Below are 57,671 nucleotides of genomic sequence, written 5' to 3'. Positions count from 1 at the left end.
GTGTCGTTCTTCTTCCGGCATCATGCTGTTGAGTGCGGCTGCCGGGATACCGTTGGCAACCAATCCGCCTACCTGGTCTTTCATCAGGGCGATCAACGGAGAGATCACGACGGCTGTTCCCGGCATATAAATGGCCGGTAACTGGAAACAAATTGATTTTCCTCCACCGGTAGGCATCAGCACCAGTGAATCCTCTTTCCTCAAAATACGTTGTATGATCTCCGCCTGTAACGGGCGGAAAGAAGTATATCCGAAAAACTTCTTTAGCAGCAACTGTAACTCTTTCATCATCTAAAAATCAATTTACAAAGATAATATATTATTTGATACAATATTCAAAGGTTATTTTTGCTCTTATATTATCGTTTTAGAGAAAGAGGTACGTCTGATTTTATTTAGAGGTAGGTGTAAATTGATTTAGACGTACCTCTAAATTGATTTACACCTACCTCTTTTTATAAAGTATACAGAATGTCTTTCGGAAGTATTCTTGTACATTTTAGTAGTTGATTAGGATGATTCCCGTTTTATTTATTACCTTTGCATTCAATTATTTATTTAACGAGCCGCGATGGCTCAACATTATTATTAGATGACATTTGAACAATTAGAACTGATAGAGCCGATACAAAAGGCTCTTACAAAAGAAGGTTATACAATTCCAACCCCTATACAAGCAGAAGCAATTCCCTACGTTTTAGACGGATATGACTTATTAGGTTGTGCACAGACCGGAACAGGTAAAACGGCTGCATTTTCCATTCCTATTATTCAGAATTTGTATAACGAACGCCAGCATGGTAAAGTGCGTGGTATCAAAGCATTGATACTGACACCAACCCGCGAACTGGCCATCCAGATCGGAGAAAGTTTTACGGCATACGGTAAATATACCGGTGTGAGGCATACCGTTATATTCGGTGGTGTAGGGCAGAAGCCTCAGACCGATGCGCTCGAACGTGGCGTAGATGTATTGATCGCAACCCCCGGACGTCTGCTTGATTTGATCAACCAGGGATTTATCAGCCTGAAATATCTCGATTATTTTGTATTGGATGAGGCCGACCGTATGCTGGATATGGGATTTATTCATGATATCAAACGTATTTTGCCCTTGTTGCCCAAAAAGCGCCAGTCGCTATTTTTCTCGGCAACGATGCCGCCGGAGATAGAACGCCTGGCAGGAACGATCCTGCATGAACCGCAGAAGGTGGAGGTTACTCCGGCTTCATCGACGGTGGATAAGATCGACCAGTCCGTTTATTTCGTGGAAAAGGCGGAGAAGGTAAGCCTGCTGACGCATTTGCTAAAAGATTCTTCTTTGGAATCGGTACTGGTATTCACCCGTACGAAACATGGGGCGGACAAAGTGGCCCGTGTCCTGGCAAAAGCGAATATCGGAGCGGAAGCTATCCATGGAAACAAGAGCCAGACAGCCCGCCAGCGTGCACTGACTAATTTCAAGGACCATACCACCCGTGTACTGATCGCTACGGATATTGCCGCCCGCGGTATCGACGTGGACCATCTTTCGCATGTGATAAATTATGAACTGCCGAATGTGCCGGAAACATACGTACACCGTATCGGACGTACAGGTCGTGCCGGACGCAGCGGTGTCGCTTATTCATTCTGCGATGCAGAGGAAGTGCCGTACCTGAAAGATATCCAGAAGCTGATAGGCAAACAGATACCTGTTGCCGGCGGAAACGAATTTGAAACGGCAGATGTAAAAGCAGCCGTGGCAGAGAAGAAAGAAGCCATCAAGCAGGAATCGAAAAGACGTAATATGTTCGGCAGCAAGCGCGACGGCAGTTTCTGGCGGAATAAGAAGCGGGCTGAGGCGGGAAACCAGAAGACTGCCAAAAAGAAATCATAGATAGTAACTCGGAATACGAACGTAAAATCCGTAAGCAGCATGCTTTGAAATCCGAGCGATTGATTATATTTGCAGGCGTTGATTATTACAATCAATGCCTGTATTTTTATATATGAAAAACATGAATATGAAAAATCTACTATGCGTAGCAGCCGGGATAGGGGCTTTATCCGGAGTTAATGTCTACGCTCAGGACCAGCAACAGCCCAACGTCGTAATCATTGTAGCCGACGATTTGGGGTATGGCGATTTGAGTTGTTACGGAGCCACCCGTATCCAAACTCCGGGTATGGACCGGATTGCAAACGAAGGGCTGCGTTTTACGCAGGGATATTGTACGGCAGCGACTTCCACGCCCAGTCGTTATTCACTTTTGACCGGATTATATCCCTGGACGAATAAAGATGCAAAAATCCTTCCCGGTAATGCCGCTCTGATTATCAATACGCAGCAAGTCACTTTGCCGAAGGTTATGAAACAGGCCGGCTATGTGACCGGCTCGGTCGGTAAATGGCATCTGGGACTGGGTGACGGAGCGGTAGATTGGAATGAGACGGTTTATCCCGGAGCCAAGGAAGTGGGATATGATTATTCGTTCATCCAGGCGGCAACCAACGACCGCGTGCCTTGCATCTTTATCGAAAACGGGAAAGGAGTCGGACTGGAACCGAATGACCCGCTATATGTCAGTTATAAGCATAATTTCCCCGGCGAACCTACTGGAAAAGACAACCCTGAACTACTCCGGATGCATCCGAGTGTGGGACATGCCGGTTCGATTGTAAACGGTGTGCCGCGTATCGGTTTCCAGAAAGGCGGTAAGGCTGCCCAGTGGAAAGATGAAGATATGGCTGAGTTATTCCTGGAGAAAGCCAAAGGCTTTTTGAAAGACAATAAAGATAAACCTTTCTTCCTGTATTACGGATTACACCAGCCGCATGTGCCCCGTGTGCCGAATCAGAAGTTTGTCGGCAAATCCGGTATGGGACCTCGTGGAGATGTCATCCTGGAGGCTGACTGGTGTGTGACTGAATTCCTGAAAGAACTGGATAAACTGGGATTGACGGAGAATACCCTGGTTATCCTGACCAGCGATAACGGTCCCGTATTGGACGACGGTTATCAGGACCAGGCTGTCGAAATGGTTGGCAATCATAAGATGGCAGGCCCTCACCGCGGAGGAAAGACCAGCTTGTATGACGGCGGTACCTGCATCCCGTTCCTGTTGCGTTGGCCGGCGGTTGTAAAACCGGGAGTATCCGATGCATTGGTTTGCCAAATGGATTTGCTGGCTTCATTGGCAGCATTGACCGGGCAGACGTATTCGGATAAGACGGACAGCCAGAATACTTTACCCGTCTTTCTAGGGAAAAGCGACCAGGGACGTAAGGAACTGGTGACGGAAGGTTATTTCAATTATGCCCTCCATCAGGGCGACTGGGTGATGATTCCACCTTATCCCAGCTATTATGACGACCCTGACGGTACCGGTTTTTCGGGATTGGGAAATTGTTACCAGTTATATAATGTAAAGGAAGATGTCGGACAGAATCATAACCTGGCGGATAAAGAACCTAAACGATTGCGCCAAATGATGATGACCTTCGAGAAGCTGAAAAGGGAGACTGGAAAGATGACAAATTATTAATAGATTAAAATGATTGACTCTTTTTTTCTAAACATATTTGAGAAGTTGATTAAATATTATAAATTTGCCCACTTAACATAAAATACTAAATAAAGAACATGGAAAACACTCGTCGTTCCTTTCTTAAGAAAATGACTGCCGCCGGAGTTGGTGCAGCAGGTTTGGCTATGGCAGGTACTGCTTCGGCCACTACAGTAGCAGGTTCTCCAGAACCTCAGAAGAAAAAAACAGCCGGAAAAGATGATGGCAAACTGCGTTTCGGATTTATCGGAACAGGTTCACGCTGCCATGAGCACATCAATAATGTGTTGGCTATCCCGGGAAATAAGATTGTTGCTATTTGCGATATCCAGCAAGGCCCGATCGACCGTACATTGAAACACATCGCTAAATTCAACGTGGATGCCCCGAAAGTGTATAAAGGTGGCGAACGTGAATTTGAAAAGATGTTGAACAATGAAGAGTTCGACTGCGTGATTATTGCCAGCCCATGGGAATGGCACGTACCGATGTCGGTGGCAGCTATGAAAGCCGGTGTTCCTTATGTTGGCGTGGAAGTTTCTGCTGCCAATACGCTGGAAGAATGCTGGGATCTGGTGAACGTATCGGAAGCAACAGGCAGCCATCTGAACATCATGGAGAATGTTTGTTATCGTCGTGACTGCATGGCGGCTTTGAACATGGTTCGCGAAGGGTTGTTCGGTGAATTATTGCACGGTGGTTGCGGTTACGAACATGACTTGCGTGATGTGAAATTCAATGACGGTAAGAATTATACTTATCAGAAGGGTGGTGAGTTGCGTATGGGCCCGACAGCTTTTGCAGAAGCTCAGTGGCGTACGAATCACTCCGTACATCGTAATGGAGATGTGTATCCGACTCACGGTATCGGACCGGTTGCCAATTGTATGGATATCAACCGAGGTAACCGTTTCGTTGCTATGTCTGCTATGGCAACTCAGTCTCGCGGATTGCATAAGTTCATCGTAGATAATGGTGGCGAAAACCATCCGTTGGCTAAAGTTCGCTTTAACCTGGGTGACATCGTGACATCTATGATCAAATGTGCAAACGGCCAGACAATCATCGTTACTCACGATACAAATTCTCCTCGTCCTTATTCTTTGGGATTCCGTATTCAGGGAACGGATGGTTTGTGGATGAACGATGGCGATCATGTATATGTGGAAGGTCAGTCTAAACCTCACCGTTGGGATAATTCTGACGAATGGTTCAAGAAATACGACCACAAACTATGGGCTCAGTTGGATGCTCAGGCAAAAGAAGCTGGTCACGGTGGTATGGACTTCATTATGATGTATGATCTGATCGACCGCATCAAGAACAAACGTCCGGCTCCAATGGATTGCTATGATGCTGCTGCATGGAGTGCTATCTCCGCTTTGTCTGAAATGTCTATCGCTCGTGGTGGTGCGTTGGTTGACTTCCCTGACTTTACTCGCGGACAATGGATTAACCGTAAACCGGAATTCGGTTTGTAAGAATAAGCACAAGCGTAATATAAATGAAAAGGCTATCGGGATTCCGGTAGCCTTTTTTATATACTAGCACAGTAGTCCTACGAGTAAGAATTCGGAATGTGGAGTATTGAATACAAAATAAAAGTATCTATCTTTGTAAAAACAGAGATAAAATGCGTTTAAATAAGAAAGACATACAATCGATTGTCCGTGTAGCAAAAGAAATTTACGAGAAACGTGGTGGAGATATTGATCTGTTAGTACGTACTACATCCGAAAAGAAAGGTGTCTTGGCTCGTATACGCATGATTGCTCGGCTGAAACAACTTTTAGGCGAGCAAAAAATCGATGTGATAGGCGACCATGAAGAATCGTTGGTTGCAAAGGAGGCATTATAACAGGTATACGATTAATATGACAAATCGAAAACAGGATATGTGTTGGAGTATTTAGATGAAGATGTTTCTGCTTTGCCAATGCGGGATATTCTGAATCTTTTGGAGCGTTATCATTTTATAGACAGTGCAGATGAGTGGGGATATATTCGAGAATTGCGTAATGAGATTGCCCATGATTATCCATTGATGGAAAATGATATTGTTTCTGTGTTGAATGAATTAATATCCAAGGTGTCGATATTAAAAAGTATTTATAAACGAATGAAAGCCACTGTCTGAAAGAAGATAGCTTGGATTCGCATCACTCTGTAGCGTATAGGAAGATAAATAAAATATCCTGCATTGGAAAATCTCCATTTCCAATGCAGGATATTTTATTTTGTCTATTTGTCTTTTAGTTTAATCCTTCTATCTCCTTCAACCAAAGTGTCGCCATGGCATCGCTTGGCATACGCCAGTCGCCACGGGGGGAAAGGCTGACGGAACCTACTTTTGGGCCGTCCGGCAGGCAACTACGTTTGAACTGCTGCTGGAAGAAACGGCGGAAGAAGGTGTGGAGCCATTTCCGGATGGTCTCTTTGTCGTAACTGCCACCGAAAGCCTGTTGTGCCAGGAAATAAATCTTGGCGGGGGAGGAACCGAAACGGAGGAAATGGTAGAGGAAGAAGTCGTGTAGTTCGTAAGGGCCTACGAGGTCTTCCGTTTTTTGTTTGATGTTTCCGTTTTCGTCGGCGGGTATCAGTTCGGGACTGATTGGAGTGTCGACGATATCCAGCAATGTAGCACGTGAGGCTTCGTCCACCCGGTTGTGGGCAACCCATTCTACCAGGTATCTGACAAGCGTCTTGGGGATACTGCCGTTTACACCGTACATCGACATGTGGTCACCGTTGTAGGTAGCCCAGCCAAGGGCCAGTTCGGAAAGGTCGCCGGTACCGATCACCAGACCGTTTTCCTGGTTGGCTACGTCCATCAGGATTTGAGTGCGTTCGCGGGCCTGGCTGTTTTCGTAGGTCACGTCATGAACCGATGGGTTGTGACTGATATCTTTGAAATGCTGGAGGCAGGCATCCTTGATGGAGATTTCCTTTAGTGTGACACCCAGTGAACGGATAAGGTCGCAGGCGTTGGTGTAGGTGCGGTCTGTCGTTCCGAAGCCGGGCATGGTGATGCCGAGTATCTGGTTGCGGGGGATATTCAGGGCATCGAATGTCATGACGGTTACCAGCAATGCCAGTGTGGAATCGAGTCCGCCGGAGATACCGACTACCGCTGTCCGGGAATGGGTATGGACGATGCGTTTTGCCAGTCCGGCTACCTGTATCTGGAAAATCTCTTCGCAACGTTCCTTCAGTGCGTCGCCGGAAGGAGTGAACGGATGCGGGTCGACGGAGCGGGTCAATACCGGCTGGCCGGAGTTTTCAGACAGGACGAACGGGATTGTTATTGTTTCATCTGCCAGCAGGGTGGAGGTGCCGTGCATGAAGCTAGTATTTACCTGGCGGTCGTTTTGCAGGTTCTCGATGTCGATTTCACTGATGACGAGTTGTTCCTGCATGGTGAAGCGCGGGGATTCTTCCAATAGGGTGCCGTTTTCAGCGATGATTCCGTTGCCGGCAAAGACAAGGTCGGTGCTGGATTCTCCGAAACCGGCGGAGGCATAGACATACCCTGCCATACAGCGAGCGGACTGCTGGCATATCAGCGAACGGAGGTAATGGTGTTTTCCGATCAGTTCGTTGCTGGCGGATATATTGACAAGGATATTGGCTCCTTCCATCGCCAGTAAGGAACTGGGGGGGACGGGAACCCACAGGTCTTCGCATATTTCGATGCCGACTTTTACCTGTCCGGCGGTGAAGAGCAAGTGGCTGCCCAGCGGATATGTTCTGTCTCCGATTGAGACGGTCTTGTCCCGTAATTCGGTGGCGGAAGTGAACCAGCGTTGTTCCTGGAACTCCTTGTAGTTCGGTATGTATGTTTTGGGGACTACGCCTAATATCTTTCCGGCCTGGAAAGCTATGGCTGCGTTTATCAGCCTGTTTTCCGTCACTAACGGGGCGCCTGCGATTGTGAGGATATTCAGGTCGGCGGTGTCGCTGACCAGTTTCAATAAGGCTTGTTCCGCATTTTTCAGCAAAGTCTGCTGGGCGAACAGGTCCAGGCAGGTATAAGCCGTTACCGACATTTCAGGGAAGGCAATGATTTGTACGCCTTTGTCAGAAGCCTGGCGCATCAGGCCTTCCATCTGTTGAATATTATAAAAACAGTCTGCCACTTGTACGTGTGGGACGGCTGCTGCTACTTTTACGAATCCGTAGTTCATATGAGTTTATTTTTATCGTATAGCGTGTTTGAGTTTATCGGGGTCTTGCCGGCAATCCCACAATAAAACGATATGTATTAAATATTCATTGTCTATAGTGTAAACGAGCTTGTAATCCAGATTACTTCAATTTCTTTCTCCATTCTTCAAAGAATTGATGCATTTCGGGCTCCTTGATACCTTTACCTTCGCTTAATTCTTGTTCTGCCAAGTCGATTTCTTTGTTGGCTTCCTCAATGCTAAACGCAATAGGAGACAAAACGGCTGCTTTTTTATTCAGTATTCGCTTTGTGCTTTTTTCCAGTTTATCCATCATTTCCAAACTGTCTATCTTATCCAAATAATTACGGATGAAGTTCTTTTTCCATTGCTGTAATTCCATTGCCGTCATAACGTAAACTCCTTTCTTATATAATGATGGTCCAAAGGTATATAATTCTCCGGGAATATAAAAGAAGGGAAGCCATACTTCACAGCATGCTCCCCTTGCAAACACAAAACAATCAACAAAAAACTACTGTCTGAGTGAGATGATAAGATAAGCCGGGATGCTTTGGAGGGACACCCCGGCTCAAGGAATGTGTGGTCTTATCGGATAAACAATAATTCGCGATACTTCGGCAACGTCCACATCTGGTCGTCTACTACCAGTTCCAGTTTGTCGATGTGGTAGCGGATTTCTTCCAGCATCGGGACAATGGTGTCGTGGTAGGCGATTGCCTTTTCGCGTTCGCTTTCGATTTTGTTGGCGACCTTGCGGGCTTCGACCATTTCGTCTACCTTTTCCTTGATGAAGTTGGTGCGGCAGGCGATGTCTTCGATAATCTCCAGGTTACGGGCGGAGAGGACGGAGGCTTTTTCTGCCGGGAAGAGGTCCTTCATCTTATATACATTGTCAATCAGCGAAGACTGGTAGCGGGTGGCGATAGGGATGATATGGTTCATCGTCAGGTCACCCAACACGCGGGCTTCGATTTGGATTTTCTTGGTGTACGTCTCCCATTTTACTTCGTTGCGGGCTTCTAGTTCCTTGTGAGTCATGACGCCGGTCGATTCGAACATCCGGATGCTGCTTTCCTTCAGGTAGTTGTCGAAGATGAGCGGTACGCTGGTTTCGCAATCCAGACCGCGGCGACGGGCTTCTTCTTTCCATTCGTCGCTGTAACCGTTACCGTCGAAGTGGATGGCCTTGCAGGCTTTGATGTCTTTGCGGAGGACTTCCAGGATGGCGGCGAATTTCTCTTTGCCGGTGGCAATCTTTGCGTCTACTTCGGCTTTGAAGAGTTTCAACTGTTCGGCCACGGCAGCATTGAGGGCAAGCATGGCAGACGCGCAGTTGGCTTCGGAACCGACGGCACGGAACTCGAAACGGTTGCCGGTGAAGGCGAAAGGCGAAGTACGGTTGCGGTCGGTATTGTCAATCAGCAACTCGGGGATGCGGGCGATGTCGAGCTTCATGCCCTGTTTGCCGGCCAGCATCAGGTCTTCGGGCTCGCTTTTTTCAAGGTGCTCCAATACCTGCGACAGCTGCGTGCCGAGGAAGCTGGAGATGATGGCGGGAGGTGCTTCGTTGGCTCCCAGGCGGTGGGCGTTGGTGGCACTCGAGATGCTGGCTTTCAGCAGTCCGTTATGACGGTAGACGGCCATGAGCACGTTTACTACGAAGGTGATGAAACGGAGGTTGTCTTCCGGTGTCTTGCCCGGGCCCATCAGACCGATGCCGGTGTCGGTGCCCAGCGACCAGTTGTTGTGCTTGCCCGAACCGTTGACGCCTTTGAAGGGCTTTTCGTGCAACAGGACACGGAAACCGTGCTTGCGGCTGATTTTACGCATCAGCGCCATGACCAACAGGTTGTGGTCGTTGGCGAGGTTGCATTCCTCGAAGATAGGGGCCAGTTCGAACTGGTTCGGAGCCACTTCGTTATGACGGGTTTTCAATGGGATACCCAGTTTGAGGGCCTCCATTTCCAACTCTTTCATAAATTCCATGACGCGGGTGGGGATGGCGCCGAAGTAATGGTCTTCGAGCTGCTGGTTTTTGCTGCTCTCATGGCCCATCAGCGTACGTCCGCTGAGCAGCAGGTCGGGGCGGGCGGCGTAGAGTCCTTCGTCTACCAGGAAATATTCCTGCTCCCAACCGAGGTAGGAATATACTTTCTTTACCTCCGGGTTGAAGTAATGGCATACGTCGACGGCAGCCTTGTTTACGGCTTCGAGCGCTTTCAGCAATGGGGCTTTATAGTCGAGGGATTCGCCGGTGTAGGCGATGAAGATGGTCGGGATACACAGGGTGTCACCCACGATAAAAGCAGGAGAGGAAGGGTCCCAGGCGGAGTAACCGCGGGCTTCGAACGTATTACGGATACCGCCGTTCGGGAAGCTGGAGGCATCGGGTTCCTGCTGTATGAGCAGTTTGCCGGAAAACTCTTCGACCATGCCGCCTTTGCCGTCGTGTTCGACGAAAGCGTCATGTTTTTCGGCTGTCCCTTCGGTGAGGGGGTGGAACCAGTGGGTATAATGTGTTGCACCCATTTCGATGGCCCATTTCTTCATGCCGGCGGCTACGGCGTCGGCAGTCTCGCGGTCGAGGGGGGCACCGTTGTCGATGGAGTCGACCAGTCTGGCATAGGCTTTTTCCGGAAGATACTTGAACATCTTCTCGCGGTTGAATACGTTCTTTCCGAAATATTCCGACGGACGTTCTGCCGGGGTGGCTACTTCGGCGGCTCTTTTCTTGAAGGCCGATTCTACTACTCTGAATCTTAACTTTGACATAATATAGGATTTTTACTTTTGGCTTGATCCAAAAGTAAACAAAAGATCAAGGCTGCACCGGCTTCGCTGCTCCGGTGGAAGACTACGCTGTCGCATCTGAACTCGCTGCGCTCAAACAGCAGATGCTCGGGGCGCTCCGTCTTCCCCCTCCGCGGACGCTCACCCGCTGAGGCCTTGCTAAGAACGCTTTGCGTTCTCTTAGGATGGCCGATACTGATACCTATATAGCGGGAGGTATCGGCCTTGAACTTTTGCTTACTTTTCTTTCAAGAGAAAAGTGAGTTATAATAATATAATGTTATTCTGTTTACAGACCTCGAACTGTTCTTCCGGCCATATCGAAGCCTGTACCTCGCCGATATGTGCTTTGCGGAGGAAGAACATGCAGAGGCGGCTCTGGCCGATGCCGCCGCCGATGGATTGCGGGAGGCGGCCGTCGAGCAACATCTTATGGAACTCCAGGGCAGCACGTTCGGGGCATCCGCGTTCTTGCAGCTGTCGGCGCAGGGCTTCCTTGTCGACACGGATACCCATGGATGACAGTTCGAAGGCACATTGCAAGACGTCGTTCCAAAGGATGATGTCACCGTTCAGGCCGTTGAAGCCATCGGAGTTGACCGTGCTCCAGTCGTCATAGTCAGGGGCACGTCCGTCGTGTTTCTCCCCGTTTGTCAGTTCACCGCCGATGCCGATAACGAAGATGGCACCGAATTTAGCGGCTGCTTTGTTTTCGCGTTCACGGGGAGGAATGCCCGGGTACATCTTTTGTAATTCTTCCGCATGGATGAAGGTGATGTTGTCCGGCAGGGAAGGAGTGATGTGAGGATACTGGTTGTAGACCATCTCCTCGATTTCTTTCAGTAGCGTGTAAATGCAACGTACGGTACGTTTCAGGTAATCCAGGTTGCGGTCTTCCGGACGGATGGTTTTTTCCCAGTCCCACTGGTCGACATACAGCGAGTGAAGATTGTCGAGGTCTTCGTCGCCGCGGATGGCATTCATGTCGGTATAAAGTCCGTAGCCGGCAGGGATACGATAGGCCGCCAGTTTCATCCGTTTCCATTTGGCGAGTGAGTGGACGACTTCTGCCTGCCGTTCGCCTATACAGTGAATGGGGAAGCTGACGGCACGTTCCACCCCGTTCAGGTCATCGTTGATGCCGGTTCCCGAGAGAACGAATAAAGGGGCGGTTACGCGGCGCAGGTTCAACGCTTTCGACAGTTTTTCCTGGAAGCTGGTTTTTAACATCTGAATCGCTTGCTCGGTTGTTTCCGGTGTAAGCGTCTGTTTGTAATCTTTTGGAATAATCAGTGACATGTGTATATAGTTTAAAATGTTGATTGTCATTGTCGGTATGGGAGGAGAGGGATTGCCTCCCTTCCCGTATCCTATGGTACCGCACCCGGATGCGGTTATCTGCCTCATCCCGATGATGTGAACCGCCTTATCCTGATGATGTGAACTGCATCATCCCGGTGTGGTAGATAGCCTCATCCGGATGAGGTACTATCGTACCCGAGGGGAGGGACTTGCCCTGTCCGAGTAGTGCGATTCACACCATCCCTCTTCTTCCACATCTTCGAATTTGGTTTTGCGAATAATAGCTTCAATCTTTTTCATAACCTTACTTTTTTGATAGTTGATAAAAAGGAGGTATAGAGCTGCCTGCCATAGTCAGGTGTGGTCAAGCGGTATAACATTCTATAAAATCGAAAAGCAGCGGCCGACTTCTCTATACAGTCCTTTTTATGAGATAACCTAAATCAAATACTTAAATAATCTTTGTTCTTCATTGCGTAGCTGCTTCTGCCAGGTGCCCTCATAGCACGCAGATGACACAGACGGGCGCAGATGAACGCAGATTTTTTTTGTTTACTACTAATAGAGGCCTTTGCCGGTAACGTTGCAGAATGCGCCTTTCCTGCTTCGTTCTTATTTGCCCGGAGAAACGTTTGCTCCTTAATTGTCAGTTGCTAATTGCAAATCCTTAATTTTCAATTCTTCAGAGCCACTTCTTCAGCCTGGCCATAGCTTCCAAAGTGTCGTCCCTGTCGCCAAAGGCGGTGAGTCTTAGATAACCTTCGCCACTCGGACCGAAACCTACGCCCGGTGTCCCGACGATGTTGACTTCGTACAATAGTTTATCAAAGAATTTCCAGGAGGTGAGACCTTTCGGGGCTTTCACCCAGAGGTAAGGGGCGTTTTCGCCGCCATACACCTTCAAGCCGCAACCCAGAAGGGCTTCTCTCATAATCCGTGCGTTGGTCATATAGTAATGAATCGTAGCCTTTACCTGTTCTTTGCCTTCCGGAGAGTAAACCGCTTCGGCACCCCGCTGGGTGATGTAGCTGGTTCCGTTGAATTTGGTCGTCTGCCGGCGGTTCCACAGTTTGTTCAACTGTACCCGTTCGCCTCCCAGCGTGAAGCCGTTCAGTTCTTTCGGGACAACCGTGTATCCGCAGCGTACTCCGGTGAAACCCGCTGTCTTCGAGAAACTGCGGAATTCGATGGCTACTTTCTTCGCCCCTTTGATTTCGTAGATCGAGTGGGGGATGTTCGGGTCCTGGATGTAGGCTTCGTAAGCCGAGTCGTACATAATCAGGACGTCGTTTGCCAATGCATAGTTTACCCATTTCTTCAACTCGTCTTTCGTCAGGGTTGTTCCCGTCGGATTGTTCGGGTAACAGAGGTAGAGTATGTCCACCCTGCGGGCCGGCAGTTCGGGCGTGAAGTTGTTTGCTTCCGTGCAGGGGATGTAAACAACATCGCTCCATTTGCCGTCTTCCAATACTCCGGTGCGTCCGCTCATGACGTTGGAGTCTATGTAAACGGGGTAGACCGGATCGAGTACCCCGATACTGTTGTCGTGGCGGAGAATATCGCCGATATTTCCGCAATCGCTTTTGGCACCGTCGCTGACGAAGACCTCTCCCGGCTCCAGGAATACGCCGCGGCTGGCATAATCATTCTTGATGATTGCGTCGATCAGGAAGCTGTATCCCTGTTCGGGGCCGTAACCGTGGAAATTCTCTGTAGAAGCCAAATCATCCACTGCCTTATGCATGGCTTCGATGACGGCAGGTGCCAGGGGCTGTGTTACATCACCGATTCCCATGCGGATTATTTTGTCTTTAGGGTGTGTCACTTTGAAACTGTTTACCTTTTTCGCGATGTCGGAAAACAGGTAACTGCTTTGCAGTTTCAGGAAATGTTCATTAATCAGTGCCATATTCGTTCAATTGTTTTATGTTGTTGTCTTGTCGGGGTTGTCGGCCCTTTGTTTTGCTTTTTGTGTTATTTCTCTATTATTCCTTCAAATACGGTGACTGCTCCTCCGGTCATATAGACCTTTCCTGAGTTTTCGTCCCAGTGGATGGTGAGTGGGCCGCCGTCCATGAATACTTTTGTTTTTCGTTTCGTTTTACCGCATACGACACCGGCTACAACTGTAGCACAAGCTCCTGTTCCGCAAGCCTGGGTGATGCCCGAACCCCGTTCCCATACCCGCATCCGGACTTCATCGTCTTTTAAAACCTCTACAAACTCAACATTGGTCCGGTCGGGGAAGAAGGCGTGTGTTTCCAGCTTAGGTCCGATAGCCGGTAAGTCGATATCGTTTATATCATTAACAAAAATAACCAGGTGAGGGTTGCCCATCGACACGGCGGTTCCGATGTAAACCTGTCCGCCGACTTCCAGTTCGAGGGCCGATTCGCCGATTTCGGGTGTTCCCATATCGACTGTTACTTCACTGACGGTATCATCATCCGAAACGATCAGCTGAAGTTCTTTAATGCCGGATAATGTTTCGAGGGTGACTGTCTTTTTATCGGTCAGTCCTGCATCATATACATATTTGCCGATGCAGCGGGAAGCGTTTCCGCACATCATGGCCTCGGAACCGTCTGCATTGAATATCCGCATGCTGAAATCGGCTTTTTCAGATGAACCTATCAGGACTAATCCATCCGACCCGATGCCTGTATGGAGAGCGCTCCACCTGACAGCTTGCTTTTCCGGGTTTTCCAGGGGATAAGCCATCGTGTTTACGTATATATAGTCGTTACCGGCTCCGTGCATCTTTGTGAATCTAACTGGATTTGTCATTTTATTTGTTTTACTCCTATTCTTGTTTCCTTTTGTTTTATTACGATACAAATATACGACGTTTTGATATATTATAATCATTAAATGTATCCAAATGTCCTTTAATTCTCTATTGTGTGATAATTTGATTCAATAAAGCGGTTTTACGTAATAATTCGTAACTGTATAACAAATAATCCGTGGGTATTGTAAGTTGCTGTAAGTGAAAAGTTGTTGAAATATCGTTAAAGCAACTCTTGTTGGCGGGTTTGGTTGTGTCTTTATGTTCATAGAAGGGCATAAAAAGGACGGCATTCCGTACGAATTGTCAGTAATTCGAGGGGAATGCCGTCTTTTTGTAAAATGCCACGCAGATGTGGTCTATTATTTTCTATTACAGTCCTGCCTGCGGATCGAATGTACCATTTTCCCAACCTTTTGTTTGTTCCAGGTTAGGGTTGTTGCTTAATTCGCTGCGTTTTATTGGCAGGAAGTACATATTTTGTTTTGCGATCATTGGCGTATTGTCACGGTCGAACAAATAAGTAGTATATGTCCCGTCAGTTTGTTTATTCATCACCAGTGCGTGACGTTTTTCCTGACCGACCATAAGTTTGTCGTAGATCATCCAACGGCGTAAGTCCCACATACGTTTCTGTTCGAACAATAACTCGATGAAGCGTTCTTCGCGGACAGCTTCGCGCATTTCACTTTGGTTCATGTTCGGATTCAGTCCGTACACTTTGCCTTTCAGTTCAGGATCGGAACTTGTTTCATTAATACCTGCACGTTCACGGATTTGTTTCAGTATTTCGAATGCTTCGCCCTGCTTACCTACTTCAACAGCTGCTTCAGCATAATTCAGCATGACTTCTGCCAAGCGGATGTCGATATAGTCTGTTCCGGATTTCTGGCAATCGGAAATAGAAATGCTTTCATCAATGCCTTTCTTTGAATAATATCCAGTTCTGGATCCCATGTTTTTACCATATGCATAATCGTTTTGTGCATTTTCATTCAGTTCCATAACTGTATTGAAATAGGTAACGCCTTGATATACGACTGTTGCATAGAAGCGTTTGTCGCGGTTCTGCCATAAGGTGAAGATGTCATTTTTGCCATCCTTTTTCCAGTCGGCATAAGTATATGTTTTTCCGTCGACAGTAGGGAAACGGTCGATCACTTCCTGTGTCGGATGATTTCCGCCTGTATTATTCATAGAGAATGTGATCGGACGACATTTTGCATCTCTGGTATGAGTGCGTGTCGGGTTTTCGTAACGGATGGCGAAGATCACTTCCTGATTCATTTCTTCCAGGAACAGTTTGCCATAATCACTGTAAAGAGCATGTCCCTGACCAATCAGATAGTCGAGTGTTTCTTTATTGTAATTATAAGCTGTCTGCCAATGTTCGGCATTGTTGCTTGGATTGAATTGAGGACTGGCACGGAATAACAAGACACGACCGAGGAATGCTTTGGCAGCACCTTTAGTCACACGTCCCAGATTGTCACCGGAGAAAGAGGCCGGCAGACCTTCTACACATGCTTTTAATTCGTTGATAATAAAATCGAAACAATCTTTGGTAGATGTACGTTTTACAAACAGGTCGTCTGTCAGTTCCTGCGGAACTGTAATTAGTGGAACACCGCCGTAGCGTTTTACCATTTCAAAATACAGATAAGCGCGGATGAAGCGGGCTTCGTAAGTTAAACGGTCAGCCAGATCGCGATCGATTGTACAAAGATCTGTATTCTGTGCATTTTGGATGAAAATGTTACAGTTACGAATATCCTTGTAAGGCCAGTACCAAGTAGGAGCTGAGTCTTTTGTATCGCTCATGTTATCAGGTGTAGTTGTTCCGTCTATCCAACCTCCGCCACCTGTTGCTTCATCACTTGCATCTGCCACTGTTGTATCCCAGCTCGGGATGGAAACATACAATGCGTTCAGGAAAGCGGTAGTCAGAGTTTCGTCAACCCAGACCTGTTCTTCTGAGATGGAGCTCAGATCTTCCTTATCCAATATGCTGGAACAAGAAGAGAAAAATGCCAGAATAGCTGCGCATGTAATAAATATCTTTTTCATATCGAATTACTCAAATTGTTAGAAACTTACATTAATTCCAAAGTTGAAACTCTTTGTCAGCGGATATTGGTAAGCACCACGGTCACCACTGTTTTCCGGGTCGTAGATACCAATGTGGTCAAAGACGAACAGGTTAGTTCCTGAGACATAAACGCGACAACGGTCTACGCCGATTGTACCTAACCACTGTTTTGGCAGTGTATAGCCGATTTCAATATTCTTACAACGGAAATAATTACCGTTCATCAACCAGAAGGAAGATTCCTGGCCGTTGGCTCCTTTTGATCCTGTACCTCCGACACGCGGATATTTACCATCGATATTATCGGGAGAGTAAGCATCAGACCAGATATTTAAAACAGTCTGTTCAGTCCATGTATCACCCCGGTTCGGGAACATGATTGCACGGTGGCCTACCCCCTGGAAAAAGGCTGTGAAGTCAATACCTTTCCATTCACCTCCAAGGCTCATACCATAAATGATTTCCGGATCTTTGCTGTATAAGGAAAGGACAGCTTTATCATTTCCGTCAACAACACCGTCGGGACCACCTACGCCACCTGCTCCGTGTATATCTTTTAGAATAATATCTCCTTTCGACCAGTCGAATCCACCGTTATATTGAGGTAAACCAATCAGGTCTGCATCTGTACGGGCAATGCCGTCAGCCAGATAACCGGTAATAAATTTGATAGGACGGCCTGTCTTGATTTCCCATTCGTAAGCATTTGCAGATTCATCGATCTTTGTATAATGGTTACGTGCGAAAGAGAAGTTCCCCGATACATAGTATGTGAAATTACCGATTTTATTATCGTGGCGTACTAAGAATTCACAACCCTGGTTTACCATTTCTGCATAATTTTCTTTTGGAAGATCAGCCCCGAATGTTCCCGGAATTGTACGAACGCGGTCCATCAGGATATCTGAAGTTCTTTTATGGAAATAGTCAAATTCCAAACTTAACAGACCGTTCCACAAGCCTAAATCGAAACCGACATCGGCTGTTGTCGTTGTTTCCCATGTGATGCCTAAACTAGGGTAGACACCCGGAAGAATACCGGTGGCACCTGTACCGAACACGGCATTTGTCTTGATTTTATCTGTTTGTGTGATGAATTTATTCAGATACTGATAGTAAGCAACATCATCACCGCCGTCATTACCCAATGTACCGTATGATGCACGAAGTTTCAGGTTATTGATAAAGTTCAGCTTTTCATTCGATTTGAAGAAGTTTTCTTCTGTGACACGCCATCCGGCAGATACTGAAGGGAAGAATCCCCAACGTTTTCCGGGAATCCATTTTACCGATGAATCATAACGGAAGTTTGCTTCCAGCAGGTAACGATTGTCGAAACCATAGTTTACACGACCTACATAACCGATACGTCCGATTTCGGATTCGTTACCGTCGGCATCTTTCCACTGGCTGTCTGCACTGCCTGCAAACAATTGTTCCAGCGATGAAGAGAGCAGTTCTTTGCGTTGTGCCCAGAATTTATCTCCAAATTCTTCATATTGTTCATACAGGAACATGGCTCCGATATCATGTTTGCCGAATGTACGGTTATAATTCAATTGCAGGTTCAGTGTATAAGCACTGGTTTCATTGAAATCTTTTCTGACGAAATTACCGTTTTCGGTTCGGGTACGTGTTCCGACAACCGGAGCATCGTCGCGGATGATATGATTGTGTCCGCCTGAAGTCTCATGTATATATAATGTATATTTCTTTCCTGCCTGTTTTTCGTTTTCATAATATCGGCGGTAGTTGAACATGGCATTGGCTGTCAAACCTTCTACCCATGGAATATCCCATTTGGCACTCAGTTTCGTGTTCAATGTATTATGTTTTTTTGATACATGGCCGTTTTTGATCGCTTCCAGAATGTTCCAGTTATAGATAGTCGCATTCGGTTGCCCATTTACATAAGCCGGTTCTGTCGACGGGAAATTCAATAAAGCACGATACATGTCGTTCATCAGATCTTTGTCCGAGTCGTGAGGCCAGTAAGGCGTGCGCTGGTCGCTCATATTACCGTCTACATCCAATCCGATTGTGAAGTTATCCGCCACTTTGGCGTCTACGTTTGAACGGAAACTATAGCGTTTGAAGTCCAGATTGTCGAAGGTACCGGTCTGGTTGTAGTAACCTACCGACATGTAATAGTTGATACGTTCGCTACCACCGTTAACGCTCAGGTTATGTTGTGTTGTGAACGGATTTTTCCAGGCCAGGTCGAACCAATCGGTACTGTGTGTCTTAAAATATTCCTGTTCGTCAGCTGTATAATAACGTGAGTCTGTTTCCGGAACTCCGTTATACATAAACTGATTGTTCAGATAAACAGTCCTGTCATAAGCGTTCATTACTTCAGGGGTACGGGTAGGACGATCAGTACCGAACAATCCGGAGTAGCTGAACTGTGGTTTCTGATTCTTACCGCGTCTTGTTGAAACAACAATCACACCATTTGCTGCACGCGAACCATAAACGGCAGCCGAGGCAGCATCTTTCAGTACGGAGATGTTTTCGATTGTATTCGGATCTAACGCATCGAAGTCGGCTTTTTCACGAACAACACCGTCGATTACATAAGTCGGATTTGTATTATTTGGAGTATTGACACCACGGATGGTGATCGGGGAAGATATACCGGGCATACCGGATTTATTGTAAGAGAAGATACCCGGCATACGTCCGGCCATCGCATTGGAAATATTGGAAACCGGAATAGTTGCAATGTTTTCAGCAGAGATTGTAGCTACCGATCCTGTCAGGTTCATTTTCTTTTGTGTACCGTAGCCGATAACAACCACTTCATCCAATTTTTGTGTATCTTCTTTCATGGAGATTGTAAAATCGGTTTGTCCCTCCACTTTTACATTTTGAGTCAGGTAACCGATAAAAGATACTTGTAATGTCGCATTTTCCGGAACCTCCAAAGTGAAACGACCATCCATGTCGGTGATTGTACCGATAGTAGTACCGTTTACAGAAACGTTTGCTCCGGTAATAGGACCTAACTGATCATTGACAATACCTTTGATGGTTTTTGTTTTTTGCTGAGTAGCATTTGCATCCATTCCTTTCGGGCGCAGGATGATTTGCTTGTCATTTACACTATACTCAATGTTTGCAGCTTTGCAAATTTCATTTAAGATAGTTTCAATAGACTTGTCTTTGACTTTGATGTTTACTTTGCGGTCAACATTAACGAGCTTGCTGTTGTACATGAAGTAAAATTCGGAACTTTCTTCAATTTCCTGTAAAACTTGTTCAACAGAAGCATTCCTCATGTCTAAAGAAATTCGGGCAGATTGTGAGTACAAGGTGCCTGCACTTGCCGTACTTAAAAAGCAGGTTAAACAGAATGCAGCGAGTTTCATACGCATTGGAATTTTTGGTAATAAGTCAAAATTAGACTTAAAACCTTCTAGGTTTGATAAATTTTTCATAATTTCACATTATCAAATTTAATTAGGTTTGAAAATAACTTAATTGGGGATTACCATTCGTCAGGTGAGATTTTCGGATTGGTAATTTGTTTGATTGAAGCAGGAAAATGTAACCAGCGTTTTCCTGCTTTTTCTTTAAGTGTCTGTTCTCATATAATACTTCTTTTAAGTTAACATTTATAACATTTGTTTTTATTTTTATATTAGACGTGACGTGTGGGCAAACACCCTATGTTAAAATCCACTTTTTTTCTTTTTTCTTTGATGGTGTGTGTTACTTTATCGTTTTTATGATAACAGTGCGTCGTGAATAAGTGAAATCATCTGTTTGTTTAGGTTCTATCACTGTACATTTTATAGGCGCTGTTTTTTCCAGTAGGAGTAAAACTTCACTTAGTGTCTCTGTGGTAAAAGTAGCAGAATAGTTATAGTCATACAATTCTTCACCTTCCAGTTTGATATCGACATTGAAATGGCGAGCGAGTCGTTGTACGATTTCATTCATGTTAGCTCGTCTGAATATCATTTTTCCGTCTTTCCATGAAGTTTCGACAGCCAGATTAACTTTGTCAACTTCCATTCTACTGGTATTTTTATAATATACGACCTGTTCTCCCGGACGTAAAGTCCTGGAAACCGGCTGGCCTATTTCTGTGACTTCAATATGCCCTTTTGCTAAAGTAGCCTCTATTTTATCTTCATCTTCATATGCCTTAACATTGAATTCCGTGCCGTATGCACTGACTTTCAATCCATTGGGCGTTAATACATCGAAGCGGTTCGATTTATCAGAAGTTACTTTAAAATATGCTTCCCCCGTCAGTTGTATATTTCTTTTGTTGTCAGTAAAACGTTTGGGGTAGGAGATGGAGGAACCGGAGTTTAGCCATACCTCGGATCCGTCGGGAAGGGTGATTTTGGAAATCAAACCATAGGCCGTTGTCAATTCCACTTGTTCTACCGGCAGGTTGTTCCAATCCTTCAGCGTATTGAACAGGGAATAGGTCGCGATCAGAACAGGGATCAGCAGTACTGCTGCTGAAGTCCGGATAAAACTTAGGATTTTCTTTTTGTACTTATCAATAGCGATTTGTCTTGAGACTTTTTCCCAGTTCTGCCGGGTGTTTATTTGCTTATGCAGTTTAAGTTCTACCGTAGTTTCCCAGATAAAACGAATATCATCTACTTCCTTTTTGAAGTCGGGGGAGGATTGTAGCTGTTGCTCGAAAGCGTTCTTTTCTTCTTTAGATAAACGTCCTTCAAGATATGCTATTATATGTTCTGTATGAATATCCACTTTCGCTCTTTTATAAATTAGACGTATAGCATAGAAGACACCCTATGTTAAAGAATGTTTTTATGTTACCAGAGTAACAGAATTATAAGTGGGAGGTAATCTTTCAATTCAACACGAAGATGTTTTAACGCTTTTGTCATATAAGCCTCTACTGTCTTGACTGAAATATTATGTTCGACTGCAATCTCAGCATAAGTCATACCTTCGAATCTGTTTTTTTCAAAAACAATCCGTATGTTGTCAGGAAGTTTGGCAAGTGCTGCCGAAAGCATCTGTTCCAGTTCAATCGTTGAGTAGATATCTCCGGAGGTATACCATGAAGTATTATTCTCGATCTCTTTTTGCTGCCAGTTTTGTTCTGTTTCCTGTTTACGTAGGAAATCTATGCAGGTGTTTTTTACACTTGTGATAAGAAAGTTACGGCTAGATGTATTGATTTCTATATTTTTTCTGTTTTTCCATATTTTGAAAAAAGTTTCTTGTACAATGTCTTCACAAGTCTCCCATCTGTCAATATATCTATGGGCAAAAACACATAAAGGAGAGAAAAATTGAAAAAAAAGAGTACGAAATGCTATCTCGTCGTCTTTTATAGCAATTCTCCAAAACAAACTATCAATGGAACTTATCTCCTTCTCCTTTTCCTTCATTTTATCTATCGCAATGGGGGAATATGATTTTTAGCTAGTGCGTAGTTCTTGAAGAACTATTGCATCCACATGATGCAAATATAAGGTATTTTTATTACAAGTAGTTAAAAACCTGACATTAATCAAAAGGATTCTTATATTATAAAAGTTATACATATAGTAATATCCAGGATAAACTTATTGAGTAGTTTTTGTTTTATGGGTTGAAAAACAAAATGTTATGAGATGTGGTTTTAACCCGAGTTCTTCAAGAACTCAAATAAAACGACCGCTTTTAATTCTTCTATTAAAATGGTTTTTAACGATTATAAGTAATGTAAAGATGCAATTCTGTTATCGTCATTATCCGAATAACGGAATTGCATCTCTGTAAACCTGTCAGTTTCGGTGAGATCCGAAAAGTTCTCAGATTTATTTATTAGCCTGTTTCATAACAGGAAGCCATTTGGCATATAATTCTTTTACGATTTCAATCTCGTCTCCCTGCGGAGTATCCGGATAAACGTCTTTGTTAAAAGCCCAATCATATTCCCAATTGGTTAAGCGGGTATAGAAATCGCTGGCATCCAGTGCGGGGCGGCCCGCCAGCGATTTGCGGATGTATTGTTCGTCGTAGCGCCATTCTCCTTTGGGCTGGGCTTTCAGGTAGCTGATGAATTTCTCCCAACGTGGTTTATAATACCCTTTCATTAAGCCGGCCCATTGACGGTTTGAATATTCAAACAGGTGAGCGGAAGAATGATTTGGGCCCCATACTGTAACCAATGTACGGGCATTCCATTCATATAGATATTTTTCCTTTTCAGTCGTTCCCCATTGGCGTGCTTCTTTAATCCATTTGCCAAGCAGGAAAGTAGAGCGGGTACCCAACAGGCGGTCGAAGTCATCGATCAATGCCAGGAACTGTTCTCCGGCTTGTTGTAACTTTTCGTTATCTTCGGCCAAATAGGCTTCTGTTATCTGTTTTTGTAAAGGTAAAGACAGGTCGGAAAGACACTGGCGCATCACATCCACCAGGTCATAACGGTAAGTGTCACTTTTTTTCAGATCGTTGGAAGCCTGAAGAAAATGATCGACCGCATCCCATAAACGAACGGTAGAATAAGGGCGACTCAAATCTCCATTAGCGGCGACTTTCTGGATGGTTAAAGCCGGACGGGCACACATGACACTTTCTGTGCTGGGTAATCTACCGGCTTTACTTCCATAGACTGTTTCCAGTAAGACTTTCCAACCTTGTTCTGCACCGGCCGGTAGTTTTCCGTAGCGGGCACGTGCATAATCGGTAATCCATTTTTGCAGGTCGGGTGCATCCTGCATCCAGGTTATTTCTGTAGACAGTTCGTAAACGACCGGGTTGTGTTCGATTGCTTCCGGGAAGAGGCCGATGCCTTGTATATTGCCTCCTTTGGGACTTTGCTTCAGTTCGTGTGCATTTTTAGCGTATAAGGCCAGGTTTCCACCCATATAAACACGTCCGCCATAGTTATGCAGTACGCCGGCCACATACGGATAGTTCCAGAAGCTATTGAATTTTTCTACATTCCAGCCTCCTAAATCCAGTAATAACAAACGGTCCTGAGGGAATGTGCGTGCAATAGCTTCACGTAACGACCAGGTTTGCATGGCAATAACAGCTTCGGAATCAAAACCGGATGCGACTTCCCATATCACTTTCCCTACCGCTTCGAGATATGACTTTTCGTTGCTGGGAGCTGCTCCTTCATGGAAAGGGTCGGCTGCATATATATGATTGGTTCCGTATAATTTCTGTTGTTCTTCCAGAAAGGCTTGTCCCATTTCTTTGAATAAAGGATCGAGCGGATCTAACTGAACGGTTGCAGTGAATGCGTTGCACCAACGGTTTTTGTCTTTGATGCGGGCGTCCGGATATTTTTCTTTCAGCTTAATGGGGACAAAACCAGTAAAACTTTGCAGGATCGGTGTCATTCCCAGTTCACGCTGACGTTCCAGTATCTGTTGTCCGAGTACTTGGTGAGAATCGATCCATGATTGAGGCAACGGGCCTCCGTATGTTTCGATGTTTGTCATCCATTGCCATGCCTGAAAAGCCGGACCGACTAAGAAGGTACGGATTTCATCGTCATTCATTTTAAAACGGCGTAAGGTGTTTTGCCAAACTGCTTCCTGTCCGATCACTGCCAAAGGCATATTGATACCGTGCATGGCCATCCAGTCTATTTCACGTTGCCAACGTTCCCAGTTCCACCAGGCCATTGTGTAACTGATTGTACAGTAATTCAGATAAACGCGGTGGTCGAAAGCTGTGGGGCGGGTTATTTTTTTCGGCACTTCAGGTAAGCGCGACGGAAGATTCAGGTTATCTCCGTTCCAGGATATATGCGCGTTACAGTAGTATTTCAGATAATGGTATAAAGCAGAGGCCACAGAAACTCCATTGTTACCGCGTAATATGATCTTATTGCCTTTCGATTCAATTTCAAAACAATCTTTTCCATCCTTCGGCTGAAACATTTCCACTTTGAACGAGGATGCTTTTTCAAGAATAACTCTTTTGATAAGTGCTTCTGAAGCCTTACGTGCATCGTCTTTGGCCCATATACTACCTATGGATAGTAACAGACAACATACAATCAATCTTAATTTCATTTGGTAAAAATCTTAATTTAGTATTTATAATGTTTTTCATGTGTAATTACTAAGCAAAGTATCTGAATGTCGAATAATTGACGTATAAAAGCACCGGATACCCTATGAAAATTTGAAAAAACTACATTATCATTTATCTTTACAGCCTGAACAGGAATTAATAAATAAGAATTTATGAATCACGAAAGTGCTAATTTTCAGTTTGAAAAAGAAATAGGATGGCAGGATCTCGGTGGAGGTGTGCAGCGTCAGATCATGGGATATAATGGTGATCTGATGATGGTGAAAGTGAAATTTGAAGCGGGAGCGGTCGGTGCGCCTCATACGCATCCCCATACGCAGGTTACCTATGTGGCAAGTGGCGTTTTTAAGTTTACGACGGATGGGGAAACCAAGGTTATCCGGACTGGGGATGGCGTTTATATGAAACCGGGAGTTTTGCATGGTTGCGAGTGTGTGGAAGCCGGTGTTCTGATTGACACGTTCAATCCGGTTCGAGAAGATTTTTTGTAACTGTCAGAAGGAATTTTTTGATGGCAAACTATCTGTTTATAATTTCCTAAGCAGGAAACTCTAGTTTCTTGCTTAGGAAACGCGAGTTCCCTGCCTAGGAAATTGTAGTTTCCTGCGGAGGGAACTGGAGTTTTCTGAATACGAAACTACGAGGAGACTGTAATCGATTGAGAAATAATACCGTATCTATTTTTTGCCCAATACGGTTTTCTCCATTAATAAGCAGCTTCGTGTACCCCTTTGATGGAACGTCCGCTCGGTTCGTTCATATTTCTGAAGGCAGCATCCCAGGCCAGTGCTTCGGCTGTCGAGCAGGCAACGCTCGGGACGGATGGTACGCTGCGTGCGGCACTCTCACTCGGGAAGTGCTCTTCAAAGATCGTACGGTAATAATATTCTTCCTTGTTTTGCGGCGTATTGATCGGAAAACGGTCGGCGGCTTGTTTCATCTCTTCGTCGGTGATCAGTTCGGAAGTGATCTTTTTCAATGTATCGATCCAGCTGTAGCCAACGCCGTCGGAGAACTGTTCTTTCTGACGCCAGGCGATCTCTTCGGGCAGCATATCGGCAAAGGCTTCGCGGAGGATCTTCTTCTCGACAGTCTTGCCCGGACACATTTTGGCAGCCGGGTTCAGGCGCATGGCAACGTCGAGAAATTCTTTGTCGAGGAAGGGAACACGGCCTTCCACACCCCAGGCACAGAGGCTTTTGTTGGCACGCAAACAATCATATAGATAGAGTTTGCTTATCTTACGCAATGTCTCTTCGTGGAATGCCTTGGCATCCGGTGCTTTGTGGAAATACAGATAGCCACCGAACACTTCGTCGGCTCCTTCGCCACTCAAAACCATTTTGATACCCATGCTTTTGATGACGCGGGAAAGGAGATACATCGGGGTAGAAGCACGTACGGTCGTTACATCGTAGGTCTCGATATAATAGATAACGTCGCGGAGGGCGTCCAGACCTTCCTGGATCGTGTAGTTGATCTCGTGGTGGACGGTTCCGATCGCATCGGCTACCTTGCGGGCGGCGATCAGGTCGGGGGCACCTTTCAAGCCGATGGCGAAAGAGTGAAGTTGCGGCCACCAGGCATCGGCTTTACCTCCGGTCTCGATACGCTTGGCAGCATATTTCTTGGCGATGGCGGAAGTAATGGACGAATCCAGGCCGCCGGAAAGGAGCACGCCATAAGGTACGTCGCTCATCAACTGGCGTTGCACGGCAGCTTCGAGAGCGTCATGGAGTTCTTCTATGCTGGCGGGGTTGTCTTTCACGTTTTCGTAATCCATCCAGTCGCGGATGTACCATTTCGTAAGGTCCGTATCTTTGCTGTAAAAGTAGTGGCCGGGCTTGAACTGGTCGTAGATGGTGGCGAAGCCTTCCAGACCTTTCAGTTCGGAGGAGACGAGAAGATGTCCGTGGTCGTCGTAACCCATATATAAAGGTATGACGCCGATCGGGTCGCGGGCAATGAGATAGGTGTCGTTTTCTTCGTCGTAGAGGGCGAAGGCAAAGATTCCGCTTAACCTTTCCACGCAACCGGTACCGTATTTGCGGTAGAGGGCGAGGATGACTTCGCAGTCAGAGCCGGTCATGAATTCATATTCTCCTTTCAATTCTTCACGAATCTTACGGTGGTTGTAGATTTCACCGTTGACGGTAAGGATCAGTTTACCGTCTCTGCTTTTCAGCGGTTGGCCACCGGAAGCCGGGTCGACGATGGAAAGACGTTCGTGGGCGAGGATGGCGGTTTTACCCTGATAAATCCCGCTCCAGTCCGGGCCGCGGTGACGGATACGTTTACTCATTTCAAGCGCCTGTTGTCGGAGGGCGGAGGCTCCTTCACGAATGTTGAAGATTGCTGTAATGCCACACATAATCCTGTTGTTTTATTTTGTTAGATATTTGTCAATTGCTTTTGCTGCCTTGCGTCCCGAGGCCATTGCCCGTACGACCAGACTGGCTCCGCTGACGGCATCGCCACAAGCGAAGAGGTTACTGCCGGCGATTTGATTTTGACTGTCGACGGCGATATTCTTACGTCCGTCCATAGCTAGGGAGAGTTCTTTTACAAGACCTTCCTGTTCGGGATGGACGAAACCCATGGCGAGGAAAACCAGGTCGGCTTCGATGATCTCTTTCTTTCCGGTCATTTTCATTTCGGGACGGCCTCCGTTATCCGACGGTATCCATTCTACTTCTTCCACTTCCACCCCTTTCAGTATGTTTTTATCGCCGATAAAGCGGCAGGAGGCCAGGTTCCAACGACGGATGCAGCCTTCTTCGTGACTGCTGCTGGTTTTCAGTACCTGCGGATACATGGGCCAGGGAGTTGCGGGATTGTGTCCGACAGGCGGCTGGGGCATGATCTCGATCTGGGTGACGCTGGCGGCACCATGACGGTTGGCTGTTCCGACGCAGTCGCTGCCCGTATCACCACCACCGATTATCAGGACTTTCTTGCCTTTGCAATTGATGATGTTTTTAGGGGGGATGGCGATGCCTTCGAGGAGGCGGTTCTGTTGACCCAGCAGTTCAAGGGCGAAATGAACGCCTTTCAGGTTACGGCCTTCGATCGGGAGGTCGCGCGGTATTTCCGAACCGATGGCGATGCAGACGGCATCGAAGTCTTTGACAATATCCCGGGCCGTCACTTCTTTGCCGACCATCGTGTTTACGCGGAATTTGATTCCTTCTTTCTCCATTAGGCGGATACGGCGATCGATGATGTTTTTCCCCAGTTTGAAATTGGGTATGCCGAAACGGAGCAGGCCACCCGGTAATTCATCTTTTTCAAAGACTGTCACTTCGTAACCTTTACGGTTCAGTTGGTTGGCTGCGGTAAGCCCGGCGGGGCCACTTCCGACTACGGCAACGCGTTTGCCATTGCGCCGGGGGTGTTGTGGTTGGATATAACCTTCGCGGAAGGCGGCTTCGACGATGGCGGCTTCGTTTTCGCGGATGGTGACAGGTTCGTCGCAGCTTAGTTTCAGTACACAGCTTTTTTCGCAAAGGGCGGGACAGACGCGGCCGGTGAATTCCGGAAAGTCGCAGGTCTGTTCCAGTACCTGGTAAGCCTCTTTCCATTGCCCTTTGTAGAGGAAGTCCTGCCATTCGGGTTGTTTGTTGCCGATGGGGCACGCCCAGTGGCAGAAAGGTACGCCACAATCCATGCAACGGGATGCCTGGCGGCGGCGGTCGCTGCTGTTGAGTGTTTGTTCTACTTCGCTGAAATCGTCGATACGATCTTCGACAGGCCGATAACCTGCCTCTTGTCTATGTATGGTGAGGAATGCTCTTGGATTTGCCATTGTTGTTTCGATTTTAAGAGTGAAAAGTGATATTTAATAATCCCGCTGCATCTCTGCGATCTTTTGTTGTAACTTCTTCATCTGTTCTTCCTGCAATACTTTCTTGTATTCGATCGGGACGATCTGGATGAATTCGTCTACCTGTTTGTCCCAGTTATCCAGTATTTTGCCGGCCAGGTGGCTGCCTGTATAATGATAATGTTTGCGAATCAGTTCATGCAGTTCTTTGCGGGTGGCGCTGTCTTCGATCAGGGAAAGTTCGACCATTTCCATATTGCAATAGTAATCGAAATCGCCGGCCTTGTTCCATACATAAGCCACACCGCCGCTCATGCCGGCGGCAAAGTTCCGTCCCGTCCGACCGAGCACAACGACGCGGCCTCCGGTCATATATTCGCAACAGTGGTCTCCGACACCTTCCACAACGGCGATAGCTCCGCTGTTCCGTACACAGAAGCGTTCGCCGACACGGCCATTGATGTAGACTTCCCCGCTGGTTGCCCCATATAATAATGTATTACCGGCGATGGTATTATCTTCGGCAACGAAGGTGGAACGTACCGGAGGCATCAAGCTGATGCGGCCACCGCTAAGGCCTTTTCCCAGATAGTCGTTCGCTTCTCCTTCCAGGCGGAAATGAACGCCGTGGGCAAGGAAGGCGCCGAAACTCTGTCCGGCTGAGCCTTTGAACTTGATGTTCAGGGTGTGATCCGGCAGGCCGGTATTCCCGTAACGTTTGGCAATCTCGCCGGAAAGCATGGCTCCGACGCTCCGGTCGGTATTGGCGATGGCATAATCCAACGATACTTCCTGCTGGAACTCGATGGCTCCTTTAGCATGAAGAATGATATCCGTATCCTTCACGTTCTCTATTTGATGCACCTGGTTTGTCGTATGATGGATAGGTGTATGAGCCGCCTGCTCCGGGAGGTGCAACAGATGGGAGAAGTCCAGTAAATCATATTTATGGCACGCAGATGACACAGATTGGGGGGATTTATGCAGATTGTTTAAATTTTGATCTGTGGTCATCTGTTCGATCTGCGTCATCTGTGTGCCATGGGTTCGTTTATCAACAATGAGGTCTGTCCGTCCGATAATATCATCCAGCTTGCTGTAACCCATCTCTGCTAAGTGTTCACGAACTTCTTCAGCCAGGAAGGTGAAGAAGTTCACCAGATATTCATGGCGCCCGTGGAAACGTTTGCGCAACTCTTCATCCTGTGTCGCCACACCGACCGGGCAGGTATTCATATGGCATTTGCGCATCATCACACACCCCAGTACGATCAGTGCGGAGGTGGCAAAGCCAAACTCTTCGGCTCCCAACAGGGCCATCAGTATGATGTCGCGTCCGGTTTTCAATTGTCCGTCTGTTTGCAGGCGGACCTGTCCGCGGAGGCTGTTCATGACCAATGTCTGTTGTGTTTCCGACAATCCCAGTTCAGGCGGCAGTCCGGCATAACGGATCGAGCTGACCGGCGAAGCACCTGTTCCGCCTTCGGCTCCGGAGATGACGATGCGGTCTGCTTTCGCTTTGGCTACACCTGCCGCGATGGTTCCGACGCCGCTTTCCGAAACCAGCTTGACGCTGATCTCCGCTTTCGGATTGACATTTTTAAGGTCGAAGATCAGTTGTGCCAGATCTTCGATCGAATAAATATCATGGTGAGGAGGAGGAGAGATCAACGAGATGCCCGGAATGGAATGACGTGTCTTTGCAATGATGTCGTTCACCTTGTACCCCGGCAACTGCCCGCCTTCTCCCGGCTTGGCTCCCTGGGCCACCTTGATTTGTATCTCATCTGCATTTACCAGGTATTCCGTTGTTACGCCGAAACGTCCCGATGCCACCTGTTTGATGGAAGAGCGGAGAGATAAACCATCTTCGCGCGGAGTGAACCGGGCAGGATCTTCGCCACCTTCTCCGGTATTGCTCCGGCCGTGTATCTTGTTCATGGCCATCGCCATCGTTTCATGCGCTTCCTTGCTGATCGAACCGAAGCTCATGGCACCGGTAACGAACCGTTTCATGATTTCTTCCGCCGGTTCCACCTGTTCGATCGGGATGGATTTTTGTTTTTTGAAAGTCAGGAAGTCACGGAGGAAGATGGGAGATTCCTTTTCGTCCACCATTCGCGAATATTCCTTGAATTTCTTGTAACTTCCCAAACGGGTTGCCAGTTGCAGGGTAGAGATGGTTTCCGGGTTCCAGGCATGTTTCTCACCGTCTTTCCGGAAACTGTAAATACCTTTGTGTTCCAACATGCTGTCTACCGGTTGGTCGAATGCCTGATGGTGCATAGCGATCGAATCGCGTGCAATCTCGTCCAGGCGGATGCCACCGACGTTGCTGGTCGTACCGCCGAAATAAGTGCGTGCCAGTTCTGCATCCAGGCCGACTGCTTCGAACAATTTGGCTCCCCGGTAACTGCGGATAGTACTGATCCCCATCTTGCTCATGACTTTAAACAGTCCTTTACAGATGGATTTTACATAATTCTTACGGGCCGTTTCATAGTTTAATTGTATTTCATGTTTGTCTTCCAGTTCTTTCAGGATGGCAAAGACCATATAAGGATTGATGGCGCTCGCCCCGTATCCCAACAACAATGCGGCATGCATTACTTCACGCATCTCACCCGTTTCAACAACCAGGGCTGTTTGTACCCGTTTCTGTACGGAGATCAGATGGTGATGAACTGCGCTGACGGCGAGGAGGGAAGGGATCGGTGCCAGCTTTTCATCGACATTTTTATCACTCAGGATGATGTAATTCACTCCATCGGTAACGGATTGTTCCGCTTTTTTGCATAGTTCGTCGAGGGCCGACTTCAGACCTTCACGTCCTTTGGCTGCTTCAAACAGCATCGGGAGTTTGACGGCGTTGAAACCTTTGTACCGGATATTGCACAGCAAGTCCAGTTGTGTGTTGGTCAGGATCGGATGATTTAACCGTACCATCTTGCAATGGCTTTCGCTAGGCACCAGAATATTGTTACCTACCGCGCCGATATATTCTTCCAGGCTCATCACCAGTTCTTCGCGGATCGGGTCGATCGGCGGATTAGTCACTTGTGCGAACTGCTGGCGGAAATAGTTGTATAATAACTGCGGACGGTCGGAGAGGACAGCCAACGGTGTGTCGTTACCCATGGAACCGACGGGTTCGGCGCCTCCGGTGCACATCGGGACGATGATCTTTTCTATGTCTTCACGGCTGTAACCGAAAGTACGCAGTAATTTGTCGTAGTTGTCTACCGTATGCGGAACTTTGCGTCCGGATTTCAGTTCGTCCAGTTCCACGCGGTTATTTGCCAGCCATGTCTTATACGGTTTGGCTTCAGCAAGTTGTTTTTTTAGTTCGCCGTCATAATAGATTTCCCCTTTTTCTGTATCGACCATTAATATTTTTCCCGGTTGCAGGCGTCCCTTTTCTTTGATCTCATTCGCTTCAAAATCCATAACGCCGACCTCGGAAGCTACCAGCATCATATCGTTTTTAGTGATCAGATAACGAGCCGGACGTAGACCGTTGCGGTCGAGCATTCCGCCGGCAAACCGTCCGTCGCTGAAGAGCAGGGCTGCCGGACCGTCCCAGGGCTCCATCAATATGGAATGATATTCATAGAACGCTTTCAGGTCTTCCGATATCGGATTCTTTTCATTCGAACTTTCGGGAACGAGCATCGCCATGGCATGCGGCAGGCTCAACCCTGATGCCACCAGAAACTCCAGCACATTATCCAGCGAAGCGCTATCGCTCATCCCCGGCTGAATGATCGGACGGATACTCTCAATGTTGCCGATGGTAGGAGAGGTGAGTACGCTTTCACGCGCTTCCATCCATCCCCGATTCCCGCGGATCGTATTGATCTCTCCGTTATGAGCCAGCAGGCGGAAAGGTTGTGCCAGGCTCCAGGTCGGAAATGTGTTCGTACTGAAGCGGGAGTGAACCAATGCCAACCCGCTTGTAAAGTAGTTATTTGTCAGGTCAGGGAAGTAATGACGGAGCTGCATGGATTCCAGCATTCCTTTATATACAATATTCCTGGTAGATAAAGACGCTACATAGAAGTCATTCTTTGCCGCCAGGTCAGAAGCTGCTACCTTGTTTTCTATGCGTTTACGTATCACGTACAACTTCAATTCCAGTTCCTGCTGATTATCGCAACCGGTGACAAAAATTTGTTTGATATCCGGTTCTGTTGCCAGTGCGTCTTTTCCCAGTATGTCACTGTTCACAGGAACTTTCCGCAGATGCATCAGGGTAAGACCTTCCTTTTCAATCTCCTCGATCATAATACTGAGGATGGCAGAGCGTTGTGCTTCGTCTTTGGGAAGAAAGACCAGACCTGTCCCGTATTTTCCCTTTTCAGGAACGGGAATCCCTTGCAACAAAATAAATTCGTGAGGGATCTGAAGTAAGATACCAGCACCGTCACCAGTCTTGTTGTCGGCACCTTCTGCACCCCGGTGACGCATATTTTCCAATACTTTAAGGGCTGACTCTACAATGTCGTGCGACTTTCCTCCGTGAATGTTAACTAACATTCCGACTCCACACGCGTCGTGTTCATTCGCAGGATCGTATAATCCTTGCTTTCTGTTCAAATAGATCTGTTCTTTCATTGTTTGTTGACTTTATGTTTGCTTAATACCTGTTTTGTTGTCAAATTGTTCGACAAATATAGTTTGTTTCTTGCATAATGATATGTATACTTGTGTTAAATACTGACGTTTTTTTTGTTTATTAGAGCGGTTGGTTTCTATTTGACATGATAGTAGCTGTTTTAATGTTAATATGAAATCAATGGACGGTTGTTTGGTTGTAAAATGAAAGGAGCTGTTTCTTTTAATAGTTTGAAATAACTATCATTTTGATAATGTAAACCCTGTATTTTGTTTATCTTTGTTAGAAATAAAATGAAATCTTTGTATGATTGATATTATTTACAATGGGAGAGTTCCGGCTTGCGGTGTCTTTTGTGGAGGCTGCCCAAACTATACGCGGATAAAGAAACCTTGCAAGGGTGCCGAATATTCAGATAAATGTGAACGGTGCAAAACATTTCATTTGTGTTGTAAGGAAAAAGGTATTACCCATTGTTTCCAATGCCGGATTTTTCCATGCAGTAAATTTAAGTCATTTACCAAACGATGGCTCAAATATGGACAGAACTTTATTGAAAACCAACGTCTTCTTGCATTAGGTACTGATGTTTTTCTTGATAACTATAATCGTATGATCCATTTTGAAACGGAAAGACTGGTAATAAAGGAAATTACCATAGAAGAGGAACTGAAGGCTCTTTTAGCTATCTATACTCAGGAAGAAAATATGAAATACATCCAGTCCGGCAGGTATGACTGGACTTTGCAGGAATTAAAAGCTCGTTATAAGGCAACGAATGAAACTGGATACCCGGAAGGATATGGTGTGTTTGTTGTTAAGATGAGGGGAGAAAACAATATTATAGGTGAAGCCGGACTGTTCAACTCATTTTCAGATCCTGGGAAAATGGAGGTTGGTTACATTATCGATCAAGCGTATTGGAATAAAGGATATGGAACGGAAGTATGTCAGGGTTTGATCGACTATGCTTTTAGCCGATTGGGTTGTACGGAACTTATTGCCCGTATGTACGATCAGAATATGGCATCCGTCAGGGTTTGTGAGAAGCTGGGTTTTGAATATCTTCTTACGGGGGAGGCGGCAAATAAAAAAGTCTTCCGGGAATATCGGAAGACTTTTATTAAATGAGTTTTTCGTAAATAGTGAACAGTTTCCTTTATATCTGTAATACCAGAATAAACCGGCATCCCTTTTTATAATCCATATCAATTGAAAGGCTGCCGTTCAGTTTGTTGGCGATCAGGGCACAGATAGGCAAACCTAGTCCGTCTCCTTCTGCCAAATCTTTGACTTCGCTGAATGGTTTGAAGAGGTTTTCTTTTAATTCGTCGGGAATACCTGTTCCGTTATCTGTAACGATGATGTGGCAAAGGTGTGCTCCCTTTCTCTTGAATTCCAGCCATATTTTACCGGAAGTCGTATGTGAAGCTGCATTATTCAACAGATGTAATAAAATACGTTCCAGTTGTTCTGCGTTTGTTTTTACTTCCAGTTGAGGGGCATCAACAATTACTTCTACATCCGGATGGATTTTATCTTTTACCTTATCCATCGTTTTTTTGCAGAAACTACCCATATTGAACGATTGTACTTCGTACGGTTCCATTAAAGAACTTTCAAGAGAAGATAATTCCTGGATGTTTACACTGAATTGCTTCAAGGCATTTACACGTGTCAGAATTGCTTCGGCTCGTAATTCTTCTGCCGATACATTGAGCTTATCGAGAGTCGGTTTCATTTGCTCCGATATGCTTTGGATAAATTTGGTTTGCTGTTCGCTGTGCTCGTTGGTTGTCTGGATGATGTTTTTCAGCTTTTTGTTGAGCACAATGAAGCGTAATAACAGGAATGCTACGAAAAGCAATCCGGCGATAAGAATGACAACCAGTGTGCAAAGACCTACTATCATGTATTGTTTGCCTGATAGTTTGTCGTCTTTTTCCTGTATAGTTTTCAGGCTGTCGTCATACTTTAACTGCAATGCTCCCAGTTCATCCTGTGCATTAAGCGCTTTAACGGAATCGGTCCAGACGATATATTTTTCGTAAGTACGTTCCATTAACGGGGCGTTATTGGCTGAGCGGGCTATTGTGATCAGGTGCTTGTAACATTCGCTTACCTTGTCGTACTCTTTTTTATCCTTATATTGGTTGATGAGTTTGCTGAAGCTGGCATCTCCCTGTTCGTTTTGTCCGAATGTATAATAATAACTTGCCTGGGTATATAAAAAGTCTTCAGCGAGTTTTTCGCTGCCTGCCTGGCTTACCAGATTATCCAACGTGTTGAGTTGAAGCTGTGCCTGTGCCGCGTTTTTGAGTTTTATGTACATCTGCAACCGTTCTTTTGTCAATTGGAAACGTTGGTCGTAGAAGGTCTTTTGCGCTTTCTGTTCTTCGGTTAAAAGAAACTGCGTCATTTGCCTGCAAAGCTCGAATGCTTCCTGATAATAGTTTTCGCGATAGTACAGGTACGTCGCTTTTGTTCCGCAATCGATGGCTTGTGTATAGTCTCCTTCGTTCGAGAAGGCTTTGTAAGCTTGCAGAAAAAGATAACGGGCTTTGGTAAAGTCCTTTTGTTCCAGGCTACTTTGAGCCTGTTTCATGTAATTATTTGCTTTGTTTTCCGCATGGAGAGACATGCAGAAGCAAATCGCGAGGGTGATGATAAAATACGTGCTTCTCATAAACATAATTTTTTATTAGAAGCAAATATATGTATTTATTCAAAATCAAAGCATGACTTATGCTGAAAAAGTTTCAGTATAATCATTGTTATTCGGTAGAATTATGTTTTTACCTCTATTTCATAGATGCGTGATTCGTCTTCCCAAGGATGGTAACCTTGACCTATATATTTGAATCCCAGCTTTTCATAGAATCCGATATGTTCCGTACTGAGGTATAATCTGCTAAAACCGGCTTTAATCGTATCTTCTTTGGCTTTCTCCAATAAAAGCGTACTGTAAAAATGTCCCCGGTGGTTTTCATCTATATATACGGCACAAACCCACGGATACAAATCCATCCGGCTGATAAAATCATTGGTGATCAGCCCGGCGCAACCAATTATTTCATTATCCTTTTCCAATAGATACCATTGAGGAAGTGGATTCGGAGAATCTATACTGTGATTAATAGAATCTTCATAGAGCACAGGGTATACGGAAGGCCATTTGCTTTGAAAATAGTTGATAGCGATATCCTTATAGGTCGGATTCTCTCGTACTGATATAATTTTCATGGTGTTGAATTTAATTTGATGATTGAATATTTTTCCATTGGAGCATGTTATTCTCAAAACTGACGGATAATTTACCGAGATCTTTGAGCCAGGAAAGATAGGAACGGATAGTACTACCTACCAGTACGTATTGTTCAAAGTTCATAGATAATTCGTATTTGTCGAAAAGCATCTGAAGGATGTTTTCGCTATTTTGAGGGGTGGAGCAGATTTCGAGTAGGGTATCGGTAATCTCGTAGATCTTGTTTCGGTTGATGGCAACCAGCCCTTTGATGTCTGCCGTCATTTCCGCATGTGAAGGAACAAAACAGGCCGCCTCGATTTTTTCAACGAAATCAAGTGTTTCCAGATATTGGGCTACATTATAAATGAAAGAAACCTGATATTTGTTGAGGGTATTTTCACTACTGATACAGTCTGCCAGAAAAACAGTATCATCCGGAGTACGGAATCCCGCCATATCAAAAAAATGACCGGGCAGGGGAATGACTTCCAGCTCTTGGGGAAAATCCTTGTCCGAAAAAGGTAATGTCTGACTTTCTTTAGCCATCAGAAACTTGTTACGTAAGTCCTTACAAGGGTATCCTCCATATAAAAACGATGGCTCCAATATCGGATATTGTGTAAAAGCAGCCTCTATTCCATTTGCAAAGACAGGGCAGCCGACTTGTTGTTGCAAATAGGCATTCCCTCCGATATGGTCAGCATTGGAATGGGTATTGACAATTCCTTTTATCGTCCAGTTTTGTTGTGCGGCAATTTTAATGATTTTCTTGGCGGCTTCTTTGTCGTTGCCACTGTCGATCAGATAAATATCTGTCTCATTTTGCCGATAGATGCCGATTTTCGCCGGAGAATTTATGTAGTAGCTTTTTTCGCCAACTTGCTGAAGTTCGTACATGGCTGTAGTCTTTAGATTGATATTGAAAATAACAGTTCAAATATACTATTATTCTAATGAAAATTGAACTCTTCTGTTTAATTCCTGCTTTTTCATCCGGATGATAAGAACTGTATCTTTAATGGATGCCAGTAATGTGAATATAGCTATCGACCAGATTGTTTTGATATTTGCAGTCATAACATATAGAATCTTTTCGTATATTTGACAAAACCAATAAATCATCTGTATCATGGGCATACAAGTATTTCTCAATAACTATCGCGAAGCCTTCGGAGATAAAGTCGATCTTCCTATTGTCTTTTGGTATTCGGAGCAACCGGTAACCCCGGTCGATAAAATCGGAGGATGTTTATTCAAATGCATGAAAGAGGTCAGAGCCGGACAAACGGTTAGTTTGAGTGTGGAAACTATCGGTTGTGGTGGCGGAAAATTCTATACGGGTTTTACGGAGATGCCTGAACGGATTCCCGGATTTGTGTCTTTAAAAGAAAAATATAAACAAACACCCGAAGGTGTTTCTGAGTTTTTGGAAGAGTTGCAGGTTCCGAGAGCAAAGATGGATTATCTGAATTTTGCCCGAATGGATAAAGTCGAGAACTTTGACAATCTGGAAGGTATCCTGTTTTTGGCGACACCCGATATGCTTTCCGGTTTGGCAACCTGGGCCTTTTTCGATAATAATTCAGAGGATGCCGTTACCTCTCTATTCGGTTCTGGTTGTTGCTCTGTAGTCACACAAGCCGTTATTGAGAATGCGAGAGGAGGAAAACGTACCTTCATCGGGTTTTTCGATCCTTCTGTACGCCCTTATTTTGAACCGGATATTTTAAGTTTTATGATACCGATGTCCCGATTTAAAGAAATGTATGATACGATGCGGAGTAGCTGTCTGTTCGACACACATGCCTGGGGAAAAATCAAGGAGAGAATGAAGTCATAAATGATTTGATTATTACTGTCCACCTGTTGCTTTCCGGCAAATAAGGGATAATTGATAATCTTAAAGGCAATATTGCCAATAATATTGAAGTCTGATATATAGATCTTTGCAAAAAGGAATAAATCCAATAAGTAAGAATAAAAAAAGACTCTGTATGAAAAAGATTATTGTATGCGTAATGATGCTGGTAGCAACCGGAGCAATAACATTTGTTAATGCACAAAGTGACAAGAAAGACCGGAAATGTACAAAGACTGAACAGTGTGGAAAGAAGTGTGATAAGAAATGTAAGGAAAAATGTGACAAAAAGTGCGATAAGTCCATGATGTCAGCTTGTAAAGATGAATGTGGCAAGGCTGACAGTAAAGGGTGCAAAGCAGAAAAATGCAATTGTAAGAAAGATCAGAAAGAAACAACACCAAAGAAAATGTAAAAAGTCAAGTTTTGACTTTAAAAAGAGATCGCTTCAAAAGAAGAATGAGGCGATCTTTTTTATTTCATCCCTTTTTCTATTTGGGGAATATTAAAACTCCCTGTGCAAACTCTGCTTGCCATAGCGTTCAGCTCCCCAGAATTGGTTTCTGTCACGAAGGTAATCGGGTGAGTTGGCAACTTCTTGTCTTATGAATGAGATCTCATCGTCTGTGCTTGCTTGATCGTTATACAACATTGTTCGTGATACAAAAGTCTTAGCTTTTAAAGCGGTTCTGTCATCTGTATGTTCTCCGAAAATGATGCCTTGATTATAATATCCGATGAAATTGTTTTTGGCAGGTGAGAAATCGTAGGAAGGTATCGAATTATTTACAAAGAAATGTTCAATTCTTTTTCCGGTATCTGTAATATTATAATTTTGTGGAATAATGTATCTCTCATGATATCGCCTGAAAAAATGGGGAGTATAATTTATGACGAAGAATGACTTGTCTGTAATAGGTCGCATATAAACAACTCCCATACCATATGACTGATATTTAGCGAAAGGGACAACTGCTGGTTCATTGACATATTTCTTTTCCCTGACAAGTAAAATAACCGTCCATTCGTTATTAGTTACATAAGATTTCCAGTTAATTACTTTATAGACAGGAAAAGTTTTAGATTTCAAAAAGAAACGACGTGTTTCATCTTGAAAATGATATATACGGCGAAAAAGAGGATCGTAATCTTTTCCAACCTCTTTTTGCATTTCAGTCAAAGTCATTGTATCGGTAAACATAAAGCTATGATTTAGGTTCAACATTATATGCAAATGTAATAATAAACATTGCTTGAAAATCAAAAGAAGATTAGTATTTTGTTATTTGAATTGTATCTTCTTGATTTTCAGACAAGAAGTAAATAAAGAACGATAATCACTGTGTCTTATCTATTCCATGCCGGTCTCTCCTTCAATATTTTCTGATATATGGGACAATCAGGCGTATGCGCCCCTTCGAGATAGCCTGTGCTTAGCAGAAATTCATTGACGATCTCCCCACCAGTAAATTTGAATGTTTTCTTGAATAGTTTAGTCCATTCATCCTTGGTTTTAGGGTGATGGTGATCCAGCCAGTTTTTAAATGAACCGTATTCATTTTTCAGTTCCATAATGGCCTGTGCATTGTGGATGGCGGCTTTTACTTTTAGTCTGTTCCGAATGATACCGGGATCGGCTAAAAGCCTGGCTTCGTCTGTTTCCGTATAGTTTGCGATGGTTTCGATATTGAAATTATCATAGGCTGTACGAAAAGCGGTTTCTTTTTTGAGTATGGTCGACCAGCTTAAACCTGCCTGATTGATTTCCAGAAGGAGCCTGCCGAATAATTCATTATCATCTTCGATAGGGAAACCATATTTTTCATCGTGATATGTCTTGTTAAGATCAATAGCCCAACCAGTAGTGGTCTTTATGTATTCGCAGTATGACATAATAATTTTGTTTGTATTGATTATGGCTGATAAAGATAATCAAATATCTTTGGTTCGAACTATAGGTATGATTATTTGTTTTTCTTGTAACTTTGTAGTTTTAATAAAAAAGAACCGTTGATGTCCACGAACCATATATTAATCATTGCATTAAGTAACCATCCTGTTTTGGGACCTTTACTTATTCCTTATTTTGCTAAAACTGTGTCTCAGGATGTGATCAGTGTGGAGGAACAGGCTACCCATGCGGGAAACGATACGGAGTTGTCTGAGATGGAGAAGCGCGTAATTGCTATTGCGCAAAGTTATTCCGAAAAGAACCTGATGCAGGTATATTCCAGGCAACAGACGGTGGCCGGCTTTTTGAGTTCGGTGACGGCGGAGATGTTGAAGAAGCAACTCCGTCCTTTCATTGATAAGAAAATAAGGGAGATGGTCCGGTTGATGCAGGCGAATCATTTGCCGGTATATATGAAAGAACCCGGTGTGAAACTGCTTTATGAACATGACCGGATGCGTTTTTCTGGGAATATTGCGGAGATCTCTTTCCGCTTTGAGATAACAGATCATTTTTTCCGTTATTCAGCTGTCTGTCGTATGGATGGAGAAGAGATCCCTTTACAGAAAAAGAGAAAGTTTATGGTTTTGTCTTCAAAACCGGCTATCCTTTTGTTGGATGATCGGCTCTTAGTTTTCAAGCGGATTGAGGCTTCGAAAGTTACACCGTTTCTGACCCGGAAATATGTGGAAGTGCCGCTGGCAGATGCTGAAAAGTATCTGGAGATGGTTGCGCTTCCCCTGATTTGCGATTATCCTGCCACCTCTTCCGGCTTCGATCTTATTCACGAAAGGAGAACTTGTATCCCTGAATTGTCTGTGGAGCGGTCTATTAATGACGAGCCGGCACTTCAGTTGCGTTTCCGGTATGGAGACCGTTATTTCTCGCCGGGAAAGAAAAGCCAGCTGACTTATCCCCGGTTGGAAAAGGTCGACGGAAAACCTGTCATCTATTATTATACACGTGATTTGGAGTTGGAACAAATCTATATCAACTTACTGGAGAAATGGGGCTTCAAACAGATAACGGATGTTCAGTTTGTCAGGGTTGTCGAAACAGGCGGTTATACGTTTATCGACTGGCTGCAACAACATAAGGCAGAGTTGGAGTCTTGCTTTTCTTTTGTGAAGACGGACACGTCTCTCCGGTATTATCTGGGAGAGATTTCGCTGACACAGGAGATTTCTCCTTCTCCCGACTGGTTCGATATCCGCATTACGGTGCGTATGGGGGATTTTCTGTTCCCTTTTATCCGTTTCAGGAAGCATATTCTGGAAGGAAAAAGGGAGTTTGTGCTGCCGGACGGACAGGTCGCCTTACTTCCTGAAGACTGGTTCGAGAAATATAGCGATCTGTTTACTTTCGGTGATGACAGACCGGAAGAGATCAGGGTTCGTAAAATGCATCTGGGAGTTGTTTCCGCGTTGGAACAGGAGGATACTGTTTCGAAGGTGTATGTACAGAAAGAATCGGTTGTTGTTCCTCCGAAGATAAAGACTGTTTTGCGTCCGTATCAGCAGGACGGTTTTTCCTGGCTGGTCCATCTGGCAGCCAACGGCTTTGGTGCTTGCCTGGCGGATGATATGGGGTTGGGAAAAACGTTGCAGACGATTACGCTGTTGCAACATATCTATGATCCGGAAGAACCGAAAGCAGTTGTGTTATCTTCTCCTGCTCCGCAAAATATAACAGTTGATAGCAGCGGACAGTTTTCCTTTTTCGGAATGGATATGCCCGGTGAGATACCGTATGAAGAGGTGAAAAAGGAGAAGGAGGAAACGACGGTTCCCGCTTCGTTAGTCGTTGTGCCGACCTCTTTGTTGCCGAACTGGAAACGGGAGATCCGGAAGTTCAGCACATTGAGCGTTTATACTTATATGGGAGATCAAAAGAGGAAAGAACCGTGGAAGAGTTTCGACCGGTATAATATTGTATTGGTTACTTACGGGCTTCTCCGGAGGGATATCGAACTGTTGGAGAAATATCGCTTTACGTATGTGATACTGGATGAAAGCCAGAATATAAAGAACCCGGCTTCCATGACATACCATTCGGTTGTCCGCCTGCAATGTGAGCATCGCCTGGTGCTGACCGGGACGCCGATTGAAAACTCGCTGAAAGATCTGTGGGCGCAATTCAACTTCATTAATCCCGGTCTGCTGGGTTCTGCGGACGGATTCCGGAAACATTTTATCCATCCGATAACAAAGGAAGGAAACGATAATGCCCGCAAACGCTTGCAACAGATTATCCGTCCGTTCTTTCTGAGGCGCACCAAGCAACAGGTGGCTCCCGAACTTCCCCCGTTGACGGAAGAGGTGGTTTATTGTGAAATGACACCGGAACAACGGGAGGTTTACCAGAAAGAGAAGAATGCGCTGCGGAATACGATTTTGCAGGAGCGCCATAAGAACTCATTTGTCGCATTGAACGGTATAACCCGTTTACGCCAGTTGGCGAATCATCCGCACATGGTTTTAGCGGACTATGAAGGCGGTTCGGGGAAGATGGAGCAGGTGCTGGATGCTTTTGAAACACTGGTTAGTGAAGGGCATAAGGTGCTGATATTCTCGTCTTTCGTTACACATCTGAAACTGTTGGCGGATGCCTTCACCGAGCGTGAATGGCTATATGCGATGTTAACGGGAAGTACCCTCGACCGTGAAAGCGAAATTACCCGTTTCTCTACCCGCAATGATGTTTCCGCCTTTTTCATTTCCCTGAAAGCCGGTGGGGTAGGACTAAACCTGACGGATGCCGATTATGTTTTCATCCTCGATCCCTGGTGGAATCCGGCAGCCGAGTTGCAGGCGGAAAGCCGTGCTCATCGTATCGGACAGGAAAAGCAAGTCTTTGTCTACCGCTTTATTACTGCCGACACGATCGAGGAGAAGATACGCAACCTCCAGGAATCCAAAAGCGAACTGGCTGAAACATTCATCTCGGAAAACGATCCGCTGAAGTCACTGACGGATAAAGAGTGGGAAGATTTGTTGTAAAACAATAATTCCGTATATTTGCCATCAACAACATATATAAGCTTATGAAACGTCCTGAAATAGTCAACCGCATCCGCGAAGTTCTTCGACATTCGGCCCCAGGTGTCAAAGCCATACTTTATGGTAGCGAAGCGCGTGGAGATGCACGGCCCGACAGTGATATCGACCTGCTGATATTAGTGGATAAAGACAAGATAAAGCTGGAAGATGAGGAGAGAATAACTTATCCTCTTTACGATATTGAGATTGAAACAGGAGTGATTATTAACCCAATAGTATACTCTCAAAAGCTGTGGGGAAGGCTTGTCACTCCATTTTATGAGAATGTTATGAAGGAGGGAATATTACTATGACTGATGAAGAAAGACGAGCACTCGTTTCTTTACGTTTACAAAACGCGAAAGACACTTTAATTGAATTGCCGGTTCTTATAGAGCATGGCTTTTGGAATACAACTGTAAGCCGTATGTATTATGCCTGCTATTATGCCGTAGCCGCTTTGTTACTGAAACATGGTATTTGTGTTAAAACCCATTCCGGCATACGACAAGCCTTCAGTAAGGAATTTGTCTTGACTGGACAGATAGATAAAGAACAGTCGAAATTTTATTCCAATCTGTATGCAAACCGGCAGTCCGGCGATTACGATGATTTCATTATGATGAATGAAGATAAAGTGAGAGAGCTCTATCCGAAAGCCGTTGTCTTTATCGATATCATAGAACGATTAATTAATGAAGATTTATAAGTTGTTGAAGGTGTAACAAAACAACAAACGATTCTGGCTTGTTCTTTCTTAGCATAGTAAATATATCACTATAATTTACTTTTTTCTTATAAATTATAGTTCTACCTCTTTATTTGGCTTTACATTTGTACTATTGTCGAAACAATACAGAAATATATAATATTTTAACTAAATGCCGGATAAAATGATTATTTCTATTAATATGTCAATTATTTTGCATTAATATGAACAATGTGTTTAATAAAGTGCGTATCTTTGCAGTTGAAATAAACAAGATATAACCAGATGGAACAACTTAAACATGAGTGTGGAGTCGCCATGGTCCGGTTACTAAAGCCTTTAGAGTATTATCATCAAAAGTATGGTACCTGGATGTACGGCCTGAATAAACTCTACTTACTGATGGAAAAGCAGCATAACCGCGGACAGGAAGGAGCCGGTTTAGCCTGCGTGAAGTTAGAAGCAAGCCCCGGTGAAGAATATATGTTTCGGGAAAGAGCGTTGGGAACAGGAGCTATAACCGAGATATTCGCCGCCGTTCACGATCATTACAAAGATTTACCACCCGGTAAATTAAACGATCCGCTTTTCGCTAAAGCAAACCTTCCTTTCGCCGGAGAACTTTATATGGGGCACCTCCGTTACAGCACGACCGGTAAGTCCGGTATTTCCTACGTCCATCCTTTTTTACGCCGCAACAACTGGAGAGCCAAGAACCTCGCTCTTTGCGGAAATTTCAACCTCACAAACGTAAACGACATTTTCAAAGAAATTACAGCTATCGGACAGCATCCGCGCAAATATGCCGATACCTATATCATGCTCGAACAGATGGGACACCGTCTGGACAGGGAAGTGGAGCGTTTGTACCGGAAATATGAAGAAGAAGGATTGCGGGGCATGGATATTACACATGCGATCGAAGGACATATGGACCTGTCGAATGTGTTGAAACGTTGCGTGCCGACCTGGGACGGCGGGTTTGTGATCTGTGGCTTGACCGGTAGCGGCGAGTCGTTCAGCGTGCGCGATCCCTGGGGCATCCGTCCGGCTTTTTATTATGCCGACGACGAGATCGTGGTGCTGGCCTCCGAACGTCCGGTGATCCAGACGGCAATGAACGTGCAAGCCGGGGATATAAAGGAGTTGCAGCGTGGAGAAGCGATGTTTATCAGTAAAGACGGCCGTTTCCGTACTTCGCAGATCGTGGAGCCGGAAGAGAATAAAGCCTGTTCGTTCGAACGTATCTACTTCTCCCGGGGCAGCGATGTGGATATTTACCGCGAACGGAAGAAGCTGGGGGAGAATCTGGTGCACCCGATATTGAAAGCTGTCGATTACGACATCAAACATACAGTCTTCTCCTTCATCCCCAATACGGCGGAGGTCGCTTATTTCGGAATGCAGGAGGGGTTGAACAACTACCTGAACAAGCTGAAGAAAGAGTGGATTGCCGACCGCAGCCACCTACTTCAGGAAGAAGAACTCGACCAGATACTTTCCATGCGTGTCCGTGCCGAAAAAGTAGCGATTAAAGACATAAAGTTGCGTACCTTTATCGCCGAAGGCAACAGCCGTAACGACCTGGCCGCCCATGTGTACGATATAACTTACGGAAGTATCGAACCATTCGTTGATAATCTGGTTGTAATAGATGATAGCATTGTTCGCGGAACAACCCTGAAACAAAGTATTATCGGTATCCTGGACCGCCTGCATCCGCGGAAGATCGTGATCGTGTCTTCCTCTCCGCAGGTACGTTATCCGGATTATTACGGTATCGACATGTCGCGGATGAACGAGTTTATCGCTTTCAAGGCCGCAGTCGCTTTGCTGAAGGAACGGGGCATGGAATCCGTTATCACCGAGGCATACTGGAAAGCCAAGAAGCAGCAAGCGAAGGAGGAAGGTCCGATCGTCAACTATGTGAAGGAGATTTATGCGCCGTTCACCGATGAGGAAATATCCGCCAAGATGGTCGACCTGCTTACACCGGCCGGTACACGCGCCAAAGTGGAGATCGTTTATCAGACGTTGGAAGGTCTGCACGCTTCTTGTCTGAACCATCCGGGCGACTGGTATTTCTCCGGCGATTACCCGACTCCGGGCGGTGCACGTATGGTGAACAATGCCTTCATACATTATATGGAAGAAGAATATTTAGTCAAATGACACAAGATACAGATTATATGCAAACAGAGAAAACAGCAACTTTGATCTTAGACGACGGGACTGTTTTTCGTGGCTTTTCTTTCGGCTGCGAAAAAGAGGTAACCGGCGAAGTAGTGTTCAACACTGCCATGACAGGTTATCCTGAAAGCCTGACCGACCCTTCTTATGCCGGCCAGCTGATGGTGTTAACTTATCCGTTGGTGGGAAATTACGGTGTACCCGCCCGTACGTTCGGGGCGGATGGAATTGCCGCTTTCATGGAGAGTGAGAAGATACATGCCGACGCCATCATTGTAAGCGATTACAGTCATGAGTATAGTCATTGGAATGCTGTCGGGAGTTTGGGAAGCTGGTTGAAAGAAGAAGGTATTCCCGGAATTTATGGGATCGATACACGTGCCCTGACCAAGAAATTGCGCGAACATGGCGTGATGATGGGAAAGATCGTGATTGGCGGGAAAAAAGCCGAAGCAACCGATTTCGGAGAGTACGCGAATGTGAATTATGTAGATAAAGTGTCCTGTAAGGAAGTGATTACTTATGGAGAAGGCGAAGGTAAAAAGCGGGTTGTCCTGGTGGATTGCGGGGTGAAACATAACATCATCCGCTGCCTGCTGAAACGCAATGTAACGGTTATCCGCGTACCCTGGGATTACGATTTCAATACGCTTGACTACGACGGCCTGTTCATCAGCAACGGCCCCGGCGACCCGGATACCTGCGATGCGGCCGTCCAGAATATCCGCAAGGCACTCTCCGGAGATAAACCGATCTGCGGTATTTGTATGGGCAACCAACTGCTGGCAAAAGCCGGAGGCGCCTCCATCTACAAACTGAAATACGGACACCGCAGCCATAACCAGCCGGTTCGCATGGTGGGAACGGAGAAATGCTTCATCACCTCGCAGAACCACGGATATGCGGTGGATAACGATACGCTGGGCGCTGATTGGGAACCGCTCTTCATCAATATGAACGACGGTACGAACGAAGGTATCCGACATAAAACGAAACCTTTCTTCTCCTCACAGTTCCACCCGGAAGCTTGTAGCGGCCCGACAGATACGGAGTTTATGTTCGATAAGTTTGTGGAGTTGCTTTGAGTTTTTTCACAACGACCTTGTGGCGGGTTGCACAACGACCTTGTGGCGGGCTGCACAACGACCTTGTGGCGGGCTGCACAACGACCTTGTGACGGGTTGCACAACGACCTTGTGACGGGTTGCACAACGACCTTGTGAAGGACTGCACAACGAGACCTTGAGCACATCTCAATTAATTAAAAAATAAAAGACAATGAAAGAAGATATAAAGAAAGTCCTGATATTAGGTTCGGGCGCCCTCAAGATCGGTGAGGCGGGCGAGTTCGACTATTCAGGCAGCCAGGCATTGAAAGCCATCAAGGAAGAGGGCATCCAGACGGTGCTTATCAACCCGAACATTGCAACGGTACAGACTTCGGAAGGGGTTGCGGACACGGTTTATTTCCTGCCCGTCACTCCTTTCTTTGTGGAAAAGGTGATCGAAAAGGAACGCCCCGAAGGTATTCTGCTGGCATTCGGCGGACAGACGGCGCTCAACTGCGGTGTGGCGCTTTACCAGAGCGGCGTACTGGAAAAATATAATGTCCGTGTATTGGGGACTCCGGTACAGGCCATCATGGATACGGAAGACCGCGAACTGTTTGTCCGCAAACTGGACGAGATCGATGTAAAGACAATCAAGAGTGAGGCGGTGGAGAACGCTGCCGATGCCCGTCGTGCCGCTGCCGAGCTGGGTTATCCGGTGATCGTGCGTGCCGCTTATGCGTTGGGAGGCCTGGGTTCAGGCTTCTGCGACAATGAAGAAGAACTGGACGTGCTGGTCGAAAAAGCCTTCTCTTTCTCTCCCCAGGTATTGGTGGAGAAGAGCCTGAAAGGCTGGAAGGAAGTGGAATACGAGGTGGTCCGCGACCGCTTCGACAACTGTATCACGGTATGTAACATGGAGAACTTCGACCCGCTGGGCATCCATACCGGCGAGTCTATCGTGATCGCCCCTTCACAAACGCTGACCAATACGGACTATCATAAACTGCGCGAACTGGCTATCCGCATTATCCGCCATATTGGAATTGTAGGAGAATGTAACGTGCAGTACGCCTACGACCCCGAATCGGAAGACTACCGGGTGATCGAAGTCAATGCCCGTCTGAGCCGTTCATCCGCTCTGGCATCGAAAGCAACCGGTTATCCACTGGCTTTCGTGGCAGCCAAATTGGGTCTGGGCTACGGTCTGTTCGACCTGAAGAACTCGGTAACGAAAACGACCAGCGCTTTCTTTGAACCGGCACTCGACTATGTGGTATGTAAGATACCGCGCTGGGACTTGGGTAAGTTCCACGGTGTAGCCCGCGAACTGGGTTCAAGCATGAAGTCGGTAGGAGAGGTGATGGCGATCGGACGTACTTTCGAAGAGGCGATCCAGAAAGGTCTCCGCATGATCGGCCAGGGTATGCACGGCTTCGTGGAAAACAAAGAACTGGTCATTCCCGATATCGACAAGGCGTTGAACGAGCCGACCGACCGCCGTATCTTCGTCATCAGCAAGGCCTTCCGCGCTGGTTACACGATCGACCAGATCCACGCCCTGACAAAGATCGACAAATGGTTCCTTCAGAAACTATATAATATCATCCAGACAGCCGGGGCCCTGGAAAGCTTCAGCAAGATCACCGATATACCCGACGACCTGTTCCGTCTGGCCAAAGTGCAGGGTTTCTCTGACTTCCAGATTGCCCGCGCCATCTTCAAAGATAAAATGGAAGACGGCGAAAGAGCCATCCTGCAGGTGCGTCAGGATCGTAAATATCGTGGCATCCTTCCGGTAGTGAAACAGATCGATACTCTCGCCGCCGAATATCCGGCACAGACCAACTACCTGTATCTGACTTACAGCGGAACGGAAAACGATGTGCAATATCTGGGCGACAAACGTTCGATTGTGGTGCTCGGTTCGGGTGCTTACCGTATCGGTAGCTCGGTAGAGTTCGACTGGTGCGGCGTGCAGGCGCTGAACACGATTCGCAAGGAGGGTTGGCGCTCGGTGATGATCAACTATAACCCTGAAACGGTTTCGACCGATTACGATATGTGCGACCGTCTCTACTTCGACGAACTGACCTTCGAACGCGTGATGGACATCCTCGAACTCGAAAATCCGCACGGCGTGATCGTCTCTACCGGAGGACAGATACCGAACAACCTGGCGATGCGCCTGGATGAACAGCATGTAAATATCCTCGGAACATCCGCGAAGAGTATCGACAATGCCGAAGACCGCGAGAAGTTCTCCGCCATGCTCGACCGTATCGGAGTAGACCAGCCGCGTTGGAAAGAGCTTTCTTCTATGGATGATATCAATACATTCGTAGAGGAGGTAGGTTTCCCGGTATTGGTTCGCCCGAGTTACGTGCTGAGTGGTGCGGCGATGAATGTTTGCTCCAACCAGGAAGAGCTGGAACGCTTCCTTCAACTGGCGGCCAACGTCAGCAAGAAGCATCCGGTCGTAGTGAGCCAGTTCATCGAACATGCGAAAGAAGTAGAGATGGATGCGGTGGCCGATCATGGCGAGATCGTGATGTATGCCATCAGCGAGCATATCGAGTTTGCCGGTGTGCATTCCGGTGATGCGACAATCCAGTTCCCGGCACAGAAACTGTATGTGGAAACGGTGCGCCGCATCAAACGCATCAGCAAGCAGATCGCGAAGGAGCTGAATATCTCCGGCCCGTTCAATATCCAGTATCTGGCGAAGGGTAACGAGATCAAGGTAATCGAATGTAACCTCCGTGCTTCTCGTAGTTTCCCCTTCGTGAGCAAGGTGTTAAAGATAAACTTTATCGAACTGGCTACCCGTATCATGCTGGGCTTGCCTGTCGAAAAGCCGCATAAGAATGCGTTCGACCTCGATTATGTAGGTATCAAAGCTTCGCAGTTCTCCTTCAACCGCTTGCAGAAAGCCGACCCGGTGCTGGGCGTGGATATGGCATCGACCGGTGAAGTAGGTTGCCTTGGCGATGATCTTTCAGAAGCAGTGCTGACCAGTATGTTGTCGGTCGGACAGCGTATCCCGGCAAAGAATATCCTGCTCTCGACCGGAACACCGAAACAGAAAGTGGCCATGCTGGATGCAGCGAAGATGCTTGCCCGCAAAGGATACAGCCTGTTCGCTACCGGCGGAACACACCGCTTCCTGGAAGAAAACAATATCCCGAGTACCTTGGTCTACTGGCCGAGTGAAGAAGGCAAACAGCCGCAGGCACTCACCATGCTCCACGAAAAGAAGATCGACATGGTGGTCAATATCCCGCGCGACCTTTCCGCCGGAGAGCTGGACAACGGTTATAAGATCCGCCGTGCCGCAACCGACCTGAATGTCCCTCTGATCACGAATGCCCGCTTGGCAAGTGCCTTTATCGAAGCATTCTGTACCTTGTCTATAGACGATATAGAGATCAAGAGCTGGCAGGAATATAAGTAAAGAACATAGATTTTACCGATGTAAAGTGTGTCCGGCTCATTTAGTCCGGGCACACTTTTTTGTTTAGTGGAATAGGGGTTTTTATTAGATGTGTTGTCTTATCAGTAAAAACTAAAAATGAATAGATCATGAAAAGAAATGTGTGTTTACTATATTTCTGGAAGTAGATTCGGTTGTTGTCTAAAACCTAAATACCCCTTAGTTGTAATGGCTGAGGGGTATTTTTGTTTTCATTAAATAAAGTTACACAATCAGAGCGGAGAAGTTAAAAAGTAAATTTTACTTTTGTACACAGTTGTGAAACATATTCTAAATCGGAATAGTTATACTCATGTAATAATTCAACCAATATGAAGATAGGACTATTTATCCCGTGTTATATCAACGCGGTGTATCCCGAGGTTGGCGTAGCCTCTTACAAACTCTTAAAGCATTTGGGACTGGATGTCGACTATCCTTTAGACCAGACCTGCTGCGGCCAGCCGATGGCAAATGCGGGTTTCGAAAACGAATCGTTGAAACTGGCCCTGCGTATGGAAGAACTGTTCCGGCAATACGATTATGTGGTCGGCCCCTCGGCCAGTTGCGTAGCTTTCGTGAAAGAAAACCATCCGGGCATACTGAAGTCCGGAGGGCATGCTTGCCTGAACAGCGGCAAGATATACGATATCTGTGAGTTCCTTCACGATATCGTGAAACCGGAAAAGCTGCCGGCCGTTTTCCCCCATAAGGTGAGTATACATAACAGTTGCCACGGCGTGCGCGAACTGCATTTGTCTTCTCCGAGCGAAATGAATATCCCTTATTTCTCCAAGCTGCGCGACTTGTTGAAGCTGGTGGAGGGCATTGAGGTGCTGGAACCGAAGCGTATCGACGAATGCTGTGGTTTCGGTGGCATGTTCGCTGTCGAAGAACCGGAAGTCTCGGTTTGCATGGGACACGATAAAGTAAAGGATCATATGAGCACCGGAGCCGAGTTTATCACCGGAGCCGACAGTTCCTGCCTGATGCACATGCAAGGTGTGATCGAGCGGGAACATCTGCCGATCCAAACGATTCATATCACTCAAATATTAGCCGCTGGATTATGAGCACGAAACATTCTATAGCTGCAGCCCGTTTCATTGCTAACAGGAAACAGGAAGCCTGGCACGACGAAACCCTTTGGATGGTCCGTGCCAAAAGAGACAAAATGAGTCATTCGCTGCCCGAATGGGAACGTTTACGCGAATTGGCCTGCGATATAAAACTCTACTCCAACAGCCATTTGGATACACTGCTGGAAGAGTTTGAGAAGAATGCCATAGCCAATGGGGCAATTGTCCATTGGGCGAAAGATGCGGCGGAGCATAATGAGATCGTCGAAAAGATTCTTCAGCAGCATAATGCCCATACATTGATCAAGAGTAAATCCATGTTGACGGAAGAGTGCGGTATGAATGAGTATCTGTTCGGGAAGGGGTATGATATCATCGAGAGTGATCTCGGCGAACGTATTCTTCAGTGGATGCATCTTCATCCGAGCCATATCGTGATGCCAGCCATCCATATCAAACGTCAGGAAGTGGGTGAGATGATGGAGCGTGTGCTGGGGACGGAAAAGGGTAATTCTGATCCTACCTATCTGACGCATGCAGTCCGTAAAAATATGCGCGAAAAATTCCTGACGGCTGATGTAGCCATGACGGGAGCTAATTTTGCTGTCGCTTCGACCGGTGAGATTGTGGTTTGTACCAATGAAGGAAATGCGGATATGGGGACTTCGTTCCCTAAAGTCCATATTGCCACGTTCGGAATGGAGAAGATCGTTCCCGACCAGGAGGCACTGGGTGTCTTTACCCGTTTGCTGGCCCGTTCCGGTACAGGGCAACCGATTACCTCTTATACTTCCCATTACCGTAAACCGCAGGATGGCGGTGAGTTCCATCTTATTATTGTAGATAACGGACGCAGCGATATCCTGGCAAAGCCCGACCATATCCGTACATTAAATTGTATCCGTTGCGGGGAATGTATGAATACCTGTCCGGTATATCGCCGGAGTGGCGGGTATTCCTATACCTATTTTATACCCGGTCCGATCGGTATCAACCTGGGTATGTTGAAGAATCCGGAAGAGTACTCCGATAATGTGTCTGCCTGTTCTTTATGCCTGTCCTGTTCGAATGTCTGTCCGGTGAAGATCGATCTGGGCGAACAGATTTACCGCTGGCGTCAGGATCTGGATAAGATCGGTAAGGCCAGTTCGGAAAAGAAAATAATGTCGGGTGGCATGAAGTTCCTGATGGAACGTCCGGCTTTATTTAATACGGCGCTGAAATTCGCTCCGTTGGTGAATAAAATGCCTCGTTTTATGATATACAATGGTTTGAATGCCTGGGGAAAAGGACGTGAGATGCCGGCATTTGCCAAAGAGTCGTTCAATGATATGTGGAAGAAAAATAAAGTAAAATAAGATGAGTACAAAAGATGATATATTATCCCGTATCCGCAGCCATACCGGGACGCGTTACGAGAAACCGGAAATCACGTTGGATGCAATCACTTATGCAGACAAACTCAAACAGTTCTCCGACTCGTTGGAAGCAGCCGGCGGTCAGGCTGTCGTATGGCAGCCGGGTGGGGACATCAATGAATTGATCCGCCGGCATTTCCCGGAGGCAAAACGTATCGGTTCGAATCTGCCCGGAATAACCGTTGCCACCTTCAATCCGGATTCTCTTTCCGATCCCAGGAAATTGAACGATACCGACCTGGCCATTGTGGAAGGCTGTTTCGGGGTGGCGGAGAACGGAGCTGTCTGGATTACGCAGCAGGTGAAGTTCAAAGCACTCTACTTTATTCCGACAGCCCTGGTAATCATTATCAATAAAGATGCTTTGGTCAATAACATGCATGAAGCCTACCGGCAGCTGGAAGGTACCGATTATAAATACGGCTCCTTTGTCTCCGGCCCGTCCAAAACAGCCGACATCGAACAGGCCCTGGTGCTGGGAGCCCATGGACCGATGAAGGTACTGGTGGTTTTGAAAGAGGGGTAAGTTCGGAATTTATCAAATGTGAACTATCTTGTCCCTGTGTCAAACACGGGTACGAGATAGTCCTTCTTACATTCTTTACTTCGCTTTCTTTACAGCAGCAATTGCAGCTTTGTAATCCGGTTCCTGGCTGATATCTTTCACATACTGTACATATGTTATTTTGCCATCTTTGCCAATTACTACTACGCCGCGGGTAAGCAACTTATTCTCTTTTATCAGGAAGCCATAATTCATTCCAAACTCGCTTTCCCTGTAATCCGACAAGGTATAAATCCGGTCGATCCCTTCTGCCGCACAAAAACGTTCCAATGCAAAAGGAAGGTCTTTGGATAGCGTCAGGACAACCACATCTTTCCCTAAACCGGAGGCCTCTTCATTAAATCTTCTTGTCTGGGCGGCACAGACTTTGGTGTCGACGGAAGGAAAAACGGATAGAACAACGACTTTCCCTTTGAAATCGGACAACTTCACTTCTTTCATATTACTGTCTATCCCAGTGAAATCAGGAGCCATCTCTCCGATATAGGCTTTTGTACCCAGCAAGGTGATTGGCTTTCCCTTCATTGTAATTCCTTGATTATCGCCGGATGATTGACCGACTGCCATGCCGGTGGAAATCAATATACACAATATCATGTAAAATAATCTGTTCATAATCTTCTTTTTGTTATGTTTTTATAGAGAATTTATCAAAGCAAATATAAAGAAATCAGAGGGGATGGGATGATATTTCCCTATTCATTTTATCTATCGGTTGATAGATATAGATGATCGGATATATATTTAACGGATACCTCCGGATAAAAGGATAGAAAATATTGGCTTTTAAGTGAATAGTATTATTTTTGTGGAAGACTTAATCCGTATTCACGAACATAATACTCAATATTCTTTTACCATGAGCAACGTAGAAATGATGAACAGAAGAAAATTTATCCGGACAGGTGTTGCCGGAGTAGCCGGATTGTCTCTGGCGCAGGTGGGATGGGCTGATATACAGCGGGTGCTTCCTCCAGATATGTCGGTCGATAAAGTAAAGCTGGGAAATACCGGACTGGAAGTCTCACGGATCGCTTTGGGGACCGGGACGAAAGGCTGGAACTATGAATCCAACCAAACCCGTATCGGGTTGGATAATTTTGTGAAACTGGCTCATCATGGCTATGAACGCGGACTTCGCTTTTTCGATATGGCCGATATGTACGGTTCACAACCTTTTGTCGGTAAAGCCTTGAAGGAGTTACCCCGTGAAAAGGTCACCCTGATGACAAAGATGTGGACGTATGATGAGGGTTCGGAGAAAAGGGAACCGGTCCGGAAAACGCTCGACCGCTTCCGGCAGGAAGCCGGTACCGAGTATTTCGATATCCTGCTGATGCATTGTATGACTGACGGCAATTGGCCGGAAACGCGTAAATTTTATATGGAAGGGCTTGCCAAAGCAAAGGAGGAAGGCATCGTAAAAGCCGTCGGTATTTCTTGTCATAACTGGAATGCAATGGCTGAAGCCGCTCAAAATCCGTGGTGCGACATTATCCTGGCCCGCCTGAACCCATTCCAAAGCCATATGGACGGTACTCCGGAAGATGTAAACGCCCTCTTGGGCAAAGCCCGGGAAAACGGGAAAGGTATTATGGGAATGAAGATTTTTGGCGAAGGAAAACATGTTACTGATGAAGAACGCGAATGTTCGATACATTTTGCTGTCACTGAAAGCAATCTGCATTGTATGACACTTGGCCTGGAATCGATTGCCCAAATGGACGATGCAATCGAAAGGGTGATGAGAAATGTAAAAAACAGCTGATAATTATTCTTTCTAGACGGATAACTACCCGTGACCGGATGGGTAGTCATCCGTTGCTTAGCCGATGCCTGTTCATTTTTTAGTCAAATATTTGTGTGTTTATTCCGGGAAATACCTATCTTTGCCCCATCACATTATAAATACCTCCGATGAAAATATCTAAGTAAGCCGGTTTCAGAACATATAATTTAAAAGGTTCAATCTCTGTTGAACCGATTTCTGTATAACCATCCCGGCTATTTCATGCGCTTATTCCTGGCGCTTTTTTTATTTCCAAATTTTAGTTTCTAACATTTTTAAAGCAGATAGACTATGTGCATATCAGTACAACAGCTTTGCTATATCCATGCGGATAAAGAACCACTATTCAGAGATATCAGTTTGACGGTAAATAAAGGAGAACAAGTTTCATTGGTCGGAAATAACGGGTCCGGCAAATCTACCTTATTGCGGATTATGGAAGGTAGCCTGAAGCCCTCTTCGGGTGAAGTCGTTTGTTCCTCTAAACCCTATTATGTGCCCCAGCATTTCGGGCAATACGATGAATTGACCGTAGTGCAGGCCTTGCAGGTTGAGGCTAAAATCAAGGCATTGCATGCTATCATTGCCGGAGATGCCTCGGTAGAGAACTTTACGATTCTGGATGATGACTGGAATATCGAAGAACGAAGCCTGGCCGCTCTTTCTTTTTGGGGATTGGAGCATATTCGACTGGAACAGACGATGAATACGCTGAGTGGTGGCGAAAAGACAAAAGTGTATTTGTCGGGCATACAGATACATTCTCCCGAAATTATCCTGATGGACGAACCGACCAATCATCTGGATACCGGAAGCAGGGACAAACTCTATGACTTTATCAGGTCGAGCCGTGCCACTATCCTTATTGTGAGCCATGACAGGACATTACTTAATTTGTTGCCTTACACTTGTGAACTCGACAGAAGTAAGATCACATTGTACGGTGGCAATTACGATTTTTATAAGGAACAGAAAGAGATCGCACTGGCAGCCTTGCAGAATCAGTTGAGTGAAAAAGAAAAAGAGTTGCGCCAGGCAAAGAAAATAGCCAGGGAGGCGCTTGAAAGAAAAAATAAATCGAGTGTAAGAGGAGAGAAAGCAGCCATAAAGAAAGGTATTCCCCGTATAATGATGGGGGCTATGAAACAGCACGCAGAACAGAGTGCGGTTAAGTTGAAGGATGTGCATGATGAGAAAATGAGTTCGCTCAGTTCCTCCATTACGGATATCCAGACCGCTTTGCCGGATATGCGGCAGATGAAAACGGATTTTAATTCACCGAATCTTCATACCGGTAAAATACTGGTGACTGTTAAGGATATGAACTTTGGCTATGGCGTGAACCGTTTATGGTCCGAACCACTAAACTTGCAGATCAGAAGTGGCGACCGTATCCGGTTCGGCGGTAACAATGGTTCAGGAAAGACAACCTTGCTGAAGCTGATCCTGGGAGAACTGCAACCTGTAGAAGGCTCTGTTGATCGTGCCGATTTCAAGTATGTTTATATCGATCAGGAATATTCGATTGTGTTGCCTAACCTGACTGTGTTTGAGCAATTAGAGAAGTATAATCTGTTTGCCAAACCTGAACATGAGTTAAAAATGATTTTGAGCCGTTTCCTTTTCCCGGTCGGGACCTGGGATAAAAGTTGTTCAAAATTAAGCGGTGGAGAGAAAATGCGGTTGGCTATCTGCTGTCTGATGGTCAGTAATAGTACGCCGGATATCTTTGTTTTGGATGAACCGACGAACAATTTGGATATTCAGAGTGTTAATATAATAACAACAGCAATCAAGGACTATAAAGGTACTGTGTTGTTGGTCTCACACGATCTTTATTTTGTGAAAGAAATTAAAATAAACAGGTCAGTTGAACTTTTTTCATCAACTCCTGTTATTAAGATATAGTGTTTTTCATATGTAAATAAATTGCGCTCCCTATCTCAAGAGAGCCGTTTAAACCATTAATAAATTGATTTTTTTAGAGTTCAGACAAAACAAAAGAGAGCACTTGTATAGATACAAATGCGGTTGGCTATTATCTTTGGGCATTTTATAATTTTACAACAGCTAAGAAAAAAAATTTCATACACGCGTTAAAGGACTCGCAGTCTTGACCGCTTA

At 45.8% G+C, this 57,671-nt stretch carries 40 protein-coding genes and 1 pseudogene (1 of these 41 running past the window's edge); 20 read left to right on the top strand and 21 right to left on the bottom strand.

Features of this window, described 5'->3' with window-relative positions; all coding sequences use genetic code 11:
• On the bottom strand, positions 1-288 hold the 5' end (the start) of the coding sequence (gene recQ / locus HMPREF1535_RS21770; RefSeq protein WP_046147674.1) for a DNA helicase RecQ. The gene continues 1,545 nt to the left of window position 1, outside the view; the window shows 288 of its 1,833 coding nt (coding positions 1-288); it begins with the start codon at positions 286-288; its stop codon lies off the left edge, out of view.
• A gap of 304 nt (positions 289-592) precedes the next feature.
• Between recQ and HMPREF1535_RS21765 the strand changes: the two genes are divergently transcribed.
• The 5 genes and pseudogenes from HMPREF1535_RS21765 to HMPREF1535_RS21745 all read left to right on the top strand — a co-directional run bounded on the left by HMPREF1535_RS21765 (position 593) and on the right by HMPREF1535_RS21745 (position 5,685).
• Complete coding sequence (locus tag HMPREF1535_RS21765; protein WP_007658434.1) at positions 593-1,879, top strand: DEAD/DEAH box helicase; 1,287 nt, start codon at positions 593-595, stop codon at positions 1,877-1,879.
• A gap of 112 nt (positions 1,880-1,991) precedes the next feature.
• Positions 1,992-3,527 (top strand): sulfatase-like hydrolase/transferase, encoded by a 1,536-nt coding sequence (locus HMPREF1535_RS21760; protein WP_370449611.1) that lies wholly within the window; start codon positions 1,992-1,994, stop codon positions 3,525-3,527.
• A 98-nt stretch (positions 3,528-3,625) separates the two neighbouring features.
• Positions 3,626-5,029 (top strand): Gfo/Idh/MocA family protein, encoded by a 1,404-nt coding sequence (locus HMPREF1535_RS21755; RefSeq protein WP_007658430.1) that lies wholly within the window; start codon positions 3,626-3,628, stop codon positions 5,027-5,029.
• Between the two features lie 152 nt (positions 5,030-5,181).
• A pseudogene (locus HMPREF1535_RS21750) lies at positions 5,182-5,426 on the top strand (nucleotidyltransferase domain-containing protein).
• 22 nt (positions 5,427-5,448) lie between these two features.
• Positions 5,449-5,685, top strand: coding sequence for a hypothetical protein (locus HMPREF1535_RS21745; protein WP_187386442.1), 237 nt, complete (start codon positions 5,449-5,451; stop codon positions 5,683-5,685).
• A gap of 115 nt (positions 5,686-5,800) precedes the next feature.
• Here HMPREF1535_RS21745 and HMPREF1535_RS21740 read toward each other — a convergent pair whose 3' ends face one another.
• From HMPREF1535_RS21740 to HMPREF1535_RS21690, 11 genes are all read right to left on the bottom strand, one after another.
• Positions 5,801-7,732 carry an NAD(+) synthase gene (locus HMPREF1535_RS21740; RefSeq protein ID WP_046147447.1) on the bottom strand — a complete coding sequence of 644 codons (1,932 nt, stop codon included), beginning with the start codon at positions 7,730-7,732 and terminating at the stop codon, positions 5,801-5,803.
• 121 nt (positions 7,733-7,853) lie between these two features.
• Complete coding sequence (locus HMPREF1535_RS21735) at positions 7,854-8,123, bottom strand: hypothetical protein (protein WP_007658423.1); 270 nt, start codon at positions 8,121-8,123, stop codon at positions 7,854-7,856.
• Between the two features lie 197 nt (positions 8,124-8,320).
• On the bottom strand, positions 8,321-10,507 hold the full coding sequence (locus HMPREF1535_RS21730; RefSeq protein WP_046147446.1) for a glutamine synthetase III family protein: 2,187 nt from the start codon (positions 10,505-10,507) through the stop codon (positions 8,321-8,323).
• Between the two features lie 282 nt (positions 10,508-10,789).
• Positions 10,790-11,824 carry an aspartate--ammonia ligase gene (gene asnA / locus HMPREF1535_RS21725; RefSeq protein WP_046147445.1) on the bottom strand — a complete coding sequence of 345 codons (1,035 nt, stop codon included), beginning with the start codon at positions 11,822-11,824 and terminating at the stop codon, positions 10,790-10,792.
• A gap of 685 nt (positions 11,825-12,509) precedes the next feature.
• Complete coding sequence (locus tag HMPREF1535_RS21720) at positions 12,510-13,736, bottom strand: LL-diaminopimelate aminotransferase (RefSeq protein ID WP_010802630.1); 1,227 nt, start codon at positions 13,734-13,736, stop codon at positions 12,510-12,512.
• A 65-nt stretch (positions 13,737-13,801) separates the two neighbouring features.
• Positions 13,802-14,614: a diaminopimelate epimerase gene (dapF, locus tag HMPREF1535_RS21715; RefSeq protein ID WP_046147444.1), complete on the bottom strand. Its 813-nt coding sequence runs from the start codon at positions 14,612-14,614 to the stop codon at positions 13,802-13,804.
• A gap of 373 nt (positions 14,615-14,987) precedes the next feature.
• Complete coding sequence (locus tag HMPREF1535_RS21710; protein WP_046147443.1) at positions 14,988-16,682, bottom strand: RagB/SusD family nutrient uptake outer membrane protein; 1,695 nt, start codon at positions 16,680-16,682, stop codon at positions 14,988-14,990.
• Positions 16,683-16,700: 18 nt separating this feature from the next.
• Positions 16,701-20,075, bottom strand: coding sequence for a TonB-dependent receptor (locus HMPREF1535_RS21705; RefSeq protein ID WP_187386441.1), 3,375 nt, complete (start codon positions 20,073-20,075; stop codon positions 16,701-16,703).
• Positions 20,076-20,418: 343 nt separating this feature from the next.
• Complete coding sequence (locus tag HMPREF1535_RS21700; RefSeq protein WP_046147441.1) at positions 20,419-21,441, bottom strand: FecR domain-containing protein; 1,023 nt, start codon at positions 21,439-21,441, stop codon at positions 20,419-20,421.
• 65 nt (positions 21,442-21,506) lie between these two features.
• Positions 21,507-22,091, bottom strand: a complete 585-nt coding sequence (locus tag HMPREF1535_RS21695; protein ID WP_046147440.1) for an RNA polymerase sigma-70 factor — start codon at positions 22,089-22,091, stop codon at positions 21,507-21,509.
• A 411-nt stretch (positions 22,092-22,502) separates the two neighbouring features.
• Positions 22,503-24,722 carry an alpha-N-acetylglucosaminidase gene (locus tag HMPREF1535_RS21690; RefSeq protein WP_046147439.1) on the bottom strand — a complete coding sequence of 740 codons (2,220 nt, stop codon included), beginning with the start codon at positions 24,720-24,722 and terminating at the stop codon, positions 22,503-22,505.
• 174 nt (positions 24,723-24,896) lie between these two features.
• Between HMPREF1535_RS21690 and HMPREF1535_RS21685 the strand changes: the two genes are divergently transcribed.
• Complete coding sequence (locus HMPREF1535_RS21685) at positions 24,897-25,235, top strand: cupin domain-containing protein (protein WP_046147438.1); 339 nt, start codon at positions 24,897-24,899, stop codon at positions 25,233-25,235.
• 215 nt (positions 25,236-25,450) lie between these two features.
• Here HMPREF1535_RS21685 and asnB read toward each other — a convergent pair whose 3' ends face one another.
• The 3 genes from asnB to gltB are packed head-to-tail and all read right to left on the bottom strand — an operon-like array spanning position 25,451 to position 33,181.
• A complete protein-coding gene (gene asnB, locus HMPREF1535_RS21680; protein ID WP_007658404.1) occupies positions 25,451-27,115 on the bottom strand; it encodes an asparagine synthase B in 1,665 nt (554 codons plus the stop codon).
• A 12-nt stretch (positions 27,116-27,127) separates the two neighbouring features.
• Positions 27,128-28,549 (bottom strand): glutamate synthase subunit beta, encoded by a 1,422-nt coding sequence (locus HMPREF1535_RS21675; RefSeq protein ID WP_046147437.1) that lies wholly within the window; start codon positions 28,547-28,549, stop codon positions 27,128-27,130.
• Positions 28,550-28,582: 33 nt separating this feature from the next.
• On the bottom strand, positions 28,583-33,181 hold the full coding sequence (gene gltB / locus HMPREF1535_RS21670; protein WP_046147436.1) for a glutamate synthase large subunit: 4,599 nt from the start codon (positions 33,179-33,181) through the stop codon (positions 28,583-28,585).
• A gap of 307 nt (positions 33,182-33,488) precedes the next feature.
• On the opposite strand from gltB, the gene HMPREF1535_RS21665 reads away from it, so the two are divergent.
• The gene (locus HMPREF1535_RS21665; protein WP_046147435.1) at positions 33,489-34,313 is read left to right on the top strand and encodes a GNAT family N-acetyltransferase; all 825 of its coding nucleotides are present in this window, start codon (positions 33,489-33,491) and stop codon (positions 34,311-34,313) included.
• Positions 34,314-34,341: 28 nt separating this feature from the next.
• On the opposite strand, the gene HMPREF1535_RS21660 is transcribed toward HMPREF1535_RS21665, so the two are convergent.
• The 3 genes from HMPREF1535_RS21660 to HMPREF1535_RS21650 all read right to left on the bottom strand — a co-directional run bounded on the left by HMPREF1535_RS21660 (position 34,342) and on the right by HMPREF1535_RS21650 (position 37,326).
• Positions 34,342-35,868 carry a sensor histidine kinase gene (locus tag HMPREF1535_RS21660; protein WP_007658395.1) on the bottom strand — a complete coding sequence of 509 codons (1,527 nt, stop codon included), beginning with the start codon at positions 35,866-35,868 and terminating at the stop codon, positions 34,342-34,344.
• A gap of 101 nt (positions 35,869-35,969) precedes the next feature.
• Positions 35,970-36,425 carry a GNAT family N-acetyltransferase gene (locus HMPREF1535_RS21655; RefSeq protein WP_046147434.1) on the bottom strand — a complete coding sequence of 152 codons (456 nt, stop codon included), beginning with the start codon at positions 36,423-36,425 and terminating at the stop codon, positions 35,970-35,972.
• Positions 36,426-36,435: 10 nt separating this feature from the next.
• Complete coding sequence (locus HMPREF1535_RS21650) at positions 36,436-37,326, bottom strand: MBL fold metallo-hydrolase (protein ID WP_010802641.1); 891 nt, start codon at positions 37,324-37,326, stop codon at positions 36,436-36,438.
• A gap of 232 nt (positions 37,327-37,558) precedes the next feature.
• Between HMPREF1535_RS21650 and HMPREF1535_RS21640 the strand changes: the two genes are divergently transcribed.
• Together HMPREF1535_RS21640 and HMPREF1535_RS21635 are read left to right on the top strand one after the other, a co-directional pair.
• On the top strand, positions 37,559-38,269 hold the full coding sequence (locus HMPREF1535_RS21640) for a DUF169 domain-containing protein (protein WP_010802642.1): 711 nt from the start codon (positions 37,559-37,561) through the stop codon (positions 38,267-38,269).
• Between the two features lie 154 nt (positions 38,270-38,423).
• Entirely contained in the window at positions 38,424-38,702 is a 279-nt protein-coding gene (locus HMPREF1535_RS21635; RefSeq protein WP_046147433.1) for a hypothetical protein, read from the top strand.
• A gap of 90 nt (positions 38,703-38,792) precedes the next feature.
• Here HMPREF1535_RS21635 and HMPREF1535_RS21630 read toward each other — a convergent pair whose 3' ends face one another.
• Both HMPREF1535_RS21630 and HMPREF1535_RS21625 read right to left on the bottom strand, forming a co-directional pair.
• Positions 38,793-39,488 carry a hypothetical protein gene (locus tag HMPREF1535_RS21630; RefSeq protein ID WP_007658387.1) on the bottom strand — a complete coding sequence of 232 codons (696 nt, stop codon included), beginning with the start codon at positions 39,486-39,488 and terminating at the stop codon, positions 38,793-38,795.
• A gap of 146 nt (positions 39,489-39,634) precedes the next feature.
• Positions 39,635-40,180 (bottom strand): DNA-3-methyladenine glycosylase I, encoded by a 546-nt coding sequence (locus tag HMPREF1535_RS21625; protein WP_010802643.1) that lies wholly within the window; start codon positions 40,178-40,180, stop codon positions 39,635-39,637.
• A 120-nt stretch (positions 40,181-40,300) separates the two neighbouring features.
• On the opposite strand from HMPREF1535_RS21625, the gene HMPREF1535_RS21620 reads away from it, so the two are divergent.
• From HMPREF1535_RS21620 to HMPREF1535_RS21580, 9 genes are all read left to right on the top strand, one after another.
• Positions 40,301-43,237, top strand: a complete 2,937-nt coding sequence (locus tag HMPREF1535_RS21620; protein ID WP_046147432.1) for a DEAD/DEAH box helicase — start codon at positions 40,301-40,303, stop codon at positions 43,235-43,237.
• 44 nt (positions 43,238-43,281) lie between these two features.
• Positions 43,282-43,590: a nucleotidyltransferase domain-containing protein gene (locus tag HMPREF1535_RS21615; protein ID WP_007658378.1), complete on the top strand. Its 309-nt coding sequence runs from the start codon at positions 43,282-43,284 to the stop codon at positions 43,588-43,590.
• The gene (locus HMPREF1535_RS21610) at positions 43,587-43,985 is read left to right on the top strand and encodes a HEPN domain-containing protein (protein ID WP_007658377.1); all 399 of its coding nucleotides are present in this window, start codon (positions 43,587-43,589) and stop codon (positions 43,983-43,985) included. Before HMPREF1535_RS21615 ends, HMPREF1535_RS21610 begins: the two co-directional genes overlap by 4 nt.
• Before the next feature lie 285 nt (positions 43,986-44,270).
• Positions 44,271-46,157, top strand: a complete 1,887-nt coding sequence (locus HMPREF1535_RS21605) for an amidophosphoribosyltransferase (RefSeq protein WP_046147431.1) — start codon at positions 44,271-44,273, stop codon at positions 46,155-46,157.
• Entirely contained in the window at positions 46,154-47,260 is a 1,107-nt protein-coding gene (gene carA, locus HMPREF1535_RS21600) for a glutamine-hydrolyzing carbamoyl-phosphate synthase small subunit (protein ID WP_046147430.1), read from the top strand. The genes HMPREF1535_RS21605 and carA overlap by 4 nt, the downstream gene beginning before the upstream one ends.
• A 193-nt stretch (positions 47,261-47,453) precedes the next feature.
• Positions 47,454-50,678: a carbamoyl-phosphate synthase (glutamine-hydrolyzing) large subunit gene (gene carB / locus HMPREF1535_RS21595; RefSeq protein WP_046147429.1), complete on the top strand. Its 3,225-nt coding sequence runs from the start codon at positions 47,454-47,456 to the stop codon at positions 50,676-50,678.
• 350 nt (positions 50,679-51,028) lie between these two features.
• Positions 51,029-51,769: a (Fe-S)-binding protein gene (locus tag HMPREF1535_RS21590; RefSeq protein ID WP_010802648.1), complete on the top strand. Its 741-nt coding sequence runs from the start codon at positions 51,029-51,031 to the stop codon at positions 51,767-51,769.
• Entirely contained in the window at positions 51,766-53,133 is a 1,368-nt protein-coding gene (locus tag HMPREF1535_RS21585) for a lactate utilization protein B (protein WP_046147428.1), read from the top strand. Before HMPREF1535_RS21590 ends, HMPREF1535_RS21585 begins: the two co-directional genes overlap by 4 nt.
• 1 nt (position 53,134) lies before the next feature.
• A complete protein-coding gene (locus HMPREF1535_RS21580) occupies positions 53,135-53,719 on the top strand; it encodes a LutC/YkgG family protein (protein ID WP_046147427.1) in 585 nt (194 codons plus the stop codon).
• Between the two features lie 75 nt (positions 53,720-53,794).
• Here the strand turns inward: HMPREF1535_RS21580 and tpx are convergent, their stop codons facing one another.
• Positions 53,795-54,373, bottom strand: coding sequence for a thiol peroxidase (gene tpx, locus HMPREF1535_RS21575; protein WP_082207571.1), 579 nt, complete (start codon positions 54,371-54,373; stop codon positions 53,795-53,797).
• Positions 54,374-54,635: 262 nt separating this feature from the next.
• Between tpx and HMPREF1535_RS21570 the strand changes: the two genes are divergently transcribed.
• The gene (locus HMPREF1535_RS21570; protein ID WP_046147672.1) at positions 54,636-55,526 is read left to right on the top strand and encodes an aldo/keto reductase; all 891 of its coding nucleotides are present in this window, start codon (positions 54,636-54,638) and stop codon (positions 55,524-55,526) included.
• A gap of 312 nt (positions 55,527-55,838) precedes the next feature.
• A complete protein-coding gene (locus tag HMPREF1535_RS21565; RefSeq protein WP_046147426.1) occupies positions 55,839-57,455 on the top strand; it encodes an ABC-F family ATP-binding cassette domain-containing protein in 1,617 nt (538 codons plus the stop codon).
• Positions 57,456-57,671 lie beyond the last annotated feature (216 nt).

The organism is Parabacteroides goldsteinii DSM 19448 = WAL 12034 (assembly GCF_000969835.1).
GTDB lineage: Bacteria > Bacteroidota > Bacteroidia > Bacteroidales > Tannerellaceae > Parabacteroides > Parabacteroides goldsteinii.
The sequence above is the reverse complement of the archived record's forward strand: the minus strand, read 5'-3'. Positions and strand labels throughout refer to the sequence as shown.

What these genes read in the sequence shown, in the direction of transcription:
- HMPREF1535_RS21740 (WP_046147447.1), bottom strand. Translation starts at nt 7,732, where the DNA reads ATGAACTACGGATTCGTAAAAGTAGCAGCAGCCGTCCCACACGTACAA.
- HMPREF1535_RS21565 (WP_046147426.1), top strand. Translation starts at nt 55,839, where the DNA reads ATGTGCATATCAGTACAACAGCTTTGCTATATCCATGCGGATAAAGAA.
- HMPREF1535_RS21570 (WP_046147672.1), top strand. Translation starts at nt 54,636, where the DNA reads ATGAACAGAAGAAAATTTATCCGGACAGGTGTTGCCGGAGTAGCCGGA.
- tpx (WP_082207571.1), bottom strand. Translation starts at nt 54,373, where the DNA reads ATGAACAGATTATTTTACATGATATTGTGTATATTGATTTCCACCGGC.
- HMPREF1535_RS21625 (WP_010802643.1), bottom strand. Translation starts at nt 40,180, where the DNA reads ATGTCATACTGCGAATACATAAAGACCACTACTGGTTGGGCTATTGAT.
- HMPREF1535_RS21735 (WP_007658423.1), bottom strand. Translation starts at nt 8,123, where the DNA reads ATGACGGCAATGGAATTACAGCAATGGAAAAAGAACTTCATCCGTAAT.
- HMPREF1535_RS21610 (WP_007658377.1), top strand. Translation starts at nt 43,587, where the DNA reads ATGACTGATGAAGAAAGACGAGCACTCGTTTCTTTACGTTTACAAAAC.
- HMPREF1535_RS21660 (WP_007658395.1), bottom strand. Translation starts at nt 35,868, where the DNA reads ATGAGAAGCACGTATTTTATCATCACCCTCGCGATTTGCTTCTGCATG.
- HMPREF1535_RS21705 (WP_187386441.1), bottom strand. Translation starts at nt 20,075, where the DNA reads ATGAAACTCGCTGCATTCTGTTTAACCTGCTTTTTAAGTACGGCAAGT.
- carA (WP_046147430.1), top strand. Translation starts at nt 46,154, where the DNA reads ATGACACAAGATACAGATTATATGCAAACAGAGAAAACAGCAACTTTG.
- HMPREF1535_RS21585 (WP_046147428.1), top strand. Translation starts at nt 51,766, where the DNA reads ATGAGCACGAAACATTCTATAGCTGCAGCCCGTTTCATTGCTAACAGG.
- asnA (WP_046147445.1), bottom strand. Translation starts at nt 11,824, where the DNA reads ATGTCACTGATTATTCCAAAAGATTACAAACAGACGCTTACACCGGAA.
- HMPREF1535_RS21765 (WP_007658434.1), top strand. Translation starts at nt 593, where the DNA reads ATGACATTTGAACAATTAGAACTGATAGAGCCGATACAAAAGGCTCTT.
- HMPREF1535_RS21665 (WP_046147435.1), top strand. Translation starts at nt 33,489, where the DNA reads ATGATTGATATTATTTACAATGGGAGAGTTCCGGCTTGCGGTGTCTTT.
- HMPREF1535_RS21710 (WP_046147443.1), bottom strand. Translation starts at nt 16,682, where the DNA reads ATGAAAAAGATATTTATTACATGCGCAGCTATTCTGGCATTTTTCTCT.
- gltB (WP_046147436.1), bottom strand. Translation starts at nt 33,181, where the DNA reads ATGAAAGAACAGATCTATTTGAACAGAAAGCAAGGATTATACGATCCT.
- HMPREF1535_RS21615 (WP_007658378.1), top strand. Translation starts at nt 43,282, where the DNA reads ATGAAACGTCCTGAAATAGTCAACCGCATCCGCGAAGTTCTTCGACAT.
- HMPREF1535_RS21620 (WP_046147432.1), top strand. Translation starts at nt 40,301, where the DNA reads ATGTCCACGAACCATATATTAATCATTGCATTAAGTAACCATCCTGTT.
- HMPREF1535_RS21630 (WP_007658387.1), bottom strand. Translation starts at nt 39,488, where the DNA reads ATGTTTACCGATACAATGACTTTGACTGAAATGCAAAAAGAGGTTGGA.
- asnB (WP_007658404.1), bottom strand. Translation starts at nt 27,115, where the DNA reads ATGTGTGGCATTACAGCAATCTTCAACATTCGTGAAGGAGCCTCCGCC.
- HMPREF1535_RS21755 (WP_007658430.1), top strand. Translation starts at nt 3,626, where the DNA reads ATGGAAAACACTCGTCGTTCCTTTCTTAAGAAAATGACTGCCGCCGGA.
- HMPREF1535_RS21655 (WP_046147434.1), bottom strand. Translation starts at nt 36,425, where the DNA reads ATGAAAATTATATCAGTACGAGAGAATCCGACCTATAAGGATATCGCT.
- HMPREF1535_RS21690 (WP_046147439.1), bottom strand. Translation starts at nt 24,722, where the DNA reads ATGAAATTAAGATTGATTGTATGTTGTCTGTTACTATCCATAGGTAGT.
- HMPREF1535_RS21650 (WP_010802641.1), bottom strand. Translation starts at nt 37,326, where the DNA reads ATGTACGAACTTCAGCAAGTTGGCGAAAAAAGCTACTACATAAATTCT.
- dapF (WP_046147444.1), bottom strand. Translation starts at nt 14,614, where the DNA reads ATGACAAATCCAGTTAGATTCACAAAGATGCACGGAGCCGGTAACGAC.
- HMPREF1535_RS21580 (WP_046147427.1), top strand. Translation starts at nt 53,135, where the DNA reads ATGAGTACAAAAGATGATATATTATCCCGTATCCGCAGCCATACCGGG.
- HMPREF1535_RS21685 (WP_046147438.1), top strand. Translation starts at nt 24,897, where the DNA reads ATGAATCACGAAAGTGCTAATTTTCAGTTTGAAAAAGAAATAGGATGG.
- HMPREF1535_RS21720 (WP_010802630.1), bottom strand. Translation starts at nt 13,736, where the DNA reads ATGGCACTGATTAATGAACATTTCCTGAAACTGCAAAGCAGTTACCTG.
- carB (WP_046147429.1), top strand. Translation starts at nt 47,454, where the DNA reads ATGAAAGAAGATATAAAGAAAGTCCTGATATTAGGTTCGGGCGCCCTC.
- HMPREF1535_RS21605 (WP_046147431.1), top strand. Translation starts at nt 44,271, where the DNA reads ATGGAACAACTTAAACATGAGTGTGGAGTCGCCATGGTCCGGTTACTA.
- HMPREF1535_RS21635 (WP_046147433.1), top strand. Translation starts at nt 38,424, where the DNA reads ATGAAAAAGATTATTGTATGCGTAATGATGCTGGTAGCAACCGGAGCA.
- HMPREF1535_RS21590 (WP_010802648.1), top strand. Translation starts at nt 51,029, where the DNA reads ATGAAGATAGGACTATTTATCCCGTGTTATATCAACGCGGTGTATCCC.
- HMPREF1535_RS21730 (WP_046147446.1), bottom strand. Translation starts at nt 10,507, where the DNA reads ATGTCAAAGTTAAGATTCAGAGTAGTAGAATCGGCCTTCAAGAAAAGA.
- HMPREF1535_RS21675 (WP_046147437.1), bottom strand. Translation starts at nt 28,549, where the DNA reads ATGGCAAATCCAAGAGCATTCCTCACCATACATAGACAAGAGGCAGGT.
- HMPREF1535_RS21695 (WP_046147440.1), bottom strand. Translation starts at nt 22,091, where the DNA reads ATGAAGGAAAAGGAGAAGGAGATAAGTTCCATTGATAGTTTGTTTTGG.
- HMPREF1535_RS21760 (WP_370449611.1), top strand. Translation starts at nt 1,992, where the DNA reads ATGAAAAACATGAATATGAAAAATCTACTATGCGTAGCAGCCGGGATA.
- HMPREF1535_RS21640 (WP_010802642.1), top strand. Translation starts at nt 37,559, where the DNA reads ATGGGCATACAAGTATTTCTCAATAACTATCGCGAAGCCTTCGGAGAT.